The sequence below is a fragment of the Acinetobacter sp. ACZLY 512 genome, assembly GCF_023614015.1.
Lineage (GTDB): Bacteria > Pseudomonadota > Gammaproteobacteria > Pseudomonadales > Moraxellaceae > Acinetobacter > Acinetobacter soli.
In genome coordinates, this window is sequence record NZ_JAKIVI010000005.1 from 1 (window position 1) to 57671 (window position 57671).

58 protein-coding genes (1 of these 58 running past the window's edge) are annotated in these 57671 nt (G+C 43.3%); 21 read left to right on the forward strand and 37 right to left on the reverse strand.

What is annotated here, in order from left to right:
* From L2096_RS07025 to L2096_RS07045, 5 genes are all read right to left on the reverse strand, one after another.
* On the reverse strand, positions 1 to 801 hold an 801-nt coding region (locus L2096_RS07025), incomplete at its 3' end, for an elongation factor Tu (protein WP_250365137.1).
* A gap of 92 nt (positions 802 to 893) precedes the next feature.
* Positions 894 to 3032 (reverse strand): elongation factor G, encoded by a 2139-nt coding sequence (gene fusA, locus L2096_RS07030; RefSeq protein WP_004935414.1) that lies wholly within the window; start codon positions 3030 to 3032, stop codon positions 894 to 896.
* A gap of 181 nt (positions 3033 to 3213) precedes the next feature.
* The gene (gene rpsG, locus L2096_RS07035; protein WP_004750610.1) at positions 3214 to 3684 is read right to left on the reverse strand and encodes a 30S ribosomal protein S7; all 471 of its coding nucleotides are present in this window, start codon (positions 3682 to 3684) and stop codon (positions 3214 to 3216) included.
* A gap of 160 nt (positions 3685 to 3844) precedes the next feature.
* On the reverse strand, positions 3845 to 4219 hold the full coding sequence (gene rpsL / locus L2096_RS07040) for a 30S ribosomal protein S12 (RefSeq protein WP_004648013.1): 375 nt from the start codon (positions 4217 to 4219) through the stop codon (positions 3845 to 3847).
* 184 nt (positions 4220 to 4403) lie between these two features.
* Entirely contained in the window at positions 4404 to 5798 is a 1395-nt protein-coding gene (locus L2096_RS07045; protein WP_250365138.1) for an EcsC family protein, read from the reverse strand.
* 298 nt (positions 5799 to 6096) lie between these two features.
* Here L2096_RS07045 and L2096_RS07050 point away from each other — a divergent pair, with 298 nt between their 5' ends.
* Positions 6097 to 7323, forward strand: a complete 1227-nt coding sequence (locus L2096_RS07050; RefSeq protein WP_004935411.1) for a beta-ketoacyl synthase N-terminal-like domain-containing protein — start codon at positions 6097 to 6099, stop codon at positions 7321 to 7323.
* Positions 7324 to 7630: 307 nt separating this feature from the next.
* Complete coding sequence (locus tag L2096_RS07055; protein WP_088459315.1) at positions 7631 to 8083, forward strand: CopD family protein; 453 nt, start codon at positions 7631 to 7633, stop codon at positions 8081 to 8083.
* A gap of 23 nt (positions 8084 to 8106) precedes the next feature.
* Here the strand turns inward: L2096_RS07055 and L2096_RS07060 are convergent, their stop codons facing one another.
* Positions 8107 to 9234, reverse strand: coding sequence for an acyltransferase family protein (locus L2096_RS07060; RefSeq protein WP_250365139.1), 1128 nt, complete (start codon positions 9232 to 9234; stop codon positions 8107 to 8109).
* A 124-nt stretch (positions 9235 to 9358) separates the two neighbouring features.
* Positions 9359 to 10036, reverse strand: coding sequence for an HAD-IA family hydrolase (locus L2096_RS07065; protein ID WP_149930069.1), 678 nt, complete (start codon positions 10034 to 10036; stop codon positions 9359 to 9361).
* Between the two features lie 98 nt (positions 10037 to 10134).
* Between L2096_RS07065 and L2096_RS07070 the strand changes: the two genes are divergently transcribed.
* Positions 10135 to 10902: a hydroxymethylpyrimidine/phosphomethylpyrimidine kinase gene (locus L2096_RS07070; protein ID WP_004935392.1), complete on the forward strand. Its 768-nt coding sequence runs from the start codon at positions 10135 to 10137 to the stop codon at positions 10900 to 10902.
* 120 nt (positions 10903 to 11022) lie between these two features.
* Here the strand turns inward: L2096_RS07070 and lysM are convergent, their stop codons facing one another.
* From lysM to L2096_RS07100, 6 genes are all read right to left on the reverse strand, one after another.
* Complete coding sequence (gene lysM / locus L2096_RS07075; protein ID WP_004945821.1) at positions 11023 to 11499, reverse strand: peptidoglycan-binding protein LysM; 477 nt, start codon at positions 11497 to 11499, stop codon at positions 11023 to 11025.
* A gap of 180 nt (positions 11500 to 11679) precedes the next feature.
* Positions 11680 to 11916 carry an acyl carrier protein gene (acpP, locus tag L2096_RS07080; RefSeq protein ID WP_004935385.1) on the reverse strand — a complete coding sequence of 79 codons (237 nt, stop codon included), beginning with the start codon at positions 11914 to 11916 and terminating at the stop codon, positions 11680 to 11682.
* An 85-nt stretch (positions 11917 to 12001) separates the two neighbouring features.
* A complete protein-coding gene (gene fabG, locus L2096_RS07085; protein ID WP_048766228.1) occupies positions 12002 to 12736 on the reverse strand; it encodes a 3-oxoacyl-ACP reductase FabG in 735 nt (244 codons plus the stop codon).
* Positions 12733 to 13719: an ACP S-malonyltransferase gene (gene fabD, locus L2096_RS07090; RefSeq protein ID WP_004935379.1), complete on the reverse strand. Its 987-nt coding sequence runs from the start codon at positions 13717 to 13719 to the stop codon at positions 12733 to 12735. Before fabD ends, fabG begins: the two co-directional genes overlap by 4 nt.
* A 154-nt stretch (positions 13720 to 13873) precedes the next feature.
* Positions 13874 to 14059: a 50S ribosomal protein L32 gene (gene rpmF / locus L2096_RS07095; protein ID WP_004922151.1), complete on the reverse strand. Its 186-nt coding sequence runs from the start codon at positions 14057 to 14059 to the stop codon at positions 13874 to 13876.
* A 72-nt stretch (positions 14060 to 14131) separates the two neighbouring features.
* Positions 14132 to 14692 (reverse strand): YceD family protein, encoded by a 561-nt coding sequence (locus L2096_RS07100; RefSeq protein WP_025094556.1) that lies wholly within the window; start codon positions 14690 to 14692, stop codon positions 14132 to 14134.
* Between the two features lie 96 nt (positions 14693 to 14788).
* Between L2096_RS07100 and L2096_RS07105 the strand changes: the two genes are divergently transcribed.
* Positions 14789 to 15451, forward strand: a complete 663-nt coding sequence (locus L2096_RS07105; RefSeq protein WP_250365140.1) for an elongation factor P hydroxylase — start codon at positions 14789 to 14791, stop codon at positions 15449 to 15451.
* Positions 15452 to 15552: 101 nt separating this feature from the next.
* Positions 15553 to 16170 carry an L-threonylcarbamoyladenylate synthase gene (locus L2096_RS07110; protein WP_004935370.1) on the forward strand — a complete coding sequence of 206 codons (618 nt, stop codon included), beginning with the start codon at positions 15553 to 15555 and terminating at the stop codon, positions 16168 to 16170.
* A gap of 21 nt (positions 16171 to 16191) precedes the next feature.
* Here L2096_RS07110 and L2096_RS07115 read toward each other — a convergent pair whose 3' ends face one another.
* Positions 16192 to 16902, reverse strand: coding sequence for a GNAT family N-acetyltransferase (locus tag L2096_RS07115; RefSeq protein WP_250365141.1), 711 nt, complete (start codon positions 16900 to 16902; stop codon positions 16192 to 16194).
* A gap of 305 nt (positions 16903 to 17207) precedes the next feature.
* Here L2096_RS07115 and L2096_RS07120 point away from each other — a divergent pair, with 305 nt between their 5' ends.
* From L2096_RS07120 to rluB, 3 genes are read left to right on the forward strand one after another with little or no spacing between them, the layout of a single operon-like run.
* The gene (locus L2096_RS07120; RefSeq protein WP_004935364.1) at positions 17208 to 17999 is read left to right on the forward strand and encodes a segregation and condensation protein A; all 792 of its coding nucleotides are present in this window, start codon (positions 17208 to 17210) and stop codon (positions 17997 to 17999) included.
* Complete coding sequence (gene scpB / locus L2096_RS07125; protein WP_250365142.1) at positions 17996 to 18586, forward strand: SMC-Scp complex subunit ScpB; 591 nt, start codon at positions 17996 to 17998, stop codon at positions 18584 to 18586. Before L2096_RS07120 ends, scpB begins: the two co-directional genes overlap by 4 nt.
* A gap of 41 nt (positions 18587 to 18627) precedes the next feature.
* Positions 18628 to 19563, forward strand: a complete 936-nt coding sequence (gene rluB, locus L2096_RS07130; RefSeq protein ID WP_004935357.1) for a 23S rRNA pseudouridine(2605) synthase RluB — start codon at positions 18628 to 18630, stop codon at positions 19561 to 19563.
* A gap of 174 nt (positions 19564 to 19737) precedes the next feature.
* Here rluB and bioD read toward each other — a convergent pair whose 3' ends face one another.
* The 5 genes from bioD to L2096_RS07155 form a co-directional block, all read right to left on the reverse strand.
* The gene (gene bioD, locus L2096_RS07135; protein ID WP_076032921.1) at positions 19738 to 20379 is read right to left on the reverse strand and encodes a dethiobiotin synthase; all 642 of its coding nucleotides are present in this window, start codon (positions 20377 to 20379) and stop codon (positions 19738 to 19740) included.
* Complete coding sequence (bioC, locus tag L2096_RS07140) at positions 20376 to 21143, reverse strand: malonyl-ACP O-methyltransferase BioC (protein WP_250365209.1); 768 nt, start codon at positions 21141 to 21143, stop codon at positions 20376 to 20378. The genes bioD and bioC overlap by 4 nt, the downstream gene beginning before the upstream one ends.
* Positions 21134 to 22291 carry an 8-amino-7-oxononanoate synthase gene (locus L2096_RS07145; RefSeq protein ID WP_250365143.1) on the reverse strand — a complete coding sequence of 386 codons (1158 nt, stop codon included), beginning with the start codon at positions 22289 to 22291 and terminating at the stop codon, positions 21134 to 21136. The genes bioC and L2096_RS07145 overlap by 10 nt, the downstream gene beginning before the upstream one ends.
* Positions 22278 to 23570 (reverse strand): adenosylmethionine--8-amino-7-oxononanoate transaminase, encoded by a 1293-nt coding sequence (bioA, locus tag L2096_RS07150; RefSeq protein WP_119690114.1) that lies wholly within the window; start codon positions 23568 to 23570, stop codon positions 22278 to 22280. Before bioA ends, L2096_RS07145 begins: the two co-directional genes overlap by 14 nt.
* 95 nt (positions 23571 to 23665) lie before the next feature.
* The gene (locus L2096_RS07155; protein WP_250365144.1) at positions 23666 to 24385 is read right to left on the reverse strand and encodes an alpha/beta fold hydrolase; all 720 of its coding nucleotides are present in this window, start codon (positions 24383 to 24385) and stop codon (positions 23666 to 23668) included.
* A gap of 146 nt (positions 24386 to 24531) precedes the next feature.
* Here L2096_RS07155 and L2096_RS07160 point away from each other — a divergent pair, with 146 nt between their 5' ends.
* A complete protein-coding gene (locus L2096_RS07160; RefSeq protein WP_004935340.1) occupies positions 24532 to 25092 on the forward strand; it encodes a peroxiredoxin in 561 nt (186 codons plus the stop codon).
* Between the two features lie 46 nt (positions 25093 to 25138).
* On the opposite strand, the gene L2096_RS07165 is transcribed toward L2096_RS07160, so the two are convergent.
* Together L2096_RS07165 and ftn are read right to left on the reverse strand one after the other, a co-directional pair.
* The gene (locus tag L2096_RS07165; protein ID WP_250365145.1) at positions 25139 to 25912 is read right to left on the reverse strand and encodes a BapA/Bap/LapF family prefix-like domain-containing protein; all 774 of its coding nucleotides are present in this window, start codon (positions 25910 to 25912) and stop codon (positions 25139 to 25141) included.
* Positions 25913 to 26094: 182 nt separating this feature from the next.
* Positions 26095 to 26559, reverse strand: coding sequence for a heteropolymeric bacterioferritin subunit Ftn (ftn, locus tag L2096_RS07170; RefSeq protein WP_004935333.1), 465 nt, complete (start codon positions 26557 to 26559; stop codon positions 26095 to 26097).
* Positions 26560 to 26907: 348 nt separating this feature from the next.
* On the opposite strand from ftn, the gene L2096_RS07175 reads away from it, so the two are divergent.
* The gene (locus tag L2096_RS07175) at positions 26908 to 27963 is read left to right on the forward strand and encodes an SDR family oxidoreductase (protein ID WP_151977808.1); all 1056 of its coding nucleotides are present in this window, start codon (positions 26908 to 26910) and stop codon (positions 27961 to 27963) included.
* A 144-nt stretch (positions 27964 to 28107) separates the two neighbouring features.
* On the opposite strand, the gene ligA is transcribed toward L2096_RS07175, so the two are convergent.
* The 5 genes from ligA to L2096_RS07200 form a co-directional block, all read right to left on the reverse strand.
* Positions 28108 to 30138, reverse strand: a complete 2031-nt coding sequence (gene ligA / locus L2096_RS07180) for an NAD-dependent DNA ligase LigA (protein WP_250365146.1) — start codon at positions 30136 to 30138, stop codon at positions 28108 to 28110.
* Between the two features lie 79 nt (positions 30139 to 30217).
* The gene (locus L2096_RS07185; RefSeq protein ID WP_250365147.1) at positions 30218 to 31189 is read right to left on the reverse strand and encodes a cell division protein ZipA C-terminal FtsZ-binding domain-containing protein; all 972 of its coding nucleotides are present in this window, start codon (positions 31187 to 31189) and stop codon (positions 30218 to 30220) included.
* A gap of 1 nt (position 31190) precedes the next feature.
* Positions 31191 to 34640 carry a chromosome segregation protein SMC gene (smc, locus tag L2096_RS07190; RefSeq protein WP_250365148.1) on the reverse strand — a complete coding sequence of 1150 codons (3450 nt, stop codon included), beginning with the start codon at positions 34638 to 34640 and terminating at the stop codon, positions 31191 to 31193.
* Between the two features lie 95 nt (positions 34641 to 34735).
* A complete protein-coding gene (locus L2096_RS07195) occupies positions 34736 to 35443 on the reverse strand; it encodes a GntR family transcriptional regulator (protein ID WP_004935317.1) in 708 nt (235 codons plus the stop codon).
* A gap of 210 nt (positions 35444 to 35653) precedes the next feature.
* Positions 35654 to 36454, reverse strand: a complete 801-nt coding sequence (locus tag L2096_RS07200) for a sulfite exporter TauE/SafE family protein (protein WP_250365149.1) — start codon at positions 36452 to 36454, stop codon at positions 35654 to 35656.
* A gap of 30 nt (positions 36455 to 36484) precedes the next feature.
* On the opposite strand from L2096_RS07200, the gene L2096_RS07205 reads away from it, so the two are divergent.
* Positions 36485 to 37255 carry a biotin--[acetyl-CoA-carboxylase] ligase gene (locus L2096_RS07205; RefSeq protein ID WP_004935311.1) on the forward strand — a complete coding sequence of 257 codons (771 nt, stop codon included), beginning with the start codon at positions 36485 to 36487 and terminating at the stop codon, positions 37253 to 37255.
* Positions 37252 to 37989: a pantothenate kinase gene (locus L2096_RS07210; protein WP_250365150.1), complete on the forward strand. Its 738-nt coding sequence runs from the start codon at positions 37252 to 37254 to the stop codon at positions 37987 to 37989. The genes L2096_RS07205 and L2096_RS07210 overlap by 4 nt, the downstream gene beginning before the upstream one ends.
* Positions 37990 to 38033: 44 nt before the next feature.
* Here L2096_RS07210 and ffh read toward each other — a convergent pair whose 3' ends face one another.
* On the reverse strand, positions 38034 to 39443 hold the full coding sequence (ffh, locus tag L2096_RS07215) for a signal recognition particle protein (RefSeq protein ID WP_004935305.1): 1410 nt from the start codon (positions 39441 to 39443) through the stop codon (positions 38034 to 38036).
* Positions 39444 to 39588: 145 nt separating this feature from the next.
* On the opposite strand from ffh, the gene L2096_RS07220 reads away from it, so the two are divergent.
* The 3 genes from L2096_RS07220 (at position 39589) to L2096_RS07230 (ending at position 43244) form a co-directional block, all read left to right on the forward strand.
* Positions 39589 to 40398: a cytochrome C assembly family protein gene (locus L2096_RS07220; RefSeq protein WP_004935303.1), complete on the forward strand. Its 810-nt coding sequence runs from the start codon at positions 39589 to 39591 to the stop codon at positions 40396 to 40398.
* 94 nt (positions 40399 to 40492) lie between these two features.
* Complete coding sequence (locus L2096_RS07225) at positions 40493 to 41425, forward strand: tRNA dihydrouridine synthase (protein ID WP_250365151.1); 933 nt, start codon at positions 40493 to 40495, stop codon at positions 41423 to 41425.
* 307 nt (positions 41426 to 41732) lie between these two features.
* Positions 41733 to 43244: an outer membrane protein transport protein gene (locus L2096_RS07230; RefSeq protein WP_151746434.1), complete on the forward strand. Its 1512-nt coding sequence runs from the start codon at positions 41733 to 41735 to the stop codon at positions 43242 to 43244.
* A gap of 52 nt (positions 43245 to 43296) precedes the next feature.
* Here the strand turns inward: L2096_RS07230 and thrH are convergent, their stop codons facing one another.
* Entirely contained in the window at positions 43297 to 43914 is a 618-nt protein-coding gene (thrH, locus tag L2096_RS07235; protein ID WP_004945758.1) for a bifunctional phosphoserine phosphatase/homoserine phosphotransferase ThrH, read from the reverse strand.
* A gap of 182 nt (positions 43915 to 44096) precedes the next feature.
* Here thrH and L2096_RS07240 point away from each other — a divergent pair, with 182 nt between their 5' ends.
* Both L2096_RS07240 and L2096_RS07245 read left to right on the forward strand, forming a co-directional pair.
* Positions 44097 to 44831, forward strand: a complete 735-nt coding sequence (locus L2096_RS07240) for a phosphoadenylyl-sulfate reductase (RefSeq protein WP_004935291.1) — start codon at positions 44097 to 44099, stop codon at positions 44829 to 44831.
* 171 nt (positions 44832 to 45002) lie between these two features.
* Positions 45003 to 46409: a WS/DGAT/MGAT family O-acyltransferase gene (locus L2096_RS07245; RefSeq protein ID WP_151977819.1), complete on the forward strand. Its 1407-nt coding sequence runs from the start codon at positions 45003 to 45005 to the stop codon at positions 46407 to 46409.
* A 56-nt stretch (positions 46410 to 46465) separates the two neighbouring features.
* On the opposite strand, the gene L2096_RS07250 is transcribed toward L2096_RS07245, so the two are convergent.
* The 6 genes from L2096_RS07250 to L2096_RS07275 form a co-directional block, all read right to left on the reverse strand.
* Positions 46466 to 46639 (reverse strand): PA1571 family protein, encoded by a 174-nt coding sequence (locus L2096_RS07250; protein ID WP_004935285.1) that lies wholly within the window; start codon positions 46637 to 46639, stop codon positions 46466 to 46468.
* Positions 46640 to 46776: 137 nt separating this feature from the next.
* On the reverse strand, positions 46777 to 48231 hold the full coding sequence (gene rng, locus L2096_RS07255) for a ribonuclease G (RefSeq protein ID WP_004945752.1): 1455 nt from the start codon (positions 48229 to 48231) through the stop codon (positions 46777 to 46779).
* 39 nt (positions 48232 to 48270) lie between these two features.
* Positions 48271 to 48837 carry a Maf family nucleotide pyrophosphatase gene (locus L2096_RS07260; protein ID WP_151795067.1) on the reverse strand — a complete coding sequence of 189 codons (567 nt, stop codon included), beginning with the start codon at positions 48835 to 48837 and terminating at the stop codon, positions 48271 to 48273.
* The gene (mreD, locus tag L2096_RS07265; protein WP_004935277.1) at positions 48825 to 49316 is read right to left on the reverse strand and encodes a rod shape-determining protein MreD; all 492 of its coding nucleotides are present in this window, start codon (positions 49314 to 49316) and stop codon (positions 48825 to 48827) included. The genes L2096_RS07260 and mreD overlap by 13 nt, the downstream gene beginning before the upstream one ends.
* The gene (mreC, locus tag L2096_RS07270) at positions 49303 to 50160 is read right to left on the reverse strand and encodes a rod shape-determining protein MreC (RefSeq protein ID WP_004935273.1); all 858 of its coding nucleotides are present in this window, start codon (positions 50158 to 50160) and stop codon (positions 49303 to 49305) included. Before mreC ends, mreD begins: the two co-directional genes overlap by 14 nt.
* An 18-nt stretch (positions 50161 to 50178) precedes the next feature.
* The gene (locus tag L2096_RS07275; RefSeq protein WP_004935270.1) at positions 50179 to 51219 is read right to left on the reverse strand and encodes a rod shape-determining protein; all 1041 of its coding nucleotides are present in this window, start codon (positions 51217 to 51219) and stop codon (positions 50179 to 50181) included.
* A 130-nt stretch (positions 51220 to 51349) separates the two neighbouring features.
* Here L2096_RS07275 and gatC point away from each other — a divergent pair, with 130 nt between their 5' ends.
* The 4 genes from gatC to L2096_RS07295 all read left to right on the forward strand — a co-directional run bounded on the left by gatC (position 51350) and on the right by L2096_RS07295 (position 55530).
* Positions 51350 to 51661, forward strand: a complete 312-nt coding sequence (gatC, locus tag L2096_RS07280; protein WP_004922268.1) for an Asp-tRNA(Asn)/Glu-tRNA(Gln) amidotransferase subunit GatC — start codon at positions 51350 to 51352, stop codon at positions 51659 to 51661.
* Positions 51662 to 51713: 52 nt separating this feature from the next.
* A complete protein-coding gene (gene gatA / locus L2096_RS07285; RefSeq protein WP_055415541.1) occupies positions 51714 to 53192 on the forward strand; it encodes an Asp-tRNA(Asn)/Glu-tRNA(Gln) amidotransferase subunit GatA in 1479 nt (492 codons plus the stop codon).
* Positions 53192 to 54679: an Asp-tRNA(Asn)/Glu-tRNA(Gln) amidotransferase subunit GatB gene (gatB, locus tag L2096_RS07290; protein WP_250365152.1), complete on the forward strand. Its 1488-nt coding sequence runs from the start codon at positions 53192 to 53194 to the stop codon at positions 54677 to 54679. Before gatA ends, gatB begins: the two co-directional genes overlap by 1 nt.
* A 74-nt stretch (positions 54680 to 54753) precedes the next feature.
* Positions 54754 to 55530 (forward strand): LEM-3-like GIY-YIG domain-containing protein, encoded by a 777-nt coding sequence (locus L2096_RS07295; protein WP_104124663.1) that lies wholly within the window; start codon positions 54754 to 54756, stop codon positions 55528 to 55530.
* A 374-nt stretch (positions 55531 to 55904) separates the two neighbouring features.
* On the opposite strand, the gene L2096_RS07300 is transcribed toward L2096_RS07295, so the two are convergent.
* The 3 genes from L2096_RS07300 to L2096_RS07310 form a co-directional block, all read right to left on the reverse strand.
* On the reverse strand, positions 55905 to 56417 hold the full coding sequence (locus L2096_RS07300; RefSeq protein WP_250365153.1) for a hypothetical protein: 513 nt from the start codon (positions 56415 to 56417) through the stop codon (positions 55905 to 55907).
* An 81-nt stretch (positions 56418 to 56498) separates the two neighbouring features.
* A complete protein-coding gene (locus L2096_RS07305; RefSeq protein ID WP_250365154.1) occupies positions 56499 to 57269 on the reverse strand; it encodes a hypothetical protein in 771 nt (256 codons plus the stop codon).
* A 36-nt stretch (positions 57270 to 57305) separates the two neighbouring features.
* Positions 57306 to 57671, reverse strand: partial view of a DUF1176 domain-containing protein gene (locus L2096_RS07310; RefSeq protein ID WP_250365155.1) — the end only. Its footprint extends 714 nt past the window's final position; only the last 366 of its 1080 coding nucleotides appear in the window; the start codon falls outside the window, past its right edge; its stop codon occupies positions 57306 to 57308.

Consider the following 57671-nt stretch of genomic DNA (forward strand, 5'->3'; position numbering starts at 1 on the left):
AAGTTTACGGAACATTTCAACGCCAGTTACTGTCGTAGTTTGTGTATCACGGATACCTACGATTTCAACTGATTCGCCTACTTTCACGATACCAGCTTCTACACGGCCAGTTACTACTGTACCACGACCAGAAATTGAGAATACGTCTTCGATTGGCATCAAGAATGCTTTGTCGATTGCACGCTCTGGCTCTGGGATGTAAGAGTCTAGTGCTTCTACAAGCGCAAGAACTGAAGGCTCGCCGTACTGACCTGCGTCACCGTTAAGCGCTGCAAGTGCAGAACCACGGATCACTGGAGTGTCGTCGCCAGGGAAGTCGTAAGTAGATAGAAGTTCACGAACTTCCATTTCTACAAGCTCAAGAAGCTCTTCGTCGTCTACAAGGTCGCATTTGTTCAAGAATACAACGATGTAAGGTACACCTACCTGACGAGAAAGAAGGATGTGTTCACGAGTTTGTGGCATAGGACCGTCAGTCGCTGCACACACAAGAATCGCGCCGTCCATCTGAGCAGCACCAGTAATCATGTTTTTAACGTAGTCGGCGTGGCCCGGGCAGTCAACGTGCGCGTAGTGACGAATTGGAGAATCGTATTCTACGTGTGAAGTATTAATGGTAATACCACGTGCTTTTTCTTCTGGAGCCGAGTCGATTTGCGAGTAATCTTTCGCTTCACCGCCGTAAGTTTTCGCACAGATAGTTGCGATCGCAGCAGTAAGAGTTGTTTTACCATGGTCAACGTGACCAATTGTGCCCACGTTTACGTGTGGCTTATTACGTTCAAACTTAGCCTTAGCCATGAGTTTTTCCTTTATAAACTGCTCATGAGGGTCACTCATGAGCGCTTGGTTTTTTAACTAAAAATTAGTTTGGGCTTATAGTAATCGAAAGATTACTCGTCGTCACCTTTTTTACCGCCAGATTGGAATTTCGAAATGATGCCTTCTGCCACGTTGCGTGGAGTTTCAGCATATTTAGCAAATTCCATAGAGTAAGTCGCACGACCTTGAGACATAGAACGCATTTGAGTCGCGTAACCAAACATCTCTGCTAGTGGAACTTCTGCTTTAATTGCTTTTGTTCCGCCAGGAAGATCGTCCATACCCTGAACCATACCACGACGACGGTTTAAGTCACCCATGATATCGCCCATGTAGTCTTCTGGAGTTTCAACTTCAACTTTCATGATTGGTTCAAGAAGGATAGGATCTGCTTTCATGAAACCATCACGGAATGCATAAGAACCTGCCATTTTGAACGACAATTCATCAGAGTCGACGTCGTGGTAAGAACCGTCAAATAGAACCGCTTTAACGCCTACAACTGGGTAACCAGCCAAGACACCGTTCTTCATACGCTCTTGAATACCTTTGTCAACTGCACCGAAGAATTCTTTAGGTACTACACCACCTACAACTTCTTCAGCGAATTCGTATTCTTTACCAGCTTCTTCAACATCAAGCGGCTCAAGACGGACATAGACGTGACCGAATTTACCTTTACCACCTGTTTGACGAACGAATTTACCTTCTTGCTCAACAACTTTCTTGATTGTTTCGCGGTATGCAACCATTGGCTTACCAATGTTTGCTTCAACACCGAATTCACGCTTCATACGGTCAACGATGATGTCAAGGTGAAGCTCACCCATACCCGCAATGATCGTTTGACCAGATTCTTCATCTGTACGAACGCGGAATGATGGATCTTCTTTCGCCAAACGACCTAAAGCAATTGACATTTTTTCTTGGTCAGCTTTAGTTTTTGGTTCAACTGCCAACGAAATTACTGGCTCTGGGAATTCCATACGCTCAAGTGTAATGATGTTTTTCTCATCACACAGTGTATCACCTGTGGTAACGTCTTTAAGACCTACACACGCTGCGATATCACCCGCACGAATTTCGTCAAGATCCTGACGTTCGTTTGCGTGCATCTGTACAATACGACCGATACGCTCACGCTTCGATTTAACCGGGTTGTATACTGGGTCGCCTTGTTTAAGAACGCCTGAGTAAACACGGATAAACGTCAAGTTACCTACGAATTTGTCGTTCATGATTTTGAACGCAAGTGCAGAGAACGGTGCTTCGTCAGATGCTTCACGAGTTGCTTTAGTTTCAGCTTTGTCGTCTAGAACACCTTCGATTGCCTTAACTTCTGTAGGAGAAGGTAGGAATTCGATGACTGCGTCCAACATACGTTGAACACCTTTGTTCTTAAACGCAGAACCACAAAGCATCACTTGAATTTCAGATGCCAATGTACGCGCACGTAGACCTGCGATGATGTCTTCTTTAGAAAGATCACCTTCTTCTAGGTACTTGTCCATTAACTCTTCAGACGCTTCAGCCGCAGCTTCAACCATGTTGGTACGCCATTCGTTAGCAGTATCAACGAGGTCAGCAGGGATTTCGCCGTATTCAAACTTCATACCTTGAGAAGCTTCATCCCAGATGATCGCTTTCATTTCGATCAAATCAACAACACCAGCGAATGTATCTTCTGCACCGATTGGCACAACGATTGGCACTGGGTTACCGCCGAGACGAGTTTTCATTTGTTCAACAACACGGAAGAAGTTTGCACCTGTACGGTCCATCTTGTTCACGAATGCTAAACGAGGTACTTGGTACTTGTTCGCTTGACGCCAAACAGTTTCAGACTGAGGCTGAACACCACCAACTGCACAGTAAACCATGCACGCACCGTCAAGAACACGCATAGAACGTTCAACTTCGATTGTGAAGTCTACGTGTCCCGGGGTGTCAATTACGTTGATACGGTGTTGGTCAAACTGGCTGCCCATACCAGACCAGAAACAAGTTGTTGCAGCAGAAGTAATGGTAATACCACGTTCTTGCTCTTGTTCCATCCAGTCCATTGTTGCTGCACCGTCGTGTACTTCACCAATTTTGTGAGATACACCTGTGTAGAACAAAATACGTTCAGTCGTTGTAGTTTTACCTGCGTCGATGTGCGCAGAAATACCGATGTTACGGTAGCGAGAAATCGGGGTTTGACGAGCCATGATGACTTACATTCCTAAATATATTGTTTAAAACAGGACGCACCAACATGAAATTGATGCGCTCGAACACTCAAGGTGGGCAACTTAAATACCCGCAAATCCCCCACTTGGGTAAAGTGCGATGTTAAATCGAGATGCAGTACGCATGAGTATTCTCCTGATGAGGGACTGTTTTATCCGCTTAGAAACGGTAATGAGAGAAGGCTTTGTTCGCTTCAGCCATACGGTGCACGTCTTCACGTTTTTTGATCGCAGCACCTTTGCCTTCAGCTGCATCAAGCAACTCGCCAGCAAGACGTAAAGCCATAGTTTTTTCAGAACGCTTAGCAGCAGCATCTACTAACCAACGCATAGCCAAGGCAGTACGACGGGATGGGCGTACTTCCATTGGTACTTGATAAGTAGCACCACCAACACGGCGTGCTTTTACTTCGACCATAGGACGAACTTTTTCAAGCGTCGCTTCAAAAAATTCTACTGGGTCTACTTTATTTTTTTCTTGAACGCGTTCTAAAGCACCGTAAACGATACCTTCAGCAACAGACTTTTTACCGTCTTGCATAACGTGGTTCATGAATTTAGCGATTGTTTGGCTGCTGAATTTAGGATCTGGAAGGATCTCACGAGCAGCGACTACGCGACGTCTTGGCATTTTAAAACTACCTATAAATATGACACTTCAGGATGATCCAGCAGATTGTGCAAGTGTCATGCACGCTACGCTGGCCTTACTATACGTCGCTTGAATTTCAAACATTAAAGAATTCAAACAAGCGAAACGCTAAAGGATTTCGGCTTTATCGAACTAAGAATTACTTCTTAGGACGTTTAGTACCGTATTTAGAACGAGACTGGTTACGATCTTTCACACCAGCACAGTCTAAAGAACCACGAACGGTATGGTAACGTACACCTGGTAAGTCTTTAACACGACCACCACGGATAAGAACAACACTGTGCTCTTGTAGGTTATGGCCTTCACCACCGATGTAGCTAGATACTTCAAAACCAGAAGTTAAGCGAACACGGCAAACCTTACGCATTGCTGAGTTAGGTTTTTTAGGTGTAGTAGTATAAACACGTGTACAAACACCACGACGTTGTGGACAAGCCTTCAACGCAGGAACTTTGGATTTTTCAATCAAAGTTGTGCGACCCTTACGGATCAACTGATTTGTTGTTGCCATATGGCAATTCTCCCGTTAATTGAAAACCTCAAAAAGAAAACACCTCTTTTTGAGGGCATGCAATTGTAAGCCAAGATGTAAAAATGGTCAACATCGGTAGCGTTAGCAAATGTTGACCATCTCTTGACTTGCGCACGTTTTCAGACAGCAGAAAATAAACGCTTTTGTTGACGGTTTAATGACATTAAGGCGTTTTCGGTTTCGGTGTTCTTTTACGTTTAGGTTTTGCAGGTGCTGCTTCTGTCTCATCAAACGCAGCAACCTCAGTACCTTCTTCAACTTCCGTTGTTTTTAATGCGGGTTGTTGTGGCTCACTCTCTTCATGAGGCTCGACATAGTGATCGGCAAGATGTTCAATTTTTTGCTGTACTGCATCGTCAATTTCAGCTTCAGTCTGAGCAGCTTTTGGAGCTTTTCGAGTGACTTTAACTTTGGCTACCACTGGATTTTCAACAGATACTTGTTCAGCCTCAACAGGTATCTTGGTTTCTTCCGTATTTTGTTGTGCAGCTTGAGGCTCTTTAAGGGGTACTGCTTTAAATAATGACGCTTCAGCATGATACGCCTGTAAAGGGGTTAATTGCTCATCGGGATGTTCAAGCAAGTAATGACGAGCTCCACCAAAAATAGCTTGTGCTTTATTACCTGCATCTTCAATCAGTTTCCAGCTATATATTCCACCTAGCGCAGCACCGGCGACAGGCGTTAATTTCCCGATAGCAGAAAAGCGAGATACCCCATTCAACCAGCTAAATTTTGGTTCGCCTGTCTCATCTACAAACCATTTTTTAATGGCTTCAGCATCATTACTTGAGCCTAAAAGTTGCTGAAACTGACTAATATCATGTGTTTGTAACATCGACTTCAAGGTTTTGAGCGCAAGCAACAAGGTTTGCTTTTCTGCGATCAGACTCAAATCAATTTCTTTAAAAACAAACTCGACGATATCTTGCTGAGTAGAATCACTTAAATTAAACCCGTGCGCATGCCCCGTTTGATAGATAGTACGTAGCGCCAGAAGCAGTGACAATGGAACATCAAGGGCCGCTCCAGCAACACCAGTTGCGCCACTGAATGCTCCTTGTGCGATTGCAATCAGTTTATTTTGCTCAATAAAGGCATGACTCAATCGTTGCGAGCGATCTGGATTGGTGGTCAGATCTTCAATGCGCTTAACCCCAGCCTCTTCAAGCACACGTTCTAGCGAACTGGTTTGCGCAGTAAAGTCATTAAGGCGGTCAAAAAGATAGTCGGCAATCTTGTCTTGGAAATCTGGCGATAGAAAATTTGCAACACTATAGACCCGGCCGTAATGTCGACCTAAAAGCTGATGTGATACTTTCGGCAAGTGCTGACGCAACATCTGCTGAGGATTATCATACTTTTCAATTTCAAACGCGCCCTTGATTTGTGATTTTCCTTCTACGGTACGTGACTGATCCACATTGGAATTCATCTTGGAAATTGTGCCGGGAGCAACATGATTTAAGACATCCAAACCCGAAGAGCTGAGCTTTTTAGCCACTCCAAAGGCTGCCGACAACAGGCTCTGGCTTTGATTATTATTAGAATTGGTCATCAAGTACCTCTATATTCTGTTTCTTTCATTTAATGCTAAATACTAGGTGGAGTACGGATTTATCTCAACTTTAATCTGTTTCTTTTAGTTAATTGCTGTACACCACGATGCCTGATGCTGAAACATAGCACAGTTAGGAATACATATAAGATTTGCCATAAGAATTAAAAAATCATTCTGTTATTATGAATGCAATTTTAAACAATCAGCTATTGCGCCTGACGGTTGCACCCGATTGGTCAAATTTTTTGGCGCACTGAAACAAACTCAAGACTATCACCATATAAGGGATACTTAAATGAAACGTGTTGTAATTACTGGTATGGGTATTAACTCATGTATTGGTAACACTCTAGAAGATGTCACTCATTCACTCCAAAATGGAATCTCAGGCACACGTTTTAACCCAACTTATGCAGAACTCAACTTTAAAAGCCATGTGAGTGCAGCTGCAGAACAAGATTTTGACAATATTGATCGTAAACTCAAACGCTTTATGGGTGTTTGTGCAATGTATGCCTATAACTCAGCAGTTGCTGCGGTTGAGCATGCAGGTTTGACTGCTGCGGACCTTGAAGGCAATCCACGCTACGGTATCGTAGGTGGCAGTGGTGGCGGTTCAACTGCATCCGTTGTTGAAATGCAGGAGTTACTTGAAACTAAAGGCGCACGTAAAGTGGGGCCTTTCTTCGTACCACGTAACATGACCAACACCATTACCGCGAACGTTGGTGTTGCATTCAAACTTCAAGGCGTATCTCACTCGATTGCCAGCGCATGTGCAACATCTGCAGATGCAATTGGTTATGCGTATAACCTTATCCAATTAGGTAAACAAGATCTGATTCTTGCAGGTGGCGGTGAAGAAGATCACTGGTCTCAAAGCTTGTTGTTTGATGCGATGGGCGCGCTTTGCTCAAAGTACAACGACACACCTGAAACTGCTTCTCGTCCATACTCGGCTGACCGTGATGGTTTCGTGATTGCTGGTGGCGGCGGTTTCTTGGTACTTGAATCACTTGAACACGCTCAAGCACGCGGTGCTAACATTTTAGCTGAAGTTGTTGCTTATGCAGCGAACGCAGACGGTGCAGATATGGTTGCTCCAAGCGGTGAAGGTGCAACACGCTGTATCTTGATGGCACTTGATGAAGCCAAGCAACACGGTGTTGAATCGATTGACTATGTCAACACACATGGCACATCAACCCCTGCTGGTGATATTACAGAGCTTAAAGCAATGGAACGTGCCTTCGGTGAAGGTAAAGTTCCTGCATTCAGCTCAACCAAATCTATGACTGGTCATAGCTTGGGTGCAGCAGGTGTTCACGAAGCGATCTACTCAGTCCTAATGCTTCAAAATGAGTTCATTGCACCAAACATCAACGTGACTGAACTCGACGAAGGCGCAAAAGGCTTCGACATCGTACTTGAAAAGCGTGATACCAAGCTTAACTCGGTAATGAGCAACAGCTTCGGTTTTGGCGGTGTGAATGCTTGCTTAATTTTCAAAAAATGGAATTAATGCCATTTTTGCAAAGCCGATTGGCCTTCTTGAAGTAACATATATGTAGATAAAAAGCGGAACAATGGTTCCGCTTTTTTGTTGAGCCTACTCACAATACGACTACATTAAAATTCAATCATCACGCTTGCTGAACGATATCTCAACGTCGATATAAGTAAAAGGCAGATTGCCATTATCCTCTTGAAAAATTCAATCCAACATTGAATACTGTCCATATTCGCTGAGTGCAAACCTTATGATTTCATTTCGTTTTGTTACGTCAAATCATCAGCTTTCCACCATTGTCTTAATTTAAGGAATTGTAATGGATGCTCCATCAGACGCATTTTTATGGGTCAAAGCATTACACATTATTGCGGTAGTGTGTTGGTTCGCTGCCTTATTTTATCTACCTCGACTTTATGTTTATCATGCCATGAGTGAAGATGAGATTAGTCATCGTCGCTTCGAAATTATGGAACGTAAACTATATCGCGGTATCATGTGGCCCTCCATGATTGCAACGCTGATCACGGCTCACTTTTTAGTAGATTGGGGCGATGCCACTCGGCATTATCATGAAGCGCTTTGGTTTTATATTAAAGTGGGGTTGGTAGGACTGCTGGTTATTTATCATTTAGTGTGCGGGTATTATCGTAAAAAACTGATTGGAAATGCGCATTACAAATCACACAAATTCTGGCGTTATTTTAATGAAATGCCGACACTGATTTTATTTGCTGTCGTTATACTGGTGGTGGTTAAACCGCAGTTTTAAATAGCAAAAATTATAAGAAAGCCTCAGTCAATCTGAGGCTTTTTAATGACCCATTTATCCCGAATCTTTTGGTTTAATGGTGACGAATAATATTTTTCGATTAACCAACTCAAAATAAAAGTCACAATCAAAAAAGCAATAAGTAGCATGATTTTTTGATCTGGCAAGGTTGTTTTTGGAATATACATCACCTTGATTAACCCTAAAACAATCAAGTGAAACAGATACATCTCATAGCTGCGCTGCCCGATCCAAACCAATATTTTAGAAAAAAAGGTTAAGTTTTTAGCTTGCTGCGGTTGGATAGAGCAAAATATTAATACTGCACTTAATAGCGCAAATACGCTTATACTCCATGTACTCACCTCTTTGATCGGCGCATAACCATATAAGGCAATCATCAGAGCAATCACAATAAAAATGACAAGCTGAATATTTCTGAATCGAATTGATATTTTTTGTGCCAGCAGCGCAGTAAGACATCCGATTGCAATCCCATCAAAACTTGAGAAGTAATGATACAAATATGCACCGCTTTCTTCGCCCGCATGTAAAAAGCGGAAGTATGGGGCATAGACAATGATCGATATGAGAAATAAAACAAATAATTTAAATTTACTCCTGCACAGTATCAAACACAAAAGCGGAAAAGCCAGATAAAAAACTTCCTCAACCGAAAGTGACCACAATACTCCTAATGCATAGTTGATCCAACCATATTCGATAATTAAAAGATTCATCCAAAAGGTCAAAGCAGCAAAAACAGTAAGGCGATAAGAAACTTCTATACCAATGGGTGCCTGATTCAGAAAAGGTTGCAATCCGAAACTTCCCAATAGTGTAACCATAGATATCAGCAGAACTAAACAAGGAACAATACGAGCAATACGCCGCAGATAAAAATTTCGAATATTGATTTTGGATAAATGGCCTTCTCGACTCAAAGTATGCTGAGTAATAAGAAAACCTGAGATAACAAAAAAAAGCGTGACGCCATAATTACCGTTTCGAGCAACTAAAGTACTTAAAGGTTCACCCAAAACCGACATACCCAGCCAAGTGTCATGCAGTTTATAGGGAATATTAAAATGATGGAGTAGCACCAACAAGATAGCTACTCCTCTTAATATATCAATCCGATAACTTCTCATTTTTTCTCATTCTTATTGTATTAAAACCTATTAAAAATTTAGCAAATACCACTGATTCTTAATCAGTTTTTAGTAAAGCTAGATATTTAAAAATAAAATCAAACGTTTTTAAACTCAATATATGTTACTTAGACCTTACATCCTCATGCTTGATCAGTATATTTAAAAGTTGATCAAAACGTTGAATACAATATTTTGGCCTTGCCAAATCTAGTTCTTGTGCAGAGCCATAACCGTACTCCACCGCAATGGTCTCAATTCCATTACGACGCGCACCTAAAATATCGTGCTCGCGATCTCCAACCATGACACATTCGGCAGCATCAAGCTGCTCTTGCTGCAAAATATAAGCAATCAGGTCACCTTTATTGGTACGCTCACCTGTTAACTCGCTTCCATAAGGATGCGTGAAATAGCCAAGCAGTCCGAAATGCTCCAATATGCGTACTGCATAAACGTGTGGTTTTGCAGTGGCCAAATATAGTCGATAGCCTTCCTCTTTAAGCGCTGCTAGCGTCTGAGCCACATGTGGATAAAGCTCATTTTCAAATAACCCCACCACTGAAAATCGCTCACGATAACCCTGTAAAGCCTGCTCTGCTCGTTCATGCTCTGGCTCCACATTTAAAATTTTTGCCAATGATGCCTTAAGTGGTGGACCGATGATCCAGTCAATATTTTCACTTTCAGGCAATACACAACCTACTTTATTTAGACCAAAACGTGCCGATGTCGTGATTCCGACTTTTGGATCAGTTAACGTGCCATCAAGGTCGATCAAAATATTTTTAATGCTGCTCACAATTCATACTCAAACAATGTCAGATGAAAAAATAGGGTCGAGAGTTTTTTTAAACTTGCCTATACTACCTCAAATTCAATATTTTAAGGATGATCGTCGTGCGTCCAACCGTTCTTTGTTTTTCTGGTCTTGATCCTTCTGGCGGCGCTGGATTACAGGCCGATATTGAAGCCATTGGTCAAAGTGGCGCACATGCAGCAATCGCCTGTACAGCACTCACCATTCAAAATTCGCAGCAAGTCTTTGGTTTTGAAGCAACATCGAAAGAATTACTCCTTGCACAAGCAAATGCCGTTGTGGGTGATTTACCCATTCGATGTGTAAAATCGGGTATGCTCGGTACCACTGAAAATATTGCAGCATTGGCTGAGTTTTTACGTGCGCATCCTAACTATCAGTATGTACTTGACCCGGTACTGGTGGCCAACAGCGGCGGCTCGCTGGGCGATCAAGCCACATTGGTGAAAGCCTTTGTTGAACTCATTCCACTGGCAACCGTTATTACACCAAATACTGTCGAACTGCGTGCCCTGACGGGATTGGACAACATTGAAGATGCGACTCAAAAGCTATTTGATTTAGGTGCGCAGGCGATTTTGGTGAAAGGCGGCCATGAAGCAACACCAGATCATATTCGCAATCAGCTCTTTGTAAAAGGTGAACTGGTTGCAGAAAGTACCTGCCCTCGCTTAGAAGGTGAATATCACGGATCAGGATGTTCATTGGCCAGTTTTATAGCAGGACGTCTGGCTTTGGGTGATGAGCTTAAAATCGCGGTTCAACATGCGGAAGTGTGGTTATTTGGTGTGCTTAAAAATGCCGAAACTCCCGTTCCAAATGGGCAAAAGATTCCAAAGCGGTTTTAAGCATTATAATGTGCGCTGTAGATGGAGCTTAAAATTACGTTACAAGCATAGCAAGCTATAGCCATAATGCAAAAAGGGCGCAATTTAATTGCGCCCTTTTACTTAGTTACTTATCACACCTTAAGCCGGAATACGCAGTACCTGTCCTGGAAAAATATCGTCTGCGTCTTTAAGTAATGGTCGATTCGCTTCAAAAATTTTATTGTAGTGATTTGGATCACCATAATATTGTTTTGAGATTTTAGATAAATTATCACCCGATTTAACTGTATAAAATTGGCTTTCTGGTTCTGGCACTTCGACTGTCATTTGATCATCCACTTTCGCCACATGATCGATATTTCCCACAGCCAGTACAATTTTTTCTTTGTCGGCCTGACTTTTCACCTTACCCTGAATCGTGGCCAGATCGGTAGTACTGTTATAGTTGATCACCAAGCCCTGCACGCCCAAACCAAGTTGCTGTACATGCGCCAGTAACTGATTAGCAATTTGCTGGGCTGTGGGTTCCTGAGGTGTAGCGGCTGGTGTTGATGCTTGTTCGACGTGTGCCTGATTCTTTTTTCCAATTCCTTTAACAAAATCAAAAAGACCCATCATTTTCTCCTGTTGTTTTTTTCATTAAGCAAATAAACGCCTTTCTAGTAAAACTGAAAATCACTCTGATTTAAGTGGTGATTCCCTTACAGCAAGTAATAAAATGTAAATTGCATCACATATCTTAAATCACACACATAAAAAAACCACCTTGCGGTGGCTTTTATCAGCATCAATTAATTAACCAAGTTTTTTGGTTACATAATCAATTGCTGATTGAACAGTTGTGATTTCGTTTGAATCTTCATCAGGAATCGTGATGTCGAAGTCATTTTCGAAAGACATAACAAGTTCAACTAGATCTAGAGAGTCAGCGCCCAAATCATCCATGAAAGATGCTTCGTTTTTGATCTCTTCTGCTTTCATACCAAGTTGTTCAGCAACTGCTTGCTTAACACGTTGTTCGATATCGCTCACAGGAATTCTCCTCATTGCTTGTGGCGTTTTAAATGCCGTTAGTGTAATTGAATATTGGATTTTTTGAAAGTTAATACATCAGCACTTAGGCCATGTATAAACCACCATTTACGTGTAATACCGTGCCAGTAATGTAACTTGCCTTATCGGAAGCCAAATAACTTACTGCATTTGCGATATCTTGTGGTTCACCAAGACGACCCAAAGCGACTTGATCACTCATCTTCTTGCGCAAATCTTCACTCAGCGCATCAGTCATTTCAGTCGCAATAAAGCCAGGTGCGATACTGTTCACCGTAATCTGGCGGCTACCCATTTCTTTTGCAAGGCTGCGGCTAAATGCTTCAATACCGGCTTTAGCGGCTGAATAGTTGGCTTGGCCTGGGTTTGCAAAATGTGCAACCACCGAACTGATATTGATAATACGGCCAAAGCGAGCTTTGGTCATACCCTTCAATACGCGCTTAGAAAGACGATAAACCGCTTTCAGATGAATATTTAGAATGTCGTCCCAGTCATCTTCGCTCATACGCAGCAAGAGATTGTCACGCGTAATACCCGCATTGTTGACCAAGACCAAAACTGGACCATAATTTTGTTCGATGTTTGAAACAACTGCTTCAATTTCATCCAAATTACGTACGTCTAGGGTGAGGCCTGTACCTTGCTCCCCAAAACTTTCAGATAATTTTTCAGCCCCAGATTCGCTGGTTGCTGTACCAACGACAAAGAAACCGTCTTGAATAAGTTGCTGGGCAATCGCTGCACCAATGCCACGGCTCGCGCCTGTTACCAATGCAACTTTACGTTGTTGTGTCATGCAATTTTTCCTTCAGCCACTAAAACTGCATTTAGGGCATCTTCCATGCGACTATTCGTATCGATCGCAAATGCTTTTTCAATATTTGGTAAACGTTTTGCCAGATTGCTTAATACCGTACCCGGGCCACACTCAACAATGTACTGGATGCCTTGATCCTGTAAATATTGCATGGTGCGTGTCCATTGCACAGATTGATACAACTGCGCAGTTAACGCTTGGCGTAATTGAGTCACGTCAGAGGCAATTCCTGCGTTTACATTTTGTATTACAGGTAGGCTTGGTAGCTCAATGGCAGTTTGTTCCAATGCTTCAGCAAATTTTTCTGCCGCAGGCTTCATTAATGAACAATGCGAAGGTACTGAAACAGGCAGTGCAATCGCTTTACCCGACTGCTCTTTTGCAAGCGTCATGACTTGATTGACCAATGCTGCCGAACCTGCAATCACTACCTGACCTTGAGCATTGTAGTTTGCTGCCTCGACAGAGCCTTCACCTGCTGCTGTCACTTGCTTACAAAGCTCAATAACTTGATCGTCTGCCAAGCCCAAAATTGCCGCCATAGCGCCCACACCCTGAGGAACTGCGCTTTGCATCAATTTACCACGTAGATTGACCAATTTGGCCGCATCGCCGAGCGACAACGCACCCGCAGCCACCAACGCACTGTATTCGCCAAGTGAATGGCCTGCAAGGTATTTAGGGGCCAAACCGCCTAAATCCAGCCAGACACGCCATAACGCAATACTTGCCGTTAATAGTACCGGCTGAGTGTTTTCGGTTTGATCAAGCCCTTCGCCACTTTGTGCGATATGCCACAAATCAAAACCGACTGCGTCAGAAGCCTCCGCAAAGGTTTCTTTCACACCACTAAACTGCTCTGCAAGTTCAGCGAGCATGCCGACTTTTTGCGAACCTTGACCAGGAAATACAAATGCAGTTTTCGTTGCTTGAGCGACTTGATCGAGTCGTTTAGCAGACATATAAAAATCCTTTATTTCGTCTTTGCTTAATTTCTAAGGCGGAAATTTATCATTATTCTATAGATTTTATAATTGCGAAAAACAACAAAAAAAGGGAGCTTTCGCTCCCATTTTTTCTACATTAAAGCCTTAAGCTCAATGCAAATTCACTAAATTATTCAGCGTCAGCTGCTTTAGCGAATAATTGACGACCACGGTAGATACCATCTTTAGTCACGTGGTGACGACGATGAGTTTCACCAGTAGTTTGGTCAACTGTTAATGCATTCTCGGTTAAAGCGTCATGTGAACGGCGCATGTCACGGCGAGAGCGACTTTTACGGTTTTGCTGAACGGCCATGATGGCTCCTTACAAAGATCGAAAAAAATGGATCAGAACAAATTCAGTTATCTCAACCAACAAGTATAACACTTATGAGTTAAGTTTACCTTTCAAACTTGCTAAAACATCAAACGGATTATCACGTTTTTCTTCAACAATGTCCTGAACGGTAGGCTGATGTTTATGTTCACAAGCATCATGCTTGGGAGACAAAGGCATCAACAGTAACAGTTCATCTTCTAGTAATGAGAGTAAATCAACAGTCGCAGGAGTGGTAAAATCACCCTTTGTTGACGACTCACTTTCACCTAAAACGATGAAATCAGCATCCTCATCCAAGCGCTCTATCAGTGACTCATCATCGATCAAGGCAAGACGGAAATCTGAAACAAGAGGAATTTCCACTGGCTCCAGGCAACGCTGACATTCTAGCGGAACTTTTGTTTCAACATGACCATCAAACCATACAACGCGATGATACGCATCCATTGATAGTTTACAGTCTATATAGATCAATTGATCATTAATTGATCCAACAGCTTCACGAGCAATACGAGCAAAGCGAGACAATGGCAGTGTTCCTGACCATGTAAAGCCTTGTTCAGCCCATTTATACGGCTCAATCTGTGCCGGAAAGGTATTTGCTGACATAATTAAGGCGGCAATTCTACAAATTCATCAGTACTCTGTCAAAGATTAAGATACAATTTTGTACCAAATCTGACAGAACTCGGGGTAAATTAAGCAATGCACCTGTTGCAGCCGCAACCTGAAGTAACAACTTCATCACTTGTTCGCACCCATCTCACGTGTGATTCTGCCTTGTCGATAGACACAGTGCAACTCTCACCATGGAGAAATTTACAAACTGAGCAGGATCAGGTGGACTGGCTCATTTTACACTTTAATCACTGGTTTTCCCATCAAAATGTGACTTTAGTGAAAGGTGAGGTAGAACCTGAGTATTTTCCTGCATCAAATCATGCGCCTGCGCGTATTCAGTTTGCGCATGGCTTCTTTAATAGTGCCTTGCATGAAATCAGTCACTGGACGATTGCCGGCGCCAAAAGACGCTTATTGCCAGATTTGGGCTATTGGTATGCTCCTGATGGCCGTACAGCCGAGCAGCAAGCGCTTTTTGAACAAGTCGAAATCAAACCGCAAGCCATCGAATGGTTATTTGCGCAAGCGTTTGGGCGTAAATTTAGAGTATCTCTAGATAACTTAACTGGCGATGGTGGTGACGGCTCGCGATTTAAAGACAATGTCTTTCTTCAGGTGCAAAAGTTTTTTTCAGGCGAGACCAAAATTCCTGCCGATGCATTGCATTTTATTCAATGCATTTGTATGACCGCTCGACACGGTGAGCTTCTTGTCGCACATGAGTTTTTACGCAACGCACTGGATTAGATTACATAATCTCTACTTGTGGTCACGCATTCGACGCAGCGCATATGCTTAAATGTAAACACTGACTTTAAAACAATAACAGAATCAAGGAGTATCCAGATATGTTGCATTTGCATATACATCCAGACAATCCGCAAGCACGCTTAATTCATCAAGCAGTGGAGCGTATCCGAGCAGGCGATGTGGTGGTCTACCCGACTGATGCGGCGTACTCGATTGGTTGTCAAATTGGAAATAAATCGGCAATGGAGCGAATTGCTCAAATCCGTGGCTTAGGCCCAAAACATCAATATGCCATTATGTGTTGTGATTTATCCGATATTGCCACCTATGCCAAAGTGGATAACGCGATGTATCGTCTACTTAAGACCAACACACCCTCGATCACGACTTTTATTTTACCTGCAACCAGCGAAGTCCCTAAACGCTTGATGCACCCCAAGAAAAAAACCATTGGCTTACGTATTCCAACCAATCCAATCTGTCAGGCCTTACTTCAAGAACTGGGCGAACCGATCTTGACCAGTACCCTGATATTGCCGGGGCAAGACGATCCACTCGATGACCCTTATGATATTGAAAACCAGCTCGCTAAGCGTGTGGATGTCTTCATTGATGGTGGCTTCGGTACGCTCACTACCACCAGTATTGTAGATTTGTCGGGAGAAAATCCGGAAGTTGTACGCCGAGGTGCCGGCGATGTCAGTGCTTTTGAATAAGCACTGACATGCTGATCAGTCTTAAATCTCCTGACTCGCACATTCTTCCAAACGTCTTTTTTGTTTGCCCAATCTGTCGAAGTTCAGCGGATCAAGCCATTGCAAATAGGTGTTTTGAAGCTTTGGCCACTCAATATCAATCATTGAAAACCAAGCGGTATCACGATTACGTCCTTTAGTCACCCGATCTTGCCGGAACAACCCCTCATACGTAAATCCGAATCTAAGTGCTGCATTTTTTGAAGGTTGGTTAAGGTCATCACACTTCCATTCCACGCGACGCATACCTTGTTGAAAGCAATCTCTCAACAATAAGAAGATCGCTTCAGTGGCAGCGGGTGTTTGTTTTAATCGGTGCGAAAAGTAAACATTGCCAATCTCGACTGCTGCATGCTGCGCGCGTAAATTTAGCAGTGCAACCCAACCAACCGCCTTGCCCTCCACGACAATCCAATAATGATGAGAAGGCTCAAAGCCAAACTTACACCTCAGATTTTGCTCAAGTTCAACCTCACTTTGTGGTGCTTCATAAGGCAAATACGTCCAACACCTTGCATCAGGCTCTGAATTCACGCATGTCCAGAGCTGCTTGGCATAATCTAAAGTAAATGTATCTTTTTCAATGGGCAGCAAATCGACATAGTTTCCCATAAGTGTATGGGCTTTAAATTGAATCGGGACAGCGAGCGCTACCGCATCACCCACGGGCTGACCAAATTGATTCGATTTCATCTTTAGTCCTTGAAATATGTTTTATATGAATATGTTTTTGCATTGAGGATCAAAAAACTTAAGACCAACATGCTAAATAAGTATTGTAAGCAGGTAAATCATGTCACCAATTCACAAAGATGGCATCAACAATGTGCCTCTTCATAGATTTAATTTTGGATTTTATTCTTTTAGGCAATGTATTCGATACCAAATTTAGATTAGAATGGCGCATATTTTATTTACTTCTCCTTTTTAAGTAGCGATTATGCGTTACTTACGAAACACTTTCATGCCTTTGAAAATTCGCGTGGCCTAATATTGTAATGAATCAAGCTTTACCTTCTTCAGAAGATCACCTTCCTAATATTCGTGTATTGGATGAATGGCAAGCGTCTATTCCTGAAGATCTTTATATTCCGCCTGCTGCATTTGAAATATTACTCGAACATTTCGAGGGCCCACTCGACTTTTTAATTTACCTGATTCAAAAAAACGGTTTCGATTTATTGCAGGTTGATATTGCCCCAATTGCCACGCAATATTTGGCTTACATGGACGCCATGAAATCGCTGGATATCGAACTGACTGCCGACTATATGGTGATGGCGGCATTACTTGCAGATTTAAAATCGCGCCTTTTGCTTCCAAAACCAACGACGCTCTCTATTGAAAAAGACCCTAAACAAGCGCTGATTGATCGTTTAGAAACCTATTTGCGCGTCAAAAAAGCAGCCGAACGTCTTGGACAGTTTCCTGTTTTGGAGCGTGATACCTTTCATCCGAATGTCGGATTAGGTGTGATTGCGCCGATATATGAAGGCTATGATGTACAAAGCCTTCACGATGCATTGTTTTGTATTTTTAATCGTCCCGAACCAGTGACGCATACCGTTGCGCAAGAACCTGTTTTACTTGAAGAGCGTATTGCATATATTGAAGCACAGGTTCAATCGGGTGAGATTTTAAACTTTGTCTCACTGTTAAAGCCACAACAGGGGCGCATGGGCATGGTGGTCACGTTTATGGCCATTTTAGAACTGACGCGCCAGCAAAAAATTAAAATCATCGCTTCTGGTGTAGAGGCACCGCTCGCAATTCAAGGAGCTCAGATATGACCATAGACCAAAGTACTGCACTGTCTTTTGAAGATATTCATCATGAAGTCTTGTTGCAAATGGAAGCCATTTTGTTTGCAAGTGACGCGCCTGTTTCACTGGCACGTTTAAAAGAAGCATTTAACAATCAATACAGTAAGCAACAGCTTCGGCATTTTCTACAACAACTTGCCGTGTTGCAGCATGGTCGTTCTATTGAATTAATAGAGACTGCTCAAGGTTTTAGGTTTCAGGTTCGCTCAAAATATCGTAATATAATTGCGCAAGTTTGGCCTGAACGTCCAACAAAGTTGTCTCCCTCCCTTCTTGAAACGATTGCGGTGATTGCGTATCACCAGCCTGTGACACGTGCGGATATTGAACAAATACGGGGCGTCTCAAATAACAGTCAGATTTTAAGGCTGCTGTTTGAATGGAACTGGATCAAGGAATCTGGTTTTAGAGACTTGCCCGGAAGACCTGCGTTGTTAATTACAACGCCTCAATTTTTGAATGCGTTTGGCCTAGTCTCACTGGGTCAATTGCCTCCCCTGCAGGATGCCAAGGACGCGTTTATGGGTTTGGATGTACATGCACCCAAATCATAAATCGGTGAACTGTTGACAATTATTTCTAAGGTTATGCTGTCATGAGTGAAAAATTGCAAAAAGTATTAGCGCGAATTGGTTTAGGTTCTCGCAGATATATGGAAGAGGTCATTGCCGCGGGTCGCGTCAGTGTGAATGGCCAAATTGCTCAAGTTGGTGAACGGATTGAACCAGGCGATGAATTAAGGATTGATGGCCGTAAGGTACAATTTCAGATCGAAGACGAAATTCGTCGTCGCGTACTGATCTATTACAAACCAGAAGGTGAAATCTGTTCTCGCAACGATCCAGAACAGCGTCCAACCGTTTTTGATCATTTGCCACAAATCGCCAATGATCGCTGGGTGATGGTGGGACGTCTCGACATCAACAGTACTGGGTTATTATTGTTTACAAATGATGGTGAACTGGCCAACCGCTTGATGCACCCCTCTAATGAAATTGAACGCGAATATGCCGTACGCGTCATGGGTGAAGTGACCCCTCAAATTCGTCAGACCTTACTCAATGGTGTCGTACTTGATGATGGTCCAGCGAAGTTTGAATCATTTTCTGAGCTCGGTGGTGACGGAATCAACCGTTGGTATCAGGTGGTGGTTAAAGAAGGCCGTAACCGCGAAGTTCGTCGTTTGTTCGAATCTCAAGGGCTTAAAGTCAGCCGCCTGCTTCGTACCCGCTACGGTTCAGTTATTTTACCGCGTGAATTGCGTACTGGCCGCTGGATGGAACTCGACAAAGGCGATATCGATAGCTTAACCAAACTGGTTGAACTCAAACCACGTCAAGGGACTGGCTTATACGGTATGGCAAAACGTCGTACTGAACGTATGGCCGAAAAGCCGATGGCAGCGCGTCGTGGCGGCTATTTACGCCAGCAAAAACGTGACACCAGCGAAACTGAAAACACACGTGAAGGCGGCATGAAAAATACTCGTCGTCCAGCACCGAACTATCAAAAAGGCTTTAAAAAGATGTAAGTCTTAGTTGCTAGGTTGTGCAATAAACATTAAAAGCCAATGTAGAACGCTACATTGGCTTTTTTTATAAATTAATCAAACAGAATGGCTAAATATACAGTGCAAATCACTTTTTATATGTCGTCTGTTCTGTAGATATTTTTACGTTTTAAAATATAAGCTATAAGATACAAATTAAAACTTTGGAATATCAATCCACAGCGCCTCTGGAAAGTGTTGCTGCAAATAATGTTTTAAATAAGCTGCCGTATCTTGTGAAATCAGCGGATCTTTGGATTCATCGTTTAGGTTGTACGCCAACGCATAGAGTGTGAGTCCGCGTTGCTTGAGCGCTTCAAGACTCAGTAAGGTATGATTGATACTCCCCAAGCGCCCAGAACTCACTAAAATAACTGGAAATTTTCTCTTCACAATATAATCAATGGTGAGCAACTGATCGGTTAACGGCACCATCAAACCACCTGCACCTTCAAGCAAGACCGTATCAAAGCGTTGCATCAACGTTGCTGTAGCGTGTTCGATTTTATCAAAATCGATCTCACGACCATCGATTTTTGTCGCCAGATGTGGCGATGCCGGATAGCTAAAAATCTCGGGCATGGTCAGCTTTTCAAGATCTTCAGGCAACAAGCCGGTTTGCATAATTTCACGATGCTTTTGAATATCTTCAGACAGTTCTTGATTGCCTGTTTGAATGAGCTTTTGCGTGATCACACGCTGGCCTTCGCTGCTCCATTTTTTTGCCAGATAACCCGTGGCAAAGGTTTTACCAATTTCGGTATCGATACCGCTGACAAAATAAACCGATGCTGTCATGTTGTTCTCCGTGCCAAGCAGTAAAGCGGATGATAGGTCAAAGGATATAGACCTTCATTATTTTGAAATTGCTGATAATCCTGATAGAACTTTTGTAAGGTGCCTTTGGTCCAGTGCGGCTGATTACCTTGAGTTGTTCCTGTCACGCCGGTCAGTTTCAGGTGCTTGAGCACTGCCTTGGGGGTATCAAAATACATCTCAAGCAGTTGATCTTCCAGATAGACACATTCAAAGCCAGCACGCTGTAACTGCACTTGCCAATCTTGACGCGACCAATAGCTTAAACCTTGCCCGGTTAATTGCTTAATTTGGGTGAAATTTAATGGAGCAAAACTTGATAGGCACAGCCAAGCGCCGGGTTGTAAAGCATCATGGCAGCGCTGTAGCAGTTGGGGCAAATCATGCACCCATTGCACTGCTGAACTAGAAATCACTGCGTCGAGTGCTGTAGGTAAATCGATATGTTCGATGTCGCCTATGCACCATGTGATCGGTTGTTCATCGAGAAAATGCTGTTGTACATCAGCATACAAATCGTTGAGGTACAACCGACTGATCGCAAAATTGGCCAATACATGGTGCGTGAGATTGCCCGAGCCACAACCAATTTCAAAGACATGTGGCAACGTTGCTGGACAATACTGTTGCATCAGCTCAGCCAATTTCTGACTAATCTTTTTTTGAACGACTGCTTGCTCGACATAGCTTTGCCCTGCTTTGGCAAAACGCTGTGCTATGCGTGTTTTATCTAATTTCACAAACAGCTCACCAATCGATCAAGATCATCTAATTGAATCATTGAGGTTAATGAAATGCGTAAGCGTGCGCTATGCTGCGGCACAGTAGGTGGACGTACAGGCATGGCATAAAAACCACAATCCTGCACACGTTTCGACTGATCAACGGCAGCCTGACTTTCGCCCACAATAATTGGCACAATATGGCTACTCGATGGACTACTATACCCCTTTGCAACCACAGCGCGTTGTAAATGCTCGCTGATTGCGGCCAAATGTGTACGTTGCTGCTGTGCATGCAACATCTTCGACCAGACAAAATGTGTCCAGGCGATGCTGATTGGTGGCAAGGCGGTACTAAAAATCAGTGGTCGCATGGTATTAATCAGATAAGTTCGTAAGATCGGATCACAAATCAGATAACCGCCCACTGAAGCCAGTGCTTTGCCAAAAGTCCCGACCAAGCAATCAATCTCCTGAATCACGCCGTATTGTTCTGCACAGCCTAAACCTAATTCTCCCCGAACGCCTATCGCATGGGCTTCATCTACATAGAGCATGGTTTTGCTAAAGCGTTTTTTGATGCTCACCAACGCTTTTAGGTCGGTTTCATCACCATCCATACTAAAAATACTTTCAGTGACAATAATAATCCGATCAAACTGATCATCATCATGATATTGAGTCAGCAGCTTTTCTAAATGAGCTAAATCATTATGACGATAACGAACGTACTTGGCTGGTGAAAGCCGAATGCCGTCAATCATACTGGCATGTACCAGCTTATCGGCTAAAATCAAGGTCTTGGCATCTGCTAATGCAGGCAAAATACCAATATTCATATGATAGCCACTGTTAAACAAAAGCGCGGCTCTGCCACCAAAAGCCTCACTCAAGGTATGTTCAAATTGCTCATACTCAGCAAAATTTCCAGTCAGTAAACGCGAGGAAGAGGAACTAAAGTAACAGCGCGCTAATGGCTGTAAATCTAAAAATGCTTCACGCAAGGTCAGATCGGCAGCCAGACCCAAATAATCATTTGAAGATAGATTCAACATGCGTTGCCCAGCAATCTCGATATAGGCATCTTGCTGCTGATTTGGCTTAAACTGACGCAGATTCCCGCTTTGCTTTAATTGCTCGAGTTGCTGAGCATAGTGATCAAGCAACGCCATAATGTACTCCCTGTTCCATTTCACGCACTACCTTGATCATATTTTGGAGCAACTGTTCTAACTCATGCGTTGTAATCACATACGGCGGCATTATGTACACCAATTTACCAAATGGCCGAATCCAGATACCAAGCTCTACAAAGCGCTGCTGTAATTCACGCATGTTGACATTATATTTGAGCTCTACGACACCAATTGCACCCAAAATACGTACATTGGCGACATGGTCTAGCTCCGCAAGCGAGTGAAGCTGCTGCAACTGTGTTTCAATACGGCGAATATTGCTCTGCCAGTCTTGCTCAATCAGCAACTGGGTACTTTTGTACGCCACCGCACACGCCAGTGGATTTCCCATAAATGTAGGCCCATGCATAAATACACCAGCCTCTCCCTGACTGATGACCTCAGCAACATGCTTACTGGTCAAGGTGGCGGCGAGACTCATATAACCACCCGTTAATCCTTTACCTATACACATGATGTCTGGCTCAACTTGAGCATGCTCCCATGCAAAGAGTTTGCCTGTGCGGCCAAATCCTGTCGCAATCTCATCAAAAATGAGTAGTAAATGATATTTATCACAGAGCTGTTTGAGCTGGCGCAAATATTCGGGATGATAAAAGCGCATTCCTCCCGCACCTTGAACAATCGGTTCAATAATAAATGCCGCTAACTCTTGATGATGAGCCTCAAGCATCTGTTCGACCACGTGCATTTCTTCTGGATTCCAGTCTGCATCGAAAGGCGTCTGTGGCGCCGGCACGAAGATACGTTTTGCAAGACTGCTACCAAAAATTTGATGCATACCCGTCACGGGGTCACACACCGACATCGCGTTCCATGTGTCACCATGATAACCAGAGCGCGTTGTAATGAAATTGGTTTTTTGCGACAACCCCTGAGCAGTCCAGTATTGCACGGCCATTTTAAGTGCAACTTCTACCGACACCGATCCAGAATCGGAATAAAAGATTTTATCTAAGCTTGGCGGCGTTATTTTTAACAGGATTTTGCCCAGATTGATGGCAGGATCATGGGTAAAACCACCAAACATGATGTGTGACATCTGATCGAGCTGGTCTTTGGCTGCCTGATTCAATTCAGGATGATTATAGCCATGAATGGTGCACCACCAAGATGACATACCGTCTATTAATTGACGTCCGTCATCAAGCTCAATAGTAACACCGCAAGCACGCTTAACCTTAAAAGTTGGCAATGGATTCATCATCGAGGTATACGGATGCCAGATATGTTCCAAATCAAACTGATCCACCACGGATGACTCCTTATTGCTTAAATACTTCAATCGCCACCATGTTAAACCTGCTCGGTTTAGAAATAAATTGCGAGAACCATCATTTCGGCTAAAGCTTAGACCGATGTTTGAATAAATTTTTCAATTTCCTTGCAAGTTTCAATCACTTTCGTAAATGGAAAACTATGCGCAGCATCATGAAAAGTAATTACTTTAATTTTTTCTGAAGCTAAATACTGCATTTTTTCAACAATTTGGCAAGGAACTAATGCATCTTGCCTTGCAAACACATAAAGTTGATTTCCCGAATAACTTTTTAGTGTATCGACCAGATTGAGTTGTTCCAGGAGTTTTAATCCTTGTTGAAGCAACGAAATAGGTTGTGCCCGTAACAAACTTTGCATAAAAGTCCAATGGTGTTTTGCACTTGTAACGCCTTTGGTGACTAGCAATCCAAATCGCTTGAGCGTACTTGCCGGATCATGCATAAATCCAGTTTTAAACGCTGCAAATGTCTCTTGTGGCATAGCACATTCCCAGTTTGGCTGTGCAACAAAACATGGATTGCTCGCGAGTGTGATCACGGGCAACGTGTTTCCTGTCTCTTGTTGTAACGCATGAGCCAAAAGCAAGGCAAGTTGGCCGCCTAATGACCAACCTATTATTACATCAGCAGTCTTTGCCTGTTGAACCCGATCTTGCATCACAACAGGATCGAATGCATCAAAGATATTCATTAATGTAACCGTATGACCGCACTGCTGTAATTGCTGTTGAAGCGGCTCAAGTAGCCCTGTTCCACCACCCCAACCTGTAATGAGTAAAATTTGAGCCATTTCAAAACTCTAAGCACAAAATAACAATTTGACCCAGTATAAAAGAGTTATAAACGATGACCATGGCATAATCACATCAACACTACAGCAATCGATCTTCATCACTGCTAAAATACAGGCATTAAAAATAACAATTCTGGTTTATCATGATGAAAACTATCGCTTTATCAATCGCACTGGCACTGGCAGGTACAGTCACAACATCTACGATTGCCGCAAATCCCTTGAGTTCATCCAATCAAGCCGAGAAACAATGGGTCGGCCAGCCTGCCCCTGCATTTAGATTACAGGATCAAAATGGCAAATGGCACAGTTTGAATGACTACAAAGGTAAATGGGTAGTGTTGTATTTCTATCCAAAAGATAATTCTCCGGGCTGTACGCAAGAAGCCAATCAGTTTAAAGCGTTATACCCGCAATTTTTAAAGTCCAATGCTGTGGTGTTAGGCGTGAGCTTAGATGATGTCAAATCACATCAAAAATTTTCAGAAAAATTAGGGCTTAATTTTCCAATTTTAGCCGATAACAATCATGAACTTGCGAGCAAGTTTGGTATTGTACGTAATCTGGGCATTGTAAAAATTGCCAAACGTGAAAGTTTTCTGATCGATCCGAAAGGTACTATTGTGTATCACTACACCAGCGTAGATACCCAGACCCATGCCAATGATGTCTTTAATGATCTTAAACGCTTTCAGGCGAAATAACTGTGTTTTAAAGTCATGTGAGGTGGGTACAAAGCCCACCTTGTTTTTATACAATGACAGAGTTGCTACTGATTAGATCTATATAAAGATCGGTGCTGCTGGTATAAATTTCTAATGATGCATTGCTGGCAGTCGATGTAATCGATGTTGTAGAAGAAGCATCGCTTTGATCTAAAATTTTACTGACCAGTGTAGCGACGTCATCACTGCTTGAATCTGTATTTGAAGTTGATGGCTCGCTCTGATCTTGTGCTGAATTGTCAGTTGCTGTTTCATCATCTGATTGAGTCGATGAAGATTCAGATACAACAACGACCGTATTTTCACTGCTATTAGTTGTGTTTGGTGCAGCCTCATTATTATTATTTTCTTCATGATCTTTATCTTTATGATCATGCGCCCAAAGCGCAATACCCCCTGCGGTTAAAGGAACGACTGCCCATGACCAAACTGGCTCCATCGCCATTCCACCGTCGTGATACATCAGTGCATCAGTAGATTCAACACGCTCAAATACCAACTGCGGCTGAGAATTGCCTTGTGCCTCAATAAACTGCACCCAAGTGAGTTTCTGTGATTCATCTTGTAATACTAAGCTGTTCTGATTGGTTGAATGCTCGTTAAAAAACTGATCGATAATGATAATTTCACCATCTTTAAGCTTGATAATCATGCTTGTGCCGTCTTTGACGATTTCATCAATTTGATCCGAAGGTAAATTGGCAACAACTACAGAAGCTTGGTCAAGTTTTAATGAATTGTCTGAAAGCTCTTGCAAGACTTTATGATTTTCTTTACCAATCACACGGATTAAAGGCATTGATCTCCCCCCAATTAGAATTAAATAAATTCAAATAGTTAGATAATATAATTTGAGGTCTATTAAATACTGAAAAATAAAAAAAAGAAAGGGATCGTCGAATAGCGAGATATAGCAATTTAGTTTTGGTTTTTATGAAGAAAAATAAAATAAAAACTCAGCCGGAGCTGAGTTTAAGAGTCTTACATTTGAGACTGAATATAATTTTGAAGGCCCATCAGTTCAATTAAACGAAGCTGTTTTTCAAGCCAATAGGTATGATCTTCTTCGGTATCCGACATTTGCGCACGAAGCATATCACGCGTCACATAGTCAGCTTTTTCTTCACAGAGCTTCACGCCATCAGCAAGTTTCTGGCGAACATGATATTCCAAGGCCAAATCGGCTTTCAAACACGTAACGACATCTGTACCCACCTCAATGTCATCACGATGCATGTTTGGTGTTCCCTCTAGGAACAAAACACGACGAATAATGGCATCGGCATGCGAAGCTTCTTCTTGCATTTCGTGATCGATACGCTCGTAAATTTTACTCAAACCCCAGTCTTCATACATTCTGGAGTGAATTAGATATTGATCACGAGCAGCCAGTTCGCCACCGATCAACATGTTGAGATAGTCTATGACTTCTGGATTGCCACGCATTTCAATTCTCCCGTATTCTTTACTTATTATGCGCAAACCCCAGATGAATTGCAAAGCTTTTTACACCTTAACTTACTGATTTTTATAAAATTAAAATGATAAACATACGCATTTACAGTTCGAGTTATCCTATTTTGTTGATTGAAATGAGTGGTTTGCGATCATTTTCTAGCAAAAATTTAAATGGTAGACCTTGATCTAAGAGCGTTTATCTTTTTGTAACAAAACACAAAATAATCCATTTTATGTATCTTTAATAATTATTTTAAAATCAAAACTGCATTAAACAGCAAAGCCAGCTAATATGCTTCAAATACCTTCATTTCACTTGCCAAAACGATGATAAAAATGCAAAAAAATACTCCGATTCTTGTCACAGGTGCGACTGGATATGTCGCTGGTTGGATTATCGAGCGACTATTAGGTCAAGGCTTTACAGTTCATGCCACAGTAAGAGATCCATCCCAGACTCAAAAACTTCAACATCTCATAGACATTGCAGAAAAATCTTCTGGGCAAATTCATTTTTTTAAAGCAGATCTTCTCGATCAAGGTGCTTTCGATACAGCGATGCAGGGCTGCGAAATCGTGATTCATACCGCATCGCCCTTTGTGATTACCAATTACAAAGATGCCGTAAAAGATATTATCGAGCCAGCAGTAAAAGGCACTGAAAATGTGCTTGAGTCGGTCAATCGTACAGCCTCGGTGAAACGCGTCGTGGTGACCTCAAGTATTGCCGCTACCTATGGTGATGCCATCGAAATTAAACAAACGCCACATAACGCATTTGATGAAAGCTGCTGGAATACAACCAGTAGCGAAACCCATCAGCCTTACTCTTATTCTAAAGTTGCTGCCGAACGTAAAGCATGGGAAATGGCTGAGCAACAAGATCGTTGGTCTTTGGTATGTATCAATCCGGCATTGGTGATGGGGCCTTCTCTGACCGCTTCTAGCCAGTCTGGAAGTATTGAGTTACTACAACAGTTTGCCAACGGTGTGACCTTATTTGGTGTTCCGCCTATGTGGAACGGTATCGTCGATGTACGCGATGTAGCCGATGCACATGTGGCTGCTGCACTCAATGATGATGCACACGGGCGATATATTGTTTCTGGCGGAAGTTTAAGCCTTTTGGAAATGGGTAAAGCACTGACGCAGTGTTTTGGTTATCGCTTTCCATTTCCGCATTTTACTGTGCCTAAAAAAGCATTTTCGCTGATTGGGCCATTGCTTGGATACTCTCGTGAATTCATCAAACTGAATATGGGCTATCCAATATATTTTGATGCAACACGAAGTCAAAAAGAACTCGGAATTCGCTATCGCAACATAGAAGCAAGTGTCTGTGAACATTTTCAACAATTACTTGATGATGGTGTCATTAAAAAACGAATCTAATTTTTCGAATAAGCAAAAAGTAGTCATACCTCGTTTTGGCAAAAAAGGCAGTCTTTGGACTGCCTTTTTTAATAATGCTTGTTTTAATGATGCTCGAATCAATCACCCAATATAGATTCAAGAGCCATAAGCGGTGAGATACCTTTAAGCGTTGTATTGCGCTAAAAATGCTAAAAACTCATCTTCATTCATCACTCGAACTTGCAGTTTTTCTGCTTTGTCGAGTTTACTACCCGCTTTCTCACCCGCCACAACACATTTGGTTTTACTCGATACACTTCCGCTCACACGCGCACCCAATGCCTGCAAGCGCTGTGTGGCTTCGTCACGCCCCATGGTACTTAACGTCCCCGTAACCACCCAGCTTTCACCATTGAGTGGCTGACGTGTCGGAGCAATCGGTGCATCCCAATGGATTCCAGCTGCCAGTAGGCGTTCAATAACTTCGACATTGTGCTCTGCCAAAAAGAAATCGTAAATCCATTCTGCGGTAATATCACCGACATCTGGCGTTTTTTTCAGCATGTCGACATCGGCCTGTTTCAAGGCATCCAGTGTCTGGAAGGTATTGGCCAGCATTCGGGCCGTTGTTTCGCCCACACCTCGAATACCGAGTGCATAGATAAAACGCGCCAATGTGGTTTTTTTACTGACTTCAATCGCATCAATCAGGTTTTGTACAGATTTCTCACCCATTTTTTCAATCGTGAGCAATTTTTCACGGTGTTCGTGCAAATGGTAAATGTCTGCAACATCTTTAAGTAAATCAAGATGCAGCAATGACTCCACCCAACGATCTCCCAAGCCTTCAATGTCCATGGCTTTACGTGATACAAAATGACGAATGGCCTCGATACGCTGTGCGGCGCAGTACAAACCACCCGAACAACGCGCCAGTGCTTCACCTTCAGGCATCACCACAGGGGATGAACATACCGGGCATTGTGCTGGTAATTGTACTTCAACTGCATTTTCAGGACGAAATTCTGGCCAGACTTTCTCCACCTTTGGAATCACATCTCCACTACGATATACACTGACCCGATCGCCAATACGCACATCTAAACGGTGAATTTCACCGATATTATGCAGTGTCACGTTAGATACCGTCACGCCACCCACCAAAACAGGCGTCAGACGTGCCACTGGCGTCAGTGTTCCAGTACGCCCGACCTGCCAGTCAATATTTTCGACTGTGGTCATGGCAACTTCTGCAGGAAACTTATAGGCGGTGGCCCAGCGTGGTTCACGGCTTAAAAAGCCCAGTTGCTGCTGCTGTTTCAGATCATCGACTTTGATGACCATGCCATCAATTTCAACTGCCAGTTGAGGCCGCTCTTGCTGTATTTGCTCATAGCGCTGCTGAACTTCCTGAATCGATGAGCACAGAAACTGACGCTCGGCAATTTCAAAACCCAGCGCTGTTAACCATTGCAAGCTTTCATGCATACTGGCCAAGCCATGTGCAGGCTCACACTGTGCGATACCATAGGCATAAAATGCCAAGGGACGCGACGCCGCAATACTCGGATCAAGCTGTCGTAAACTTCCAGCTGCGGCATTACGCGGGTTTGCAAATGTTTTTTCACCCTTGGCCTCGTTGGCCGCATTTAAACGTTCAAAACCGAGCTTTGGCATCAAAACCTCACCACGCACTTCTAAGAAGCGCGGAACAGGCTGTGAACTATGATGTAAATGTTTCGGTAAATTGCGAATGGTTTTCACGTTTTGGGTAATGTCTTCACCTGTTTCACCATCGCCACGTGTGACCCCACGCACCAGTTTTCCATCTTCATACCACAGTGAAATCGCCAGACCATCCAGCTTTAGCTCGACATCATACTGAATCTGTTGATTGGGCAAGCGCTCTTCAATCCGGCGTGCAAAAGCAAATAAATCTTCTTGATTAAATACATTCCCCAACGACAGCATCGGAACTGTATGCGTTACGGTTTGAAATTTTGTTAATGCCTGCCCACCCACGCGATTGGTGGGTGTATCTGTCTGTACCAGATCAGGATGATCGGCTTCAAGTGCTTTAAGCTGATGAAACAACTGGTCATATTCGTTATCGGTAATGGTGGGTTGATCCATCACGTAATAAGCATGATTGTGTTTTGCGATTAATTGAATCAGCTGCCGCATCTGCGCAACAATATCAGCAGGTTGCATCATAAAATTTCACCATATAAAAGGGCGGAAACATCCGCCCTCAATTTTGTCGTATTGCTTATCAGTATAAAAGATTTTTAGCTTAAACTGATGCCTGTGATGAACGATAGTCAATCACATGGTGACGCCAGTGTTCTTTCAACTGTGGTGTCAGTTCATTGTTATTTTCATCATACACTTTACCGTCAATTTCTCGAGCAACCAGACCTGCAATACTTGCCATCATGTCAAAGCCAGTGAGCGCATTGTTATGCGGCAGTGCCAAGAAAAAAGCCAAACCTTGTACTTGCTCGACTGATAATGCTTCAAGATCAAAACCTGCCGGACCGTTATCGGTCATGCGAAGTACAGAGAACATGAGCGGGCTTGGTTCATCGGTTTTTTCATAACGATGAAAGCAAGAGAGTTCACCAAAACGTAAACCATATTTCAGCAATACTTTTAGCGTTTTATCGCCCGAAAGCGCACGGCGCGGATTTGGATAAACATTCAGTGCCAAAATTTGTTCCGCTGTAGCTAAAGCACTTTCGTCATCAAACTGTTGTTGCTGAGATAAATGCACATCAAGAAGGCTACTTTCGCCGTCAAATTCTGCAATTTCAACCGTTGCAACATCTGGATTAAGCTTAAGTTCAGCCTCCTTAGGCTCTGGCTGAGTTTCAGGTTTCACCACAGATTCAGTCACTGGTGTCGTGGCGGTAGGTTCTGTATTGAGCGGCTGGAGCACCACGACATCGGACTGTGTGGCAGCTGGAGCAGCAGACGCTGGTTCTACTGGATTTGCTTCGGTCGCTACAGACGCAGATTTTGGATCATCTTGCTCATCTGGAATCGCCTGCAATGTAGGCTCTTTACGCTCGTTTTGTTCAAGCGCCTGAGCTGGAAGCTGATCTCGCACATGACGCGGAATGATCGGCTGATTACTTTGAGAGTCAATGTGTAATTCACTTTCGAGAGAAGGTTCAGCGGGTGTTGATCTTTTAAGCAGTAGTTTTAACCCAATAATCATGATGATCACGGCTACAACAATACCCACAATCGTGGTGACTTCCATACTATGACTCCGTAACTAACCCGTATTCTTTTGCTTCTTCCAAATTAACGGTAACTAATTTAGAGGTGCCCGGTTCTGGCATGGTGACCCCCAGTAAATCAGTTGCCATTGTCATTGCAAGTTTATTATGTGTAATGTAAATGAATTGCACGTGCTCAGATAGTTCTTTTACCAAATTACAAAAGCGTTGTACATTGGCGTCATCTAGCGGTGCATCCACTTCGTCCAGCACACAAAAAGGCGCCGGATTTAATCGAAAAATTGCAAATACCAATGCCAAAGCGGTTAATGCTTTTTCACCGCCGGAAAGCAGCGCCAGCGAACTGTTACGCTTACCTGGTGGTCGTGCCATTAGTTTTACACCCGATTGCCAGTCATCTTCAAGACTTAATGCAGCCTCGCCACCATTAAATACCTTTGGAAACAGATCTTGCAGTTCATGATTGACCCGATCAAATGTGGTCATAAACAGTTTACGGGTTTCTAAATCAATGCTTTTCATGGCATCTTTGAGCTGATTGACCGTGTTTTCCAAATCTTGCATCTGATGATTCAATTCATCAAAACGTGCAGAAACCTCTTCATACTCTTGAGAGGCTGCCAAATTGACTGCACCGAGTTTTTCAAACTGCTTGAGGGTTTTATCGAGCCGTTGCTGATGCGACTCAAGATCAATTTTTAGGCCGGTACATATTTGTGCATTGAGCGCCTCAAGCTGTTCTTGATAGTGCGCCAAATCCGATTTTGTGGCCTGCCATGCCAAACGTTTTTGTTCCAGCGCAGCACGGATCTTCTCATCTTTTTGCTCAGTATCATGGCGCTGCTCAGTCAGTGTCTGCTGTTTTTCCTGAACATGATTCAACTCTAGTTGCCACTCTTTCCACTGCTTTTGCAGGGCTTCAGTTTTTTGAAACTGCTCGGAAAACTCGGTTTCTAACGCGGGCAGCTCCAGTTGTACCGGATCGACAAATTTTTTCGCCTGCTCCATTTGTGCCACAATCTGCTGCATTTGCGTTTTTAAAAACGATAGATCTTTTTCAAGTAGCTCAATTTGCTGCTGGGTCTGTGCCAACTGACGACTGCATAACTCACGTGTTTGCTGATGCTGCTGTAATTGCTCAAATGCCTGCTCTTTTTGCTCGGTAAGCGTTTCCCACTCGAGTTGCTGAATTTTATATTGCGGCAAATGTGCATCTAATTTTAACTGTAGAGCGTGCAAGTCGATCTCCAGATCATCACGCTGCATGGCATCTTCTTCAAGCTGCTGCTCAAGTTGAGTTAGCTGTTGCTGTAGTTGCTGTTGTTGCAGCACATACGCTTGTGCGGAAGCATGTTGGCGTGCAATTTCAAGCTCAGTTTTTTGCACAAGCGGCCGTAGATCTTTGAGCTCACGCTGAATCTGCTGCATATTTTGCTGCTGCATCTCACATTGCTGCTCAAGCGTTTGCCACGCGTTGATCAGCGTTTTACGTTGAGCGATACATTGCGGTAATTCATGGGCTATTTCTTCGAGCCGAATACGGTGACTGAGCATGCCACTGCTCTGACTTTGATGGTCATAATCTAGACCAATCATCCAGTCTCTGGCCACATGATAACCGTCGAGCGTCAATAAACTTTGCCCCACACTCAATGAGGATTGCAAAGCTAATGCAGCATCTAATGTGTCAATGATCCAGATATCATTCCAAAGTGAGAGCTGGGGTGCTTCAATCCAGTCTGCCAAAGCGACTAAGTTGGCAAATGATCTCTGCGGCGCCATAGTTGCCGGACGAACCTGACGGGCAATTTCACTTTGAAAGGTTTGATGCTGATCTAAATAATGCGCGTCCATCCAGCGGTTATACAGTTTCTCGATCAAACTAGCGTATGAACGCCCCGCTTCTTTGAGTTGTAATACTTGTAAAAGTTGCGTGCTACCTACCTGAGATTTGTTACTTTGCTTGGTTACCAGTTGTTGCAGATTTTTCTGCTCTGTTTGCAACACCTTGATTTGTGTTTCAAGCGGATCGAGCTGGGCTTTTTGCTGCGCCTGTTGCGCGTGCAACTGTGTAAGTACAGAATTTAGCTCATCTCGTTTTTGCTCAAGCACGAAAACCTCATGCTGCTGCTGTTCAAGTGCATGCTGTAATTCACGTTGTGCGTCATCTTGCACCTGTGATGAAATATGCGCAAGCTGCTGCTCTAAGGTCTGTTTTTGCTGCTGGGTACGATCAATCGATTTTCCCAGTTGCTCCATTTGAGCTGTCATTTGAGACTTTTGCTGTTGATACTTTTCAATCTGGGCTTTGAGTTGCTCAAATTGCGATTGAACCTGTACATGCTGTGTCTGTAAATCGGCATAACGCTGCTCAGCCTGTTGTGTATCGGCTTCAGCTTGATGCCAGTCAGTATTTTGCTGCTCTATCTGTTCATGTAAATGTTCAAGTTGAATATCACTCAGCTGGATACGCTCTTTGGTTTGCGCTTTTTGTTGCTCAAGTTGGCCAAGCGTTACGCTATTTTGCTGAAACAAACTCTGTTTTTGTTCCAGCACCATTTTAAGCTCAGCACATTTTTTTTCGGCAGTTTGCCATTCGGTTTGCAGGGGTGTCGATTGTTGAATTAAGCGCTGAAACAAGGCACTGGTCGATTCAAGATCATGTTCGATGGTATTGAGTTTTGAGCGAATCAGTTTAAATTCTTCGCCTAATGCGTTCATCTGCACAGTATATTCTTGTTGTAGGTGCAGGCTTTGTTCAGATTGAAAGGATAAAATTTCAATTTTGAGCGTTTTGATCTCTTGTTCTAGCGTTTTATATTGAATAGCTGCTTCGGCTTGACGTTTAAGCGTTTTGAGCTGGCTTTTTAACTCAAGTGCAATATCGTCCAGCCGTGCCAAGTTCTGCTCGGTATGTTCAAGATGTTGAAGCGTTTCACGGCGGCGTGCCTGATAACGTGAGACACCTGCGGCTTCTTCAATAAATACACGCATTTCTTCGGGTTTGGCATCAATCAGGCGGTTGATCATGCCCTGCTCGATGACAGCATAGGAACGCGGCCCAAGGCCTGTTCCCAAGAAAATATCGGTAATATCACGACGACGACAGCGCGTACCATTTAAAAAGTATTCGGACTTTCCATCGCGATTCACCTGACGGCGTACTGCAAGCTCCGAATAGGCATTATAGGTACCGCCTAATTTTCCGTAGGTGTTTTCAAAACGTAATTCGACACTGGCCATTCCCACGGGTTTACGTTTTGCCGTTCCGGTAAAAATCACATCTTGCATGCTGCCGCCACGCAATTGACGGGCATTAGATTCGCCCATCACCCAGCGTATGGCATCGATTACATTGGATTTACCGCAACCATTGGGCCCCACAACCGCTGTACGGTTGGCTTTAAAGTGCAAAGTGGCACTATCAGCAAAAGATTTGAAGCCCGCAAGTTTTAAACTGCTTAAACGCATAGTGTCTCAATCAATCCAGAAATATGATGTCTATTATTTATACATGCCTCAATGCAGGCACATATCTCATCATCTGGTGTGGATACTTGAAACGATTAGCGCGTCGAAGAACGACGTGAACGGCGCGCCCATGCCAGTTCGATCTGTTTCATGCGCGTCAAGGAGTCCAACACCAAGTTACGCAAGTGTCGGCAAAAATCTTCCATAAATAAAGTGGCTTGATGTGATTTTCGGATTAAAATTGCATCAATCACCAGCTTAAACAGCGCAAAAGCCTCCTGTAACTCGCGTCGGGAGGTATTTAAGGTTAAAAAATAACTACGGCGCAACGAGGGCAACAGCTCTTTATAAAATTTCATTAAATAGGGATTTCCCACGATATCGTGCTGGGCAGCCAAATAGTCGAAAATGCCATCGTAAAATTTTTCGGTGTCACCTGCTTTAACTTGCTCTTCAAGCTGCACAAGCAAATGTTGTAATTGCTCTGCTTCATGTCCGCGCCAGCTTTCACTCAGGCGCTGCACAATGTGCCCCAGTACCAACACACTGCTGTCAAATAAAGCTTTGACTTGCTGTGAGGACATTTCGGACACGATCGCACCGCGACGCGGAAAGATATCAATCAGATGCGTACGCTCAAGCAGCAACAAAGCCTCACGCACTGAGCCACGACTCACGTCAAGCTCTTTAGCAATGCGAAGCTCCTGAATACGCTCACCTTCGACCAATTCCCCTACAATAATTTGCTCACCGATCCGTCGTGCAATGTGTTCTGAAAGACTGTCTACGTCATCAAGATTCATGGCTCACCTTTTTTCATTTTTTATTGGACGCACTTGTGCCAATCCTGCATGGTGTTTATTGTTTTTAACTGATTTGAATCTAATATTGCTATGTCTTTGTCTAACAATTTTATTGCATTTTAAGCCAATTGCCGTCTTTTACAGGATGACTGTGCATTTCTGTATGCGCTGCATCATTTAAAAAAGATCAATCAACTGGCTCAGGCTTAATTAAGATAAGCCTTGATAAATAAAGTAAATGCCTACCGTGGTCAATAAGCAAGCAAAACATTTTTTTAACATGGCAGGTGATAACTGATGTGCCACACGAGCCCCCAATTTGGCAGTGATAAAGCTCATGATACTGATGCCCGTAAACGCATAGAGATGAATATAGCCAATTGCATTCGGAACAGAGACGTGTTGTTGATAACCAAACCACATAAAGCCAAGCGCCCCCGCAACGGCAATCGGTAAGCCACAGGCAGCCGAAGTAGCAACTGCCTGCTGCATCACCACGCCATTTTTATTCAAATAAGGTACGGTCAGGCTGCCACCGCCAATTCCGAAAATAGCGGAAGCTACACCAATGCCCCCTCCTGCCAGAATTTGCATGGCGCGCGACGGCAAAGATTGTGTTTGATCAACCACAGTATGAGCGCCTTTAAACATTTTAAATGCTACCCAAATTGCAAAACTGCCAATAATCAGTTGCAGATGCGGGCCAGACAATAGATCGGCAATTCCCGCTCCAATCAATGATCCGATCACCAGCCCAGGCGCCATATTTTTAAATACATGCCAGAGTACCGCACCTTTTTTATGATGTGCCATCACAGAGCTGATCGAGGTCACAATAATGGTCGCCAGAGACGTACCCACCGCCATGTGCATGATCACGGTAGGATCATACTGAAGCTGATGAAACACCACGTATAAAATTGGAATAATAATTAACCCACCACCTACACCAAATAAGCCTGCGGCAAATCCAGCGATTGCACCAATAGCCAGATATATGATTAACTCCATAAATAATTTTCCACTTTTCTCAGATTCAACATGGATTTAGAGACACGTATACTCAGACAACGTCTTTTAGACGCACAGCAACTGCCAGAAATTCTTCTTCTCAAAGAAAGCACCACATCGACCAACGATGATGTGCGTGAGCTTGCGCAAAAAAATGTTGCAACTGCATTGGTGTGCAGCCAGATTCAGACCCAAGGACGGGGCCAGCACCAGCGCGAATGGATTTCACCCAAAGGTAACATTTATTTAAGCACACTGGTCAATACTCAAACAACGCTTGACGGCCGTCTGGCGCTTGAAATTGCATTAAATATCTTACAAATGCCAGCTTTAAGCGAGCTTAAATTACAGGTGAAGTGGCCGAATGATTTATATAGCCTACAAGGAAAATGGGGAGGTATTCTGGTCGAGCCGTTATCACCTCATCAGGCGATTGTTGGCGTAGGCATGAATCTGGTCACACCCATGCAGTTGCCGACCGATCAGGCAGTTACTTCGCTGAGCGATTTGGGGCTACTTCAGGCAGACCGGACGGAGCTGATTGCACAGCTCTACCTTGCTATTCAAAATGCCAAGGACTGGTTTGATCATGGCTGCTATAACCTCGACCAGCGATTTAACCATTATGCTGCCTTTATGCATCAGGCTATCCGTTTTGAGCATCATCAGGGTCACATTACGGGTAGTTTTGAAGGTATTAACAGCGAAGGTGCGGTGATGGTGCATGATCAAGAGGGCCTGAAGCATTTTTATCAAGGTCGTATGCGTCTGATTCAGCATGAAGATGGATCGGCGCTATGAAACAGTTATGGCTCGATATCGGCAACACCCGATTAAAATACTGGATCACTCAAAACGGTGAGACGATTGAACATGCTGCCGAGCTGCATTTGCAATCACCTGCGGATTTACTGCTCGGCCTTATCCAGCACTTTAATCATCAGAAAATTCAGCGTGTCGGTGTCTCTTCGGTACTCGATGCAGAAAATAATGCCCGTATCCAGCAAATTCTCGCCCGATTAAATATTCCAATTGTCATGGCTCAAGTGCATGCCGAGTACGCACAACTCAAATGTGGCTACGAGCAACCTGCCCAGCTTGGAATCGATCGTTGGCTACAAGTTCTGGCGGTTGCCCAGCCTGATCGAAATGTATGTGTGATTGGCTGCGGCACCGCTCTGACGATCGATTTGGTTCAAGGCCACCAGCATTTGGGTGGCTATATTCTGCCGAATTTATATTTGCAGCGTGATGCGCTGATTCAAAATACCAAAGGCATTAAAATTCCAGATTCTGCCTTTGATGATCTTGATCCGGGACACAACACCATAGATGCCGTACATCACGGGATTTTACTGGGATTGGTCAGTACAATTGAAGCCATTATGCAGCTTACACCGCAGCAATTGGTTTTAACGGGTGGCGATGCGCCTTTATTTGCCAAGTTCTTGCAGCATTATTCCCCGCAAATCGAATCTGATCTTTTACTCAAAGGCTTACAGCATTATCTACAGCATCAGCCCGCTTGTACCTAAAGCATAAAAAAGGCGCCGTAGCGCCTTTTTTATGCTGTTTAAGCTTATTTCTTGTCGTCTTTTCCGCCAAACAATGGCCCGACACCACCGCCACCGCCAAACTGCTTTTGCAGATTGCCGAATGAACGCATCATTTTGCTCATGCCAGACGGATTGGCAAATTTTTTCATCATTTTTGCCATCTGACTGTGCTGTTTAAGCAATTTATTGATTTCAGAAACATCCATACCACAACCAGCCGCAATACGTTTTTTACGGCTTGGATTGATAATATCTGGATTTTTACGCTCTTTAGGCGTCATCGACTGAATAATGGCTTCCATTTTCTTGACTTGCTTTTCAGGATTGGCCTGCTCAATCGCCTGCTGGATACCTGAATTGCTCATGCCTGGAAGTTTATCCAGAAAGCCCATCATGCCGCCCATTTTTTTCATCTGTTCAAATTGCATGAGCATGTCTTCCAAATTGAAAGTACCGCCCTTTTGCAATTTTTTCGCCATTTTTTCGGCTTTTTCTTTGTCGATTTTGCGCTCGACTTCTTCCACCAGTGACAAAACGTCACCCATGCCAAGAATACGCTGTGCGATACGTTCAGGGTGGAACGGCTCGAGAGCATCGAGCTTTTCGCCCATACCCAAGAACTTAATCGGTTTACCAGTAATTGCACGAACAGAAAGTGCTGCACCACCGCGTGCATCACCGTCGGTTTTGGTCAAAATCACACCCGTCAACGGTAAAGCATCGTTAAATGCTTTCGCAGTATTGGCAGCATCCTGACCAGTCATGGCATCGACCACAAACAAGGTTTCTGTCGGTTTGATCGAGGCATGTAATGCTTTAATTTCGCCCATCATGTCTTCATCGACATGTAAACGACCTGCGGTATCGACAATCAGTACATCGGCAAACTGAATTTTGGCTTGCTCAATGGCACGGTTGGCAATATCAATCGGCTTCTCATTGGCATTCGATTCAAAAAAGATCGCGCCAACTTCGCCCGCTACCGTCTGTAGCTGCTTGATCGCAGCCGGACGATATACGTCGGCAGATACCATCGCGACTTTTTTCTTTTGGCGTTCTTGTAAAAAACGTGCAAGCTTGGCAGCCGTGGTGGTTTTACCCGCACCTTGCAAACCGGCAAGTAACACCACCACGGGTGGTTTTGCCGCAAGATCGAGGCTTTCATTGGCCTCACCCATCATTTTGGTCAGTTCGTCATGCACAATTTTGACGAATGCCTGCCCAGGGGAAAGCTGAGTCATCACTTCCTGACCCAATGCCTGTTCCTTAACTTTCGCGATAAATTCACGAGTTACAGGTAACGCAACATCAGCTTCAAGAAGTGCCATACGTACTTCACGTAAGGTATCTTTAATATTGTCTTCGGTTAGCTGCCCTGAGCCAGTAACATTTCTTAAACTCTGCGTGAGTCGTTCTGTTAAGGTATCAAACATTGCAAAATCCGCTAAAAATGGCCAGTTGCAAAAAAATCTTTCTCAAAATAGAAAATTTATGCATAAGATGCTATAGGATACTGTAGTTCGCCGCGAATTTATATCTCATCTAGATGAATATTCTAAATCCCGAAAAAGGTTTGACATGATCAGTCTTCCGTTGGTTTATACCATTTTGGCACTTATTGCGTATACGACCTCATTCTGGTATCTGTTTATGCACTTGATGTCAAAACATAATCCCAACTCTTGGCTTATTGGCAGTGTGGTCAGTTTAGGTTTGGCATTGCATGCAGCTGTTTTATATAACAGTATGCTGACTCCGCTGGGAATCAATTACGACGTATTTAACCTTATTTCATTTACTTCAGGTCTCATGCTACTCATGAGTCTGATTTTTAGTACGTTTCGGCCTATTTTGGCACTGAATCTGATCGGAATTCCTGTGGCAGCCACGGGCCTTATTTTAGGCTATGCGTTTAGTCGACCAGATCAGTTCATTGAAAGGCACAGCCTCGGTCTAGACCTACATATTATCTTGTCTCTATCTGCCTATGCTGTACTGCTGATGGCAACCATTCATGCAATTTTGCTTTGGTTTCAAGATCGCGAACTCAAAAAGAAGCAAAAACATCGCTTCTGGGTGAATTTATTGCCTCCGTTTCAGGCCATGGAATCCTTGTTATTCGATTTGCTGCGTACTGGTTTTGTGCTTTTAACCGTCGCGCTGGCTTTTGGCTTTTTTACCGTTGAAAATTTCTTGGGCCAGCATCTGGCTCACAAGACCGTGTTTAGCATAATTTCATGGATCATCTATGGCGCTCTCTTGATTGGTCATGCAAAATTTGGCTGGCGAGGCCAAAAAGCCATTCGCTTTACCCTGATCGGCTTTATTTTACTTGCCATCGGATTTATTGGCAGCAAAATGATTTTAGAGCTTATTCTCGGCATTTAATGCTTGCTGTTTTAAGCCACATGTCATGACTGGACATCGCCTGTAAAAATGCGTATAACGCTCTGGTTTATTCAAACCAGTCAGGGTATATACGTTGAAACTCATTCTTGCACCAATGGAAGGTTTAACCGATCCGATCATGCGTGATGTGCTCACTCATGTTGGCCGCTTTGACTGGTGCGTAACCGAGTTTATCCGTGTTACCGATAGCGTATTGCCCGACCATGTGTATTACAGCTATTGCCCAGAGCTTAAAAATAACGGTAAAACTGCGGCTGGTACGCCAGTCCATGTGCAGTTTCTGGGGAATAATCCGGATATGCTGGCAGCCAATGCTGAAAAAGTGGTGGCCTTGGGCGCACCTGCCATCGATCTGAATTTTGGCTGCCCAGCCAAAACCGTAAACCGACATCGTGGTGGATCAGTTCTGCTCGATGAACCCGATGTGGTACATGAACTGGTCAAGGCAGTGCGCGATGCTGTACCTGCTCATATTCCGGTCTCTGCAAAAATGCGTCTGGGTTACCTCGATGAAAACCACACGATGGACAACGCCTATGCCATTCAAGACGCAGGCGCGAGCTGGCTGACGGTACATGCGCGAACCAAAGCAGATGGCTATACGCCACCAGCCTATTGGGAAAAAATTCAGCCAATTCAAGCCGCACTTGATATTCAAGTAATTGCCAATGGTGAGATCTGGAACAACCAAGATGCCAAAGCCTGTCAAGCCCAATCACAGTGTGAGGACTTAATGTTGGGCCGTGGTGCAGTGACAACGCCTGACCTTACCCTATGTATTCGAGAAAACTCAGACCAGCCACTCATGACATGGTCAGATCTGGTTGTGCTGCAACAACGCTTTTTGAGTGGTCAATTCAAAACCGAAGTGGGAATGATTGGCCGCTATAAGCAGTGGTTGGGCATGATGACCAAGGCCTACCCTGAAGCAAAAAGTTTATGGGATGAGGTCAAGCGTATTAAACAGCTTGATGAGATTCTCCTTAAACTTGAGAAAATCCAATGATTAAGCTCATTGCGATTTGATGGATTGAACTAGCTACACAATTCAATCTACGAAAATCCATAATGATTTCATAGTTCAGCTCTATCTCGCACACAAATTGATCAAATATAAACCATAAACAATGCGTAAAGCGAAAAATTTATACTAATTGGTTCATTTCCAGCATTTACACGCCTGTGAATTGTGTTATTTTTGTACCACGGAGTAACTTTTTGATTTTCGGCATTTAGATCGAAAGGAAAAAGTTTAAACATCAGTTCCATGAAGGAACACCATAATAAAACATTGATGTTCAAGGGAAAATACAATGAAATTAAAACACTTAAGTACGGCTGTATTACTTGCAAGCTTACCACTGACTGGCGCCTTTGCAGCAGCGCTAGACCGTTCGGGTCAGTCTATGTCGGGATTCTTGCAACCAGGAAATTATTTTGAAGCAGGCATTTCTATTCTAGATCCAGATGTTTCGGGTAAAGAAGCAGGAAGCAGCACCACACGTCGTAACATTGGCGACATGGCGGAAGATTATTATTTCCCAAGCGCGGTGCTCAAACTACAAGTGGCCGATCATTTTTCATTTGGTTTACTTTACGATCAGCCATTTGGTGCCAAAGCAGAATATTCTGGCAATAATGTGTTCGTATCGAATCCTGTAACAGATACAATTTTACCTACTGATAGATTAACCGCAATTCGTAATAGTACAATAGATTCAACTTTTAATGGCTTAAGTGCTCAAGATCGAGTGGGCTTAGCATTACAATCACAAGGAGTTAATCTATCAACTCCTCAGGGGCAAGCTCAGTATCAACAGACACTTAATGCGTATAATAATAATGTTCCAACGGTAAAAGCACAAATTGATGGTGGTGTAAAACAAGCGATTACAAATCGAGTTGATGCAGGAATTGCAGCAGCAAACTCTACTTTAGGAAAAGGTAATACAAAAGTTGAGGTTGATTCACAAAATCTTGCCTTTGTTTTTGGCTTCCAACCTAACCAAAACTGGAATTTCTATGCGGGTCCTGTTTATCAAACCGTTAAAGGAAATGTAAGTTTAAGAGGCCAAGCCTATAGTCTGTATAACGGTTATGATGCCAATATTAAAGAAACCAGTGGCGTAGGCTGGCTAGCTGGTCTTGCTTATCAAATTCCAGAGATTGCCTTAAAAGCATCCCTAACCTATCGCTCCGAAATTGATCATGACGTCAACATAAATGAGAACCTTCCAACCTTACCAGCTCTAGCATTGTTGGGATCAAATGGTGCAGCAACTGCTGAAGCAATTGCTGCATCTTCTGGTAAAACAACTATTACTACACCACAATCGGTGAATCTTGATTTCCAAACCGGAATCATGGCCAATACCGTTGCATTTGCCAATGTGCGCTGGGTCAACTGGAAGGATTTTTCAATTCGCCCCTATAAATTTGGAAAAGTATCCGAAGCGGTTGGTCCGCTAGTTGGTCGCCCAAATGGTTTTAATCTGGTTGAATACTCAGATGATCAGTGGTCTGCCAATGTCGGTGTGGGTCGCAAGCTTAATGAGCAGTGGGCCGGCAACGTTTCTGTGGGCTGGGATTCAGGTGCTGGAAATCCGGTCACTACACTTGGGCCAACAGAAGGCTACTGGAATGTCGGATTGGGTGTGCAATATAGCCCACAACCGAATTACTTTATTGCAGGCGGGGTGAAATACTTCTGGCTGGGTGATGCCAAAGCACAGACGGGTGCACAAGCTGGAAGCAGCGACTATGTAGCAGAGTTCAGTGATAATCATGCTATTGCCTATGGCATGAAAATTGGCTACAAGTTCTAAGCACGAATCAAATAAAAAAGGCGCATCTAGCGCCTTTTTTATCGTTCAGTTTTTACGCCGGAATGTCACGCTGCGATACGGCACGAATCGCTTCTTTCAGCGCATCATAACCATGAATCGCTGGAAATTGAGGAAATTCTGCAATCACATTCTCTGGCGCATCAAACAAGAAACCATGATCGGCTTCACCCAACATCGTTGTGTCATTGTAAGAATCACCGGCAGCAATGACACGGAAGTTTAAGCCATGCAACGCTTTGACTGCTTCGCGCTTTTGATCTGGTTGACGAAGTTTATAGGCACTGATCATCCCCTTTTCATCTGTTTCGAGTTTATGACAGAAAATAGTTGGCCAGCCCAGTTGCTGCATAAGCGGATGTGCAAACTCGTAAAATGTATCGGACAAAATAATCAATTGGAAATGCGTACGTACCCATTCCACAAACTCTTTAGCGCCCGGTAGTGGCCCCATGTCTGCAATTACGGCTTGAATATCATTTAGGCCTAAACCATGTTGCTTTAAAATATTAAGACGCTGAGTCATTAAGACATCGTAATCCGGAATATCGCGTGTGGTGGCTTCAAGCTCTTTGATTCCTGTTTTTTTTGCAAAATTAATCCAGATTTCCGGAACCAAAACACCCTCAAGATCAAGACATACGATTTCCATGGAAGACTCCAACTGTCAGTTTTAAAAATGGATGTATAATAGCATTAAGCTGATCAAAAATGGGTCATCGTTGAAGATTTCATTGTGTACCCCAAGATCGTTGATTTATTTATTCTAAATTCGGCACTTTAAAGAACGCTGCGCTATATAATACGCATCCAAGCCTGTTGCCAGGAGCCTATATGACCGCCATCCCTACTCTCGATTTGGTTGATGCACTCAATACCGAATATGCAGATAAGTATCCAACTGAAATTTTAGAACTTGCACTGAATCAAGAAGGTGAAATTGCAATTTCATTTTCGGGCGCCGAAGATGTGGTGCTGATTGATATGGCCTCTCGTTTGCGTAAACCGTTTCGCGTTTTTAGCCTTGATACAGGCCGTTTGCATCCTGAAACTTATCAGTTTATCGAAACGGTTCGTAAGCATTACAATATCGAGATCGAAATCTGTTTTCCAGAATCGGATGCGGTACAGCAGTTGGTGAAAGAAAAAGGCTTGTTTAGCTTCTTTGAAGATGGACATACTGAGTGCTGCGGAATACGAAAAGTTCAACCGCTTCGCAAGAAACTGGCCACACTCGATGGCTGGATTACAGGTCAACGAAAAGATCAAAGTCCGGGTACACGGAACGAAATTCCCGTTGTTCAAGCGGATGCTGGATTTTCTGGCCCCGGCAAACAGCTGATCAAATACAATCCGCTGGCTAACTGGTCGAGTGCCGATGTATGGAATTATATTCGCATGATGGAAATTCCATACAATCCGCTGCATGAACGTGGCTTTATCTCGATTGGCTGTGAACCATGTACCCGTCCGGTGTTGCCAAACCAGCACGAGCGTGAGGGGCGCTGGTGGTGGGAAGAAGCCACCAAAAAAGAATGTGGTTTACATGCCGGTAATGTGAATAAATAATTCAAAAAAAACCACTGTTATTACAGTGGTTTTTTTATGAACTCGCTATTCAACATAATTTGTTAGATTTATGTCGGCGAATAACGATATACTAGTTGTACGGTTCTATAATTCTAAAAACATAGCTCATATCAGGGTTATTATTATCATTGCAGTGAGGCAATCCACGCTATGCGCCCATTACATCCGATTGATTTTATCTTCTTGTCATTAGAAAAAAGACAACAGCCCATGCATGTCGGTGGATTATTTTTATTCCAGATTCCAGACAATGCACCAGCCACATTTATACAAGATTTGGTAAATGATATTCGTATTTCAAAGTCGATTCCTGTTCCTCCATTTAACAACAAACTCAACGGTTTGTTTTGGGATGAAGATGAAGAGTTCGATTTAGATCATCACTTCCGTCATGTTGCGCTGCCTCATCCAGCTCGAATTCGTGAACTTCTGGTGTATATCTCACAAGAACACAGTACCTTGCTCGATCGTGCCAAACCACTTTGGACCTGTAATATTATTGAAGGGATCGAGGGCAATCGTTTTGCCATGTATTTTAAAATCCATCATGCCATGGTGGATGGCGTGGCAGGTATGCGCCTCATTGAAAAATCTCTGTCTCACGATGTGAATGAAAAAAGTATTGTTCCACCTTGGTGTGTCGAAGGTAAACGCGCCAAACGCCTAAAAGAACCTAAAGTCAGTAAAATCAAAAAAATTATCACGGGGCTCAAAACACAATTACAGGCCACACCAACCGTAATGCAAGAACTCTCACAGACGCTTTTTAAAGATATTGGTCGTAATCCCGATCATGTTTCAAGCTTTCAGGCTCCTAGCTCGATATTAAATCAGCGCGTAAGTTCATCACGCCGCTTTGCTGCGCAATCATTTGAACTGGATCGCTTTCGAGATATTGCCAAAGCTTTAGGCGTGACCATTAATGATGTGATTTTGGCGGTCTGCTCGGGCGCGCTTCGCGAATATTTACTTAGTCACAACAGCCTGCCTTCAAAGCCGCTCATTGCGATGGTTCCCGCTTCTGTTCGAGATGATGATTCCGACACCAGTAACCGTATCACCATGATTCTGGCCAATTTGGCAACGCATAAAAATGATCCGCTTGAACGTTTGCAAATTATTCGTCGTAGCGTACAAAACTCGAAACAGCGTTTTAAGCGTATGACCAGTGACCAGATTCTTAACTATAGTGCGGTGGTTTATGGTCCTGCAGGCTTAAATATCTTGTCGGGGATTATGCCAAAACGTCAGGCATTTAATCTGGTCATCTCCAATGTACCAGGACCACGCGAACCACTGTACTGGAATGGCGCCAAGCTCGATGCATTGTACCCTGCCTCAATTGTATTAGACGGTCAGGCGCTCAATATCACCATGACCAGCTATTTAGATAAACTTGAAGTCGGTCTGATCGCTTGCCGTAATGCCTTACCAAGTATGCAAAACCTTTTAACACATTTGGAAGATGAAATTCAGCGCTTCGAAGCAGTGATTGCAAACAATGATGCGGATTTAAGCGCTATTACCGATGTTAAAAAAGACGCCGCGGCGTCCTAATCTCTTTATTGTTATTCTGATCATTACAAACAAAACGAAAGGGCTGAAATAGCCCTTTAGTTTTTAATGGTACGACATTGTTTAAGTAATTGATGGCACACATTACGGATCATTGCGGTTGTGATCTGAACTTCTTTACCTTGATCATCTACCATATAACAAGATGCAGCCGTTTTGCTGTCGATCATATGCTTTAAACCTTGAGTTAATATTCTTTCACTAACATTCATGCGAGAGACCCCTTATATTTGCTAAGACTAATATGGGAGAAAAGTCTTTGGCTACGTTGTGTCCCTAGTATTGAAAATTCGCCAATAAAAGTAAAATTTCAGTTGTAACAAGGATTAAGCGAAATCTTGTTACATCTTTAACTCAAAATGATATCGTATTGCTCTTGCGTGTATAAATTTTCAACTTGGAATTTTATGACACGCGTGATGAAATGCTCAAGATCCGCGACGGCTGGCGCTTCTGCCGTAAGTAGCCGGTCAATCACTGAAGGATGTGCGACAACAGTAAAGCCACTCTGTGATTCAAAAGCTCTCGCGTAACGTAAAATTTCTCGAAATATCTCGTAACAAACCGTCTCGGCTGTTTTGACATACCCCCGTCCCTGACAGGTCGGACACGATTCACAAAGTAAATGCTCTAACGACTCACGTGTACGTTTTCGGGTCATTTCAACCAAACCGAGCTCAGACACTTGCGTGATCTTAGTTTTGGCATGATCGCGTTCGAGCATCTTTTGAAACTGGTTCATGACCTCTTCGCGGTGCGTCGCTTCCTGCATGTCAATGAAATCAATGATAATAATTCCACCTAAGTTACGTAACCGTAACTGTCGTGCAATCACTTGCGTTGCTTCCATATTGGTTTTAAACACAGTGTCTTCAAGTGAGCGCCCACCCACATATGAGCCAGTATTGACATCAATCGTGGTCATGGCCTCCGTCTGATCGATCATCAGATAACCGCCAGACTTGAGCGCAACACGTGTTTGTAAGGCTTTTTGAATATCTTCTTCGACATTGTGCAAATCAAAAATCGGACGTTCACCCGGATAGTGAATCAGACGATTTTTAATATTAGGTACAAATTCGTCGATAAATTCGCTGAGTTTGGTGTAAACCTCTCGAGAGTCCACATAGACCTTTGCAGTGTCTTCATTGGCCAGATCACGAATCACTCGTTGTGGAAGCGGCAGCTCTTCAAAAATCAAGCTTGGAACTACAGCCTGTTTTTGTTTACGCTGAATAAACTCCCAAAGTTTGGCCAAGTAACGCATATCCTGAACAATCGATTCTTCATCGACTCCTTCGGCTGCTGTGCGTACAATCACACTGCCCGGCAATTTTTGCTCGGCCTGAATGCGCTCAATAATGCCTCTTAAACGGTCACGCTCTTCTTCTGCTTCGATGCGTTGCGACACGCCTATATGATGGCCGTATGGCATCATGACCAGATATCGCGAAGGAATAGATAAATCGGTGCTTAGGCGCGCGCCTTTGGTTCCCAGCATATCTTTCATCACTTGAACCGTGAGAACCTGCCCCGGATGTAGCAACTCAAATACATTCGGCGTAGGTTGCGCGCGTGGCCAGACCATATCATTGATATGTAAAAAAGCAGTTCGGGACAAACCGATATCGACAAAGGCAGCCTGCATTCCAGGCAAAACGCGCACAACTTTACCCATGTAAATGTTGCCCACCAAGCCCCGTTTAACAGTACGTTCAACAAATAGTTCGTTTACTGTTCCGTTTTGAATTAATGCCACCCGACACTCCATGGGCGTGACATTAATAAGTAATTCTTCCGACATAAAAAAACTCAAAGCGTTATAAAAATTCTTGTTTCAGAGTTAATTTAAGGCCTTAACTCGTTGTAATAACTGTGTTAGCTCGTGCAAAGGCAAGCCCACTACATTGGTATAACTACCTTCTATACGCGGAATAAACTGCGCAGCAATTCCTTGTATGGCATATCCGCCTGCTTTACCGATGGGTTCGCCTGTAGCCCAGTAGCGCTCCATATCGGTCAGACTGAGCGACTGGAATTCGACGGCGGTGCGCACACAAAGCGACTCGTGCTGATGTAGTGTTGCAACGCAGAGTCCGGTCAAAACCTCATGACGACGTCCTGAGAGTTCAGACCAAATCGCAAATGCATGTTGTTTTGATTCTGGTTTTCCAATGATCTTACCATCAACACTCACACTTGTGTCAGCAGCAATCACAATTGATTCAGGAAATTGACTTAAAATCGTATGGGCTTTTTCGACGGCTAAACGTTCAACATAGTCATGTGCCTGCTCATGATCGAGAACAGACTCATCAATATCTGGTGCATGCACCTCAAAGGTCAACCCCAGTTGACTGAGTAATTCGTGTCGTCTGGGGGAACTGGAAGCCAGTATTAAATGCGCCATCGTTTTAAACAATAGTACACAACAGGCCAAAATAAGATACTGGTCAAAAGCGGTTGCCAGTGTCGTGCCAGTGAAAAGCGCATATCACCTAGCGTTTGTGCAAACCAGATAAACAAAAGATGAGCTAAAATTGCCAATCCAGCAAGCGTCCAGATATTCCAAAAGGTTAAAATTCGGCGTTCACGGGTAAAGTAGCGCACAAAAAAGGTGATCAGTACAAAGCTTAACGCGTTTAAACCCAATGGTGCATCGAGCAGCAAATCGGTAAAAATACCCAACGCAAAGGCAAACCATACTCCACACCATGTAGGCTGGCACAGTACCCAAAACAGCATGATCATTAGCATGATCAGTGGGCGCCATCCCGAAATGTCATACGATAACGGGTATACCATTAGTACCGAGCCAATCACAATCGATAGAACGATCACCAATAATGGATCTTTAGATTTTTTTACACTGAGTTTAGCGATCGGCATACGGTTGCTCCATCGCCAAAGATTCCGAAAACAGTACCACGACATGATGACCGCTGGCCAATTGAGCCGCAGGTGTTACATCGATTTCGGCAAACTCGCCCGAATTGTGACGACGAACTTGAGATACAGTTCCAACCAAATATCCCGCAGGGAAATGCTCACCCAAACCAGAGCTATAAACTTTATCGCCTACTTGGATATTGGCACTTGTTGCCACATATTCCATTTTCAGACGTCCCAAATCGCCAGTACCAGTGACAATTGCACGCATGCCTGTGCGCTCAAGCCGAACCGATAAGGAATGTTCTTTGTCTGATAGCAGCATGACACGGGAACTATGTGGATAGACATTAATAATTTGTCCCATGATACCTTTGTCATCGAGTACGGTTTGCCCGACTTTTAGATGACTATTTGCACCACGGTTAATAATAATGATATGACGAAGTGGATCTGCATCTGTACCGATCACTTCCGCAATTTCCATACGACCATCGATAATCAACGGCGTATCGAGTAATCCACGTAAACGGGTGTTTTCTGCCGACAGCTCGGATAGTTTTTGCAGACGAACCTGTGCCTGAAGCAATTCAGCTTGCATCGCAGTATTTTCACGACGTAATTGAGCTTCAGATTTGGTTTGTTGATTGAGCCACTCTCGCGACAATACCGGATAGCTTGCCAGCGCATAAATTGGATTATACGCTGCATTCAAGACATCCCTTGCAGGCTGAATGACGTGTGGCATGCGCCAGTTAAAAAACAGCACCACCACACTTGTAATCACTGCAATAATAAAGGAGCGAAAAGATGGCGGTTGTCTTGAAAAAAGATTCGGTTGCACCGCCTCGTTCCTATTGGATTAGCCTACAAAAAGCATGTCATGGTTTGGATTGTCAAAAAATTCAAGCACTTTGCCACCACCACGGGTTACGCAAGTGAGTGGATCTTCTGCAACCACCACAGGTAAGCCAGTTTCTTGCGCGAGTAATTTATCAAGATTACGTAGCAACGCACCACCACCAGTCAGCACAATACCGCGCTCTGCGATATCTGAAGACAATTCTGGCGGTGTTTGTTCAAGTGCAGATTTAACCGCGCTGACAATACTTTGTAATGGATCTGCAATAGCTTGCATCACTTCGTCAGAGGTCACGGTAATTGAACGTGGCACACCTTCTGCCAAATTACGACCACGCACTTCAATTTCAAGTTTAGTGTCGTCGGCAATGGCCATACCCACTTCTTTCTTGATAATTTCAGCGGTGGTTTCACCAATTACACAGCCATGCGCTTTACGTACATAATGAATAATTTGCTCATCAAATACATCGCCGCCAATACGTAACGAATCGGCATAGACACAACCCTGCAATGAAATAATCGCAATTTCAGTAGTTCCACCACCAACATCGACCACCATCGAACCACAGGCTTGCTCGACGGGCATACCCGCACCGATAGCAGCAGCCATTGGCTCTTCAATCAAACGAACATCACGCGCACCTGCATTAAATACCGCTTCACGGATGGCACGGCGCTCGACCAGTGTCGATTTACACGGTACACATACCACAACACGCGGTGCAGGTGGGAATAAACGCTTTTCGTGGACTTTACCAATAAACTGGTTCAGCATGGTCTCGGTCACTTCAAAGTCGGCAATTACACCGTCTTTCATTGGACGAATCGCGGAAATATTGGCTGGTGTACGACCTAACATTTGTTTAGCATCAAGACCTACAGCAGCAACAATTTTCTGTGAGCCACTGTGACGAATGGCCACAACAGTCGGTTCATTTAATATAATGCCTCGGCCTGGTGCATAAATAAGTGTATTTGCTGTACCTAAATCAATGGCTAGATCTGGCGAAAACAAGCCAATTAGTCGTTTTAGAATCACGGGTCGTTCTCAGTTAAACTTTATATGGACGCAAGTTGGCAACTTTAACTAAATGTGATGCTTTGAACAAGTCAATCGCTTATTATAAGCCACATTATTTGCAAATTTTCATACAGACTTAGGTGATGTTATGTCTACATCGGATGCTCAGCATTCAGATTTAAATGCACAAACCGTATCGCAAATCGCCAATCTTGCTCGATTGTCGCTGAATGATACGCAATCTGCCGAATATGCTCAAAGTCTAAATAAAATTTTAGACATGATGGAAAGCTTAAAAAGTATCGATACCGATGGTGTTGAGCCACTAAAGAGTCCGTTTGATACCGCGCAACCGTTGCGCCAAGATGCGGTAACGGAAACTAATCATCGTGAAGAATATCAAGCAGTTGCTCCAGCAACCGAAGCTGGACTGTATCTGGTTCCTCGCGTAATCGAATAATACTCTCGCTACTTAAATTGCTTACAATTTTGAACGTAAAGAATTTTTACTTATGACCGATTTACACCGCTTATCTGTTCGTGAGCTCGCCGAGGGTCTAGGCCAAGCTCAATTTTCTTCCCGCGAACTCACACAACATTATCTGAACCGCATCGACAAAATCGACGCTCAGGTAAAAAGTTATGTCACTGTGACCCACGAACAGGCACTGGCTCAGGCCGATGCTGCCGATGCCTTGCGTCAGGCTGGCAACGCTGGCTTCCTCACTGGCGTTCCATTGGCACACAAAGATATCTTTTGTACCAAAGGCATTAAAACCACTGCTGGTTCTAAAATGCTCGACAATTTTATTTCGCCTTATGACGCCACAGTGGTTGCCAAAGGCAATGCAGCAGGTTTAGTGACCTTGGGCAAACTCAACATGGATGAGTTTGCAATGGGCTCAACCTCAGAAAGCTCCTACTTTGGTGCAACGTGTAACCCATGGGCACTCGACCGTGTACCGGGCGGTTCATCGGGTGGTTCGGCAGCTGCCGTGGCCGCAGACCTTGCTCCGTTTGCCACAGGTACAGACACGGGCGGCTCTATTCGTCAGCCGGCGTCGTTTTGTGGTTTAACAGGGTTAAAGCCGACCTATGGCCGTGTATCACGCTTTGGTATGATCGCCTATGCATCTTCACTAGATCAGGGCGGCCCAATGGCACGCTCTGCCGAAGACTGCGCTTACCTTATGAATGTGATGGCAGGTCATGATGCCAAAGATTCAACATCTGTCAAAAAAGACGTCGATGACTACGTAGCGAACTTAAATGCAACAGCACTAAAAGGCCTGCGTATTGGTATTCCAAAGCAGTACTTCAATGTGGCAGGCTTAGATGCCGAGGTAAAAGCACGCGTAGAAGAATCTCTGAAAAAACTGGAAGAGATGGGCGCGGTACTGGTCGAGATTGACCTTAGCATGACTGAAAGCTATGTACCGACTTATTACCTGATTGCACCTGCTGAAGCCTCATCGAATCTATCGCGTTATGACGGTGTACGTTACGGCTACCGCTGTGAAAATCCGGTCGATTTGATGGATTTATACAAACGTTCACGCTCAGAAGGTTTTGGTGCAGAAGTACAGCGCCGTATCTTGATTGGTACTTATGCCCTTTCGGCTGGCTATTATGATGCCTACTATGTAAAAGCGCAGAAAGTACGCCGCTTAATTCAGCAAGATTTCTTAAAAGCATTTGAAAATGTCGATGTGATTGCTGCGCCATCTGCACCCACCACAGCTTATAAAATTGGTGCCGATCTCACACCGGTTGAAATGTATTTGGGCGATATTTATACCCTTGCAGTGAACCTTGCGGGCTTACCTGCAATCAATGCACCTGTGGGCCTCGACAGCAACAATTTACCTGTCGGTTTACAACTGATTGGTAATTACTGGTCTGAGTCGCAATTGCTTTCAATTGTGCATCAGTACCAACAAGACACCACCTTCCACACACAACGTGCGGCAATTGCTGAGGAGAATGCCTAATGAATAATCCTTCAAAAGCAGCTCAAAAAAAGCCAAAGTCGAACCTGATTGATGGTTGGGAAGTGGTGATCGGGATTGAGATTCATACCCAGCTTGCAACCCAATCTAAAATTTTCTCGGGTTCTTCTACCGAATTTGGTCAAGACCCGAATACGCAAGCAAGTTTGGTCGATTTGGCCATGCCGGGTGTATTGCCAGTATTAAATGAAGAAGTGGTGAATCTTGCGATCCGCTTTGGCTTGGGCATCGATGCATATATCGATCAGGCTTCTGTATTTGCACGTAAAAACTATTTCTATCCAGATTCGCCAAAAGGCTATCAGATCAGCCAGATGGACAATCCGATTGTGGGCTTGGGCCATATCGACATCCAGCTTGAAGATGGCACCGTCAAACGCATCGGCGTGACGCGTGCGCATTTAGAGGAAGATGCCGGTAAATCGATTCATGATCAGTTCGAAGGTATGTCGGGTATCGACTTAAACCGTGCCGGCACACCATTGCTCGAAATCGTATCTGAACCAGATATGCGCTCGGTCGAAGAAGCGGTTGCATATATTAAATCGATTCACACGCTTGTGCGCTGGTTAGGAATTTCCGACGGTAACATGGCAGAAGGTTCATTCCGTGCCGACTGTAACGTGTCCTTGCGCCGTCCGGGCGATGCATTTGGTACCCGCTGTGAGCTGAAAAACCTCAACTCGTTCCGTTTTATCGAGCAAGCGATCAATGTCGAAATTGAACGCCAGATGGAAATTTTGGAATGGGGCGGCACGATTGATCAGGAAACCCGTTTGTTTGATCCAAACAAAATGGAAACCCGCTCAATGCGTTCTAAAGAAGAAGCGAACGACTATCGCTACTTCCCAGATCCAGATTTGTTGCCTGTGATCATTGCAGATGAGCAAATTGAAGCAATTAAAGCAACCATGCCGGAGCTTCCTGCTGCACGCCGTGAACGTTTTATCGCTGAATTTGCAATTACCGAATACGATGCGCATGTACTTACCTTGTCTCGTGAAATGGCCGATTTTTATGAAGCGGTTGTCGCAGCGGCTGGGGGTGCAGCACACGGTAAAATTGCTGCAAACTGGGTGATGGGTGAATTCTCTGGTGCCTTAAATAAAGCTGGCCTAGAGCTTGCAGATTCGCCTGTGTCTGCCGAACAATTGGGTGGCATGATTGCACGTATTGTCGATAACACCATCAGCGGCAAAATTGCAAAACAAGTCTTTGGCTTTATATGGGATGAAGGCAAATCTGCCGATGCCATTATTCAAGAAAAAGGTTTGAAACAAGAAACTGATACAGGTGCGATTGAAGCCATTATTAAAGACGTACTTGCAGCCAATGAAAAAATGGTTGAAGAGTATAAGTCTGGTAAAGAGAAAGCTTTTAATGGCCTTGTAGGTCAAGTGATGAAAGCTTCAAAAGGCAAAGCCAACCCTGCTCAAGTGAATGAATTGATGAAGAAGTTGATTAGTTAGATTTTTGTATCTTTAATTGGTTTCATGATATAAAACCTCGTAGTAATACGGGGTTTTATATTAAGGCTGAAATAATGAAGAATAATCACTTTTCGGATGAAGTTTCAAATCGTTTAGGTTGGTATGTATATCGATTAATAGATCCACGTGATGGTCAAACTTTTTATGTTGGCAAGGGTCGAGGTAATAGGGTTTTTCAGCATACAAGAGGAGAGATTAAAGAAGATGATAATGATATTCTAAGCTACAAGCTAAAATTAATTAAACAGATAAAAAATACTAACCTAGATATTATTCATATTATTCATCGACATGGCATTAAAGATGAAGAAACAGCGTTTCAAATTGAGGCCGCTCTTATCGATGCTTATGCTGGCTTATCAAATATTATGAATGGTAATGGTAGTAATGAATTCGGAGTAGCTCACGTGCAAGAAATTATAAATACTTATGAAATTGAAACAGTAGAAATTGATGACAAAGCACTAATTATTTCTATTAATAAAAGTGCTTTAGAGCGAAATATTTATGATGCTGTAAGATTTGCATGGAAGATTAGTTTAACAGAGGCTAAAAAAGCAGAATTAGTATTAGCAACAATTCAAGGTGTCATTAAGGGTGTTTTTATTGTTGATGAATGGAAAGAAGCTACTAAAGAAAATTTCCCACAATTTATGCTCATAAATGAAGATATCTATGATGAAACTATGCGTAAAAAGAGATTTGGTTTCGTGGGTAAAGAAGCCTCATCATTTTTTTTAAATAAATATATTAATAAAAGAGTTCCAGATAAATTTCGAAAAAAAGGAGCAAGTAATCCAGTTAAATATTCATGGAAAGTAAAAGACTGAATCAATATTTATTATCAATTGGAGCGAAAATTAAATTTTAGTTATATTTATAAAATGATACCAAATAGAATCTCTGTAAATACTTACTTATAAATATTATTCAAATGTGAGCGCTTTTATAAATAGGGGTTATGATGTACTTTTTTCTCTTCATTTAGCTTATTCATGCTTAGAGACATAATTTAGAGCTAAAAATACGCTTTATTAATTTAGAAACTTTCACCCCCATTCCATGCTATCTAAATTTATATTTTAATATTGATTAGCAAGAAATAAGCTTGCTAATCAAATTATTAGATTAATCTAGTCTAGAAGTAAATTATTAAATTCAGAATCTATAATATATAAATTATTTCCTAATAAGATTAAGTTATTTATAATCCCAACTTACTCAACACACCCGGCGTCAAAAACGTCATCGCCACTTTGTTTAAATCGATATAACGTAGTGTTCCTTGTAACTGCTGTTTCACTGCCGGATCTTTTACAATCTCTTCACCTGCATTTTGTCCCAATTGCTGAAAACTCTGCCCCACCGCCTGCAAGCCTTCGGTTTGAATCACATTTTTAGTCTGTGCCGAACATTGATCGATAATAATCCGTTGCAACACTTGCGCAAGCTTTTGGTCAAGCTGATCTTTTTGCTCAGCACTCACATTACTAAATGCTTTTAAATCGGGATGCGCCGATAACGCCGCATAAGTCCATTGCAACACCGTCGTTTTATCGGCTGCTGTGGTCGATTTCACCAAGCAATCACTCAACTGATCCACTGCGGGGCCAGCATTTGCCATTTGAGTTGCTCCAAATATAGCCGCTACAAGCGTAAAGGCACATGTGATGGTAGAGCGTTTTTGCCCCAATAACGAATCACAACGCTGTAACATAAGTTTCACTCCAATCTGCAATTGCCTACTTTTAGCATATTTTGTTTTATTTAATCTGTTAGGTGGCTGTAAATATCACAATTAACCCTGACCGGTATAATTCCAATTTTCAGGAATATTGGGCTGCTTTGGTACTCGATTTAAATCGATATTTAAGTCGCGACTACCTTTGTAAGATTTTTCACCCGAATCGGATGCTGGTGATATATCTAAATGATAGCGATAACGAAATTGCCATAGCATCGGCTTGAGTGGCCGAATATCCAGACTCAAGCCATCTTCATCATGACAACGCCCTTTTGAAGTTGCATAGTCCTGCTCTGAAAAACAGGCTCGAACCATACGACTAAAACTAAATGGATAATTTTCAATAAAGCGATGTGCCTGACCTGAATCTTTTAATTCATAAAAACTGGCTTGTTCTATTTTTGCGCCACCACCCGAATACATTTCAGAAATACGCTCAATGACTGCAATTGCATAACGATTTTCAGTCATTGGAAAAAGTTTGGGAAATACATATTGTTTTTGATCATCGTCTTCGCTGGCGACTGTCACGATATTCCACTGTCGAATGAATTTATAACCCATCGCTGACGGCTTAAATTGTGCAACATCATTACGATTCGATAAAACCCACAAATTCTGGTCTGGAGTTGTTAGGCTTCTCCATTGCACTCCTTTTTTGCATAGTTTTTTGAGTTGTGTACAGAGTTGATCTTGAGTGGTTTGGTTAAGTTGTCCAGTTTTGAAATCGAGAATCTGTAAAGGTGCAGCAAAAACAGAGCTACTCAAGCAGGCAGATGCACCCATTAAAATTATTCCACCCAAACCAATCTTATGCTTAAGCATGTTGTTTCCTTTGGCTATTTTACGTTCACAGTTTAATTATTTCACCACTGCTTCAATCTGATCGAGTTCCCAAACACCACCAGCCGCAATATTTTTACACATCCCTGTCCATCTGTTTTGATTTTGTACATAGCGTTGTCCATCCCAAATCCATGACTGCTCTAACCAACAATCGCCAATTCCTCTGCCCTTAAACGCACTGCTGATTTCACCAGAAGCAATGTCGGTTGCCCATTCGGTCACATACGTGGTCTGCCCTTGCAATGACTGGTCTAATACCCATGCGCCATAGCCTTCGTTGTATGCACCGCGAACGCACAAGGTTGTAGCCAAAACTTTACCATTGGTGAGTTTATACAACTGAATAGATTGAGGTTTTGCACCTTTGTCGGCGCCGTTATA

Excerpts from the sequence above, each read along its gene's own strand:
- L2096_RS07110 (WP_004935370.1), top strand. The coding sequence starts at position 15,553 with ATGTTGCATTTGCATATACATCCAGACAATCCGCAAGCACGCTTAATT.
- L2096_RS07145 (WP_250365143.1), bottom strand. The coding sequence starts at position 22,291 with ATGGCGTTGCTTGATCACTATGCTCAGCAACTCGAGCAATTAAAGCAA.
- L2096_RS07045 (WP_250365138.1), bottom strand. The coding sequence starts at position 5,798 with ATGACCAATTCTAATAATAATCAAAGCCAGAGCCTGTTGTCGGCAGCC.
- L2096_RS07115 (WP_250365141.1), bottom strand. The coding sequence starts at position 16,902 with ATGAAATCGAATCAATTTGGTCAGCCCGTGGGTGATGCGGTAGCGCTC.
- lysM (WP_004945821.1), bottom strand. The coding sequence starts at position 11,499 with ATGGGTCTTTTTGATTTTGTTAAAGGAATTGGAAAAAAGAATCAGGCA.
- L2096_RS07100 (WP_025094556.1), bottom strand. The coding sequence starts at position 14,692 with ATGTCAGCAAATACCTTTCCGGCACAGATTGAGCCGTATAAATGGGCT.
- L2096_RS07245 (WP_151977819.1), top strand. The coding sequence starts at position 45,003 with ATGCGCCCATTACATCCGATTGATTTTATCTTCTTGTCATTAGAAAAA.
- L2096_RS07240 (WP_004935291.1), top strand. The coding sequence starts at position 44,097 with ATGACCGCCATCCCTACTCTCGATTTGGTTGATGCACTCAATACCGAA.
- L2096_RS07055 (WP_088459315.1), top strand. The coding sequence starts at position 7,631 with ATGGATGCTCCATCAGACGCATTTTTATGGGTCAAAGCATTACACATT.
- L2096_RS07295 (WP_104124663.1), top strand. The coding sequence starts at position 54,754 with ATGAAGAATAATCACTTTTCGGATGAAGTTTCAAATCGTTTAGGTTGG.
- fusA (WP_004935414.1), bottom strand. The coding sequence starts at position 3,032 with ATGGCTCGTCAAACCCCGATTTCTCGCTACCGTAACATCGGTATTTCT.
- L2096_RS07250 (WP_004935285.1), bottom strand. The coding sequence starts at position 46,639 with ATGAATGTTAGTGAAAGAATATTAACTCAAGGTTTAAAGCATATGATC.
- L2096_RS07220 (WP_004935303.1), top strand. The coding sequence starts at position 39,589 with ATGATCAGTCTTCCGTTGGTTTATACCATTTTGGCACTTATTGCGTAT.
- L2096_RS07305 (WP_250365154.1), bottom strand. The coding sequence starts at position 57,269 with ATGCTTAAGCATAAGATTGGTTTGGGTGGAATAATTTTAATGGGTGCA.
- L2096_RS07210 (WP_250365150.1), top strand. The coding sequence starts at position 37,252 with ATGAAACAGTTATGGCTCGATATCGGCAACACCCGATTAAAATACTGG.
- gatB (WP_250365152.1), top strand. The coding sequence starts at position 53,192 with ATGAATAATCCTTCAAAAGCAGCTCAAAAAAAGCCAAAGTCGAACCTG.
- rng (WP_004945752.1), bottom strand. The coding sequence starts at position 48,231 with ATGTCGGAAGAATTACTTATTAATGTCACGCCCATGGAGTGTCGGGTG.
- rpsG (WP_004750610.1), bottom strand. The coding sequence starts at position 3,684 with ATGCCAAGACGTCGCGTAGTCGCTGCTCGTGAGATCCTTCCAGATCCT.
- thrH (WP_004945758.1), bottom strand. The coding sequence starts at position 43,914 with ATGGAAATCGTATGTCTTGATCTTGAGGGTGTTTTGGTTCCGGAAATC.
- L2096_RS07050 (WP_004935411.1), top strand. The coding sequence starts at position 6,097 with ATGAAACGTGTTGTAATTACTGGTATGGGTATTAACTCATGTATTGGT.
- rluB (WP_004935357.1), top strand. The coding sequence starts at position 18,628 with ATGAGTGAAAAATTGCAAAAAGTATTAGCGCGAATTGGTTTAGGTTCT.
- scpB (WP_250365142.1), top strand. The coding sequence starts at position 17,996 with ATGACCATAGACCAAAGTACTGCACTGTCTTTTGAAGATATTCATCAT.
- gatA (WP_055415541.1), top strand. The coding sequence starts at position 51,714 with ATGACCGATTTACACCGCTTATCTGTTCGTGAGCTCGCCGAGGGTCTA.
- L2096_RS07185 (WP_250365147.1), bottom strand. The coding sequence starts at position 31,189 with ATGGAAGTCACCACGATTGTGGGTATTGTTGTAGCCGTGATCATCATG.
- rpsL (WP_004648013.1), bottom strand. The coding sequence starts at position 4,219 with ATGGCAACAACAAATCAGTTGATCCGTAAGGGTCGCACAACTTTGATT.
- bioD (WP_076032921.1), bottom strand. The coding sequence starts at position 20,379 with ATGACAGCATCGGTTTATTTTGTCAGCGGTATCGATACCGAAATTGGT.
- L2096_RS07165 (WP_250365145.1), bottom strand. The coding sequence starts at position 25,912 with ATGCCTTTAATCCGTGTGATTGGTAAAGAAAATCATAAAGTCTTGCAA.
- fabD (WP_004935379.1), bottom strand. The coding sequence starts at position 13,719 with ATGTCTGCTAAACGACTCGATCAAGTCGCTCAAGCAACGAAAACTGCA.
- L2096_RS07205 (WP_004935311.1), top strand. The coding sequence starts at position 36,485 with ATGGATTTAGAGACACGTATACTCAGACAACGTCTTTTAGACGCACAG.
- L2096_RS07105 (WP_250365140.1), top strand. The coding sequence starts at position 14,789 with ATGCACCTGTTGCAGCCGCAACCTGAAGTAACAACTTCATCACTTGTT.
- L2096_RS07300 (WP_250365153.1), bottom strand. The coding sequence starts at position 56,417 with ATGTTACAGCGTTGTGATTCGTTATTGGGGCAAAAACGCTCTACCATC.
- L2096_RS07060 (WP_250365139.1), bottom strand. The coding sequence starts at position 9,234 with ATGAGAAGTTATCGGATTGATATATTAAGAGGAGTAGCTATCTTGTTG.
- fabG (WP_048766228.1), bottom strand. The coding sequence starts at position 12,736 with ATGACACAACAACGTAAAGTTGCATTGGTAACAGGCGCGAGCCGTGGC.
- L2096_RS07155 (WP_250365144.1), bottom strand. The coding sequence starts at position 24,385 with ATGGCTCAAATTTTACTCATTACAGGTTGGGGTGGTGGAACAGGGCTA.
- gatC (WP_004922268.1), top strand. The coding sequence starts at position 51,350 with ATGTCTACATCGGATGCTCAGCATTCAGATTTAAATGCACAAACCGTA.
- ftn (WP_004935333.1), bottom strand. The coding sequence starts at position 26,559 with ATGCGTGGCAATCCAGAAGTCATAGACTATCTCAACATGTTGATCGGT.
- L2096_RS07195 (WP_004935317.1), bottom strand. The coding sequence starts at position 35,443 with ATGAATCTTGATGACGTAGACAGTCTTTCAGAACACATTGCACGACGG.
- L2096_RS07160 (WP_004935340.1), top strand. The coding sequence starts at position 24,532 with ATGATGAAAACTATCGCTTTATCAATCGCACTGGCACTGGCAGGTACA.
- rpmF (WP_004922151.1), bottom strand. The coding sequence starts at position 14,059 with ATGGCCGTTCAGCAAAACCGTAAAAGTCGCTCTCGCCGTGACATGCGC.
- L2096_RS07200 (WP_250365149.1), bottom strand. The coding sequence starts at position 36,454 with ATGGAGTTAATCATATATCTGGCTATTGGTGCAATCGCTGGATTTGCC.
- L2096_RS07175 (WP_151977808.1), top strand. The coding sequence starts at position 26,908 with ATGCAAAAAAATACTCCGATTCTTGTCACAGGTGCGACTGGATATGTC.
- mreD (WP_004935277.1), bottom strand. The coding sequence starts at position 49,316 with ATGCCGATCGCTAAACTCAGTGTAAAAAAATCTAAAGATCCATTATTG.
- L2096_RS07120 (WP_004935364.1), top strand. The coding sequence starts at position 17,208 with ATGAATCAAGCTTTACCTTCTTCAGAAGATCACCTTCCTAATATTCGT.
- L2096_RS07230 (WP_151746434.1), top strand. The coding sequence starts at position 41,733 with ATGAAATTAAAACACTTAAGTACGGCTGTATTACTTGCAAGCTTACCA.
- ligA (WP_250365146.1), bottom strand. The coding sequence starts at position 30,138 with ATGATGCAACCTGCTGATATTGTTGCGCAGATGCGGCAGCTGATTCAA.
- ffh (WP_004935305.1), bottom strand. The coding sequence starts at position 39,443 with ATGTTTGATACCTTAACAGAACGACTCACGCAGAGTTTAAGAAATGTT.
- L2096_RS07260 (WP_151795067.1), bottom strand. The coding sequence starts at position 48,837 with ATGGCGCATTTAATACTGGCTTCCAGTTCCCCCAGACGACACGAATTA.
- smc (WP_250365148.1), bottom strand. The coding sequence starts at position 34,640 with ATGCGTTTAAGCAGTTTAAAACTTGCGGGCTTCAAATCTTTTGCTGAT.